Annotated in this window: 50 protein-coding genes, 2 tRNA genes and 1 pseudogene (1 of these 53 running past the window's edge); 12 read left to right on the forward strand and 41 right to left on the reverse strand. The window is 56.3% G+C overall.

Going from position 1 to position 57,671, the window contains the following annotated elements:
• Positions 1-149: 149 nt before the first annotated feature.
• Positions 150-1,307, reverse strand: coding sequence for a putative endonuclease domain-containing protein (locus tag AB5Z14_RS02900; protein ID WP_368130195.1), 1,158 nt, complete (start codon positions 1,305-1,307; stop codon positions 150-152).
• A 397-nt stretch (positions 1,308-1,704) separates the two neighbouring features.
• Here AB5Z14_RS02900 and AB5Z14_RS02905 point away from each other — a divergent pair.
• Positions 1,705-1,779: transfer RNA gene (locus tag AB5Z14_RS02905), tRNA-Val, on the forward strand.
• 224 nt (positions 1,780-2,003) lie between these two features.
• Here the strand turns inward: AB5Z14_RS02905 and AB5Z14_RS02910 are convergent.
• Together AB5Z14_RS02910 and AB5Z14_RS02915 are read right to left on the reverse strand one after the other, a co-directional pair.
• Entirely contained in the window at positions 2,004-2,363 is a 360-nt protein-coding gene (locus tag AB5Z14_RS02910; protein ID WP_368130196.1) for a hypothetical protein, read from the reverse strand.
• A 187-nt stretch (positions 2,364-2,550) separates the two neighbouring features.
• The gene (locus AB5Z14_RS02915) at positions 2,551-3,141 is read right to left on the reverse strand and encodes a hypothetical protein (protein WP_368130197.1); all 591 of its coding nucleotides are present in this window, start codon (positions 3,139-3,141) and stop codon (positions 2,551-2,553) included.
• Between the two features lie 306 nt (positions 3,142-3,447).
• On the opposite strand from AB5Z14_RS02915, the gene AB5Z14_RS02920 reads away from it, so the two are divergent.
• Complete coding sequence (locus AB5Z14_RS02920) at positions 3,448-3,729, forward strand: hypothetical protein (RefSeq protein ID WP_368130199.1); 282 nt, start codon at positions 3,448-3,450, stop codon at positions 3,727-3,729.
• Between the two features lie 50 nt (positions 3,730-3,779).
• On the opposite strand, the gene tenpIN is transcribed toward AB5Z14_RS02920, so the two are convergent.
• From tenpIN to AB5Z14_RS02970, 10 genes are all read right to left on the reverse strand, one after another.
• Positions 3,780-4,205, reverse strand: coding sequence for a type III toxin-antitoxin system TenpIN family toxin (gene tenpIN / locus AB5Z14_RS02925; RefSeq protein ID WP_368130200.1), 426 nt, complete (start codon positions 4,203-4,205; stop codon positions 3,780-3,782).
• Between the two features lie 379 nt (positions 4,206-4,584).
• Positions 4,585-4,905, reverse strand: coding sequence for a hypothetical protein (locus AB5Z14_RS02930; protein ID WP_368130201.1), 321 nt, complete (start codon positions 4,903-4,905; stop codon positions 4,585-4,587).
• Entirely contained in the window at positions 4,886-5,767 is an 882-nt protein-coding gene (locus AB5Z14_RS02935) for an AAA family ATPase (RefSeq protein WP_368130203.1), read from the reverse strand. Before AB5Z14_RS02935 ends, AB5Z14_RS02930 begins: the two co-directional genes overlap by 20 nt.
• A 30-nt stretch (positions 5,768-5,797) precedes the next feature.
• Positions 5,798-7,291 (reverse strand): PHP domain-containing protein, encoded by a 1,494-nt coding sequence (locus tag AB5Z14_RS02940; protein WP_368130204.1) that lies wholly within the window; start codon positions 7,289-7,291, stop codon positions 5,798-5,800.
• 517 nt (positions 7,292-7,808) lie between these two features.
• Positions 7,809-8,909 (reverse strand): hypothetical protein, encoded by a 1,101-nt coding sequence (locus AB5Z14_RS02945; protein WP_368130205.1) that lies wholly within the window; start codon positions 8,907-8,909, stop codon positions 7,809-7,811.
• Between the two features lie 255 nt (positions 8,910-9,164).
• Positions 9,165-9,734 (reverse strand): hypothetical protein, encoded by a 570-nt coding sequence (locus AB5Z14_RS02950; protein WP_368130207.1) that lies wholly within the window; start codon positions 9,732-9,734, stop codon positions 9,165-9,167.
• Positions 9,724-10,530, reverse strand: coding sequence for an endonuclease/exonuclease/phosphatase family protein (locus tag AB5Z14_RS02955; RefSeq protein ID WP_368130209.1), 807 nt, complete (start codon positions 10,528-10,530; stop codon positions 9,724-9,726). The genes AB5Z14_RS02950 and AB5Z14_RS02955 overlap by 11 nt, the downstream gene beginning before the upstream one ends.
• 220 nt (positions 10,531-10,750) lie before the next feature.
• Complete coding sequence (locus AB5Z14_RS02960; RefSeq protein WP_368130210.1) at positions 10,751-11,023, reverse strand: UDP-glucose 6-dehydrogenase family protein; 273 nt, start codon at positions 11,021-11,023, stop codon at positions 10,751-10,753.
• A 1,108-nt stretch (positions 11,024-12,131) separates the two neighbouring features.
• Positions 12,132-12,638, reverse strand: coding sequence for a DUF4393 domain-containing protein (locus tag AB5Z14_RS02965; RefSeq protein ID WP_368130212.1), 507 nt, complete (start codon positions 12,636-12,638; stop codon positions 12,132-12,134).
• Entirely contained in the window at positions 12,628-12,813 is a 186-nt protein-coding gene (locus AB5Z14_RS02970; RefSeq protein ID WP_497496121.1) for an Abi-alpha family protein, read from the reverse strand. Before AB5Z14_RS02970 ends, AB5Z14_RS02965 begins: the two co-directional genes overlap by 11 nt.
• A gap of 460 nt (positions 12,814-13,273) precedes the next feature.
• Here AB5Z14_RS02970 and AB5Z14_RS02975 point away from each other — a divergent pair, with 460 nt between their 5' ends.
• Positions 13,274-13,675 (forward strand): hypothetical protein, encoded by a 402-nt coding sequence (locus AB5Z14_RS02975; RefSeq protein ID WP_368130213.1) that lies wholly within the window; start codon positions 13,274-13,276, stop codon positions 13,673-13,675.
• A gap of 458 nt (positions 13,676-14,133) precedes the next feature.
• Here AB5Z14_RS02975 and AB5Z14_RS02980 read toward each other — a convergent pair whose 3' ends face one another.
• Both AB5Z14_RS02980 and AB5Z14_RS02985 read right to left on the reverse strand, forming a co-directional pair.
• Positions 14,134-14,784 (reverse strand): hypothetical protein, encoded by a 651-nt coding sequence (locus tag AB5Z14_RS02980; protein WP_368130214.1) that lies wholly within the window; start codon positions 14,782-14,784, stop codon positions 14,134-14,136.
• 224 nt (positions 14,785-15,008) lie between these two features.
• Complete coding sequence (locus AB5Z14_RS02985) at positions 15,009-15,836, reverse strand: DUF2971 domain-containing protein (protein WP_368130215.1); 828 nt, start codon at positions 15,834-15,836, stop codon at positions 15,009-15,011.
• A gap of 392 nt (positions 15,837-16,228) precedes the next feature.
• On the opposite strand from AB5Z14_RS02985, the gene AB5Z14_RS02990 reads away from it, so the two are divergent.
• Positions 16,229-17,083 (forward strand): transglutaminase domain-containing protein, encoded by an 855-nt coding sequence (locus AB5Z14_RS02990; RefSeq protein ID WP_368130216.1) that lies wholly within the window; start codon positions 16,229-16,231, stop codon positions 17,081-17,083.
• A gap of 48 nt (positions 17,084-17,131) precedes the next feature.
• Positions 17,132-17,740, forward strand: a complete 609-nt coding sequence (locus AB5Z14_RS02995; RefSeq protein ID WP_368130217.1) for a hypothetical protein — start codon at positions 17,132-17,134, stop codon at positions 17,738-17,740.
• A 280-nt stretch (positions 17,741-18,020) separates the two neighbouring features.
• Here the strand turns inward: AB5Z14_RS02995 and AB5Z14_RS03000 are convergent, their stop codons facing one another.
• The 22 genes and pseudogenes from AB5Z14_RS03000 to AB5Z14_RS03105 form a co-directional block, all read right to left on the reverse strand.
• Positions 18,021-19,475, reverse strand: coding sequence for a sugar nucleotide-binding protein (locus tag AB5Z14_RS03000; protein WP_368130218.1), 1,455 nt, complete (start codon positions 19,473-19,475; stop codon positions 18,021-18,023).
• Positions 19,476-19,488: 13 nt separating this feature from the next.
• Positions 19,489-20,511 (reverse strand): dTDP-glucose 4,6-dehydratase, encoded by a 1,023-nt coding sequence (gene rfbB, locus AB5Z14_RS03005; protein ID WP_368130219.1) that lies wholly within the window; start codon positions 20,509-20,511, stop codon positions 19,489-19,491.
• A 23-nt stretch (positions 20,512-20,534) separates the two neighbouring features.
• The gene (gene rfbA, locus AB5Z14_RS03010) at positions 20,535-21,434 is read right to left on the reverse strand and encodes a glucose-1-phosphate thymidylyltransferase RfbA (protein WP_055287319.1); all 900 of its coding nucleotides are present in this window, start codon (positions 21,432-21,434) and stop codon (positions 20,535-20,537) included.
• Positions 21,435-21,775: 341 nt separating this feature from the next.
• On the reverse strand, positions 21,776-22,558 hold the full coding sequence (locus AB5Z14_RS03015; protein ID WP_055287321.1) for an acyltransferase family protein: 783 nt from the start codon (positions 22,556-22,558) through the stop codon (positions 21,776-21,778).
• Positions 22,530-22,730, reverse strand: a complete 201-nt coding sequence (locus AB5Z14_RS03020; protein ID WP_055287323.1) for a hypothetical protein — start codon at positions 22,728-22,730, stop codon at positions 22,530-22,532. Before AB5Z14_RS03020 ends, AB5Z14_RS03015 begins: the two co-directional genes overlap by 29 nt.
• Positions 22,731-23,948 (reverse strand): Coenzyme F420 hydrogenase/dehydrogenase, beta subunit C-terminal domain, encoded by a 1,218-nt coding sequence (locus AB5Z14_RS03025; protein ID WP_082421943.1) that lies wholly within the window; start codon positions 23,946-23,948, stop codon positions 22,731-22,733.
• 8 nt (positions 23,949-23,956) lie between these two features.
• Entirely contained in the window at positions 23,957-25,462 is a 1,506-nt protein-coding gene (locus AB5Z14_RS03030; protein WP_117774363.1) for a lipopolysaccharide biosynthesis protein, read from the reverse strand.
• On the reverse strand, positions 25,455-26,528 hold the full coding sequence (locus AB5Z14_RS03035) for a polysaccharide pyruvyl transferase family protein (protein WP_117774364.1): 1,074 nt from the start codon (positions 26,526-26,528) through the stop codon (positions 25,455-25,457). The genes AB5Z14_RS03030 and AB5Z14_RS03035 overlap by 8 nt, the downstream gene beginning before the upstream one ends.
• A gap of 2 nt (positions 26,529-26,530) precedes the next feature.
• The gene (locus AB5Z14_RS03040) at positions 26,531-27,805 is read right to left on the reverse strand and encodes a hypothetical protein (RefSeq protein WP_368130220.1); all 1,275 of its coding nucleotides are present in this window, start codon (positions 27,803-27,805) and stop codon (positions 26,531-26,533) included.
• A 94-nt stretch (positions 27,806-27,899) separates the two neighbouring features.
• Positions 27,900-29,177 (reverse strand): glycosyltransferase family protein, encoded by a 1,278-nt coding sequence (locus tag AB5Z14_RS03045; RefSeq protein ID WP_055287332.1) that lies wholly within the window; start codon positions 29,175-29,177, stop codon positions 27,900-27,902.
• Between the two features lies 1 nt (position 29,178).
• Entirely contained in the window at positions 29,179-30,117 is a 939-nt protein-coding gene (locus AB5Z14_RS03050) for a glycosyltransferase family 2 protein (RefSeq protein WP_368130221.1), read from the reverse strand.
• Between the two features lie 46 nt (positions 30,118-30,163).
• Positions 30,164-30,994 (reverse strand): Coenzyme F420 hydrogenase/dehydrogenase, beta subunit C-terminal domain, encoded by an 831-nt coding sequence (locus AB5Z14_RS03055; RefSeq protein ID WP_233540610.1) that lies wholly within the window; start codon positions 30,992-30,994, stop codon positions 30,164-30,166.
• Positions 30,995-31,111: 117 nt separating this feature from the next.
• Positions 31,112-31,252, reverse strand: a pseudogene (locus tag AB5Z14_RS03060) (4Fe-4S dicluster domain-containing protein); the annotation flags it as partial.
• A 43-nt stretch (positions 31,253-31,295) separates the two neighbouring features.
• Positions 31,296-32,399: a polysaccharide pyruvyl transferase family protein gene (locus AB5Z14_RS03065; RefSeq protein WP_197032254.1), complete on the reverse strand. Its 1,104-nt coding sequence runs from the start codon at positions 32,397-32,399 to the stop codon at positions 31,296-31,298.
• Positions 32,400-32,471: 72 nt separating this feature from the next.
• Positions 32,472-33,608, reverse strand: coding sequence for a radical SAM protein (locus AB5Z14_RS03070; RefSeq protein ID WP_035138273.1), 1,137 nt, complete (start codon positions 33,606-33,608; stop codon positions 32,472-32,474).
• A gap of 3 nt (positions 33,609-33,611) precedes the next feature.
• Positions 33,612-34,895 carry a glycosyltransferase family 4 protein gene (locus AB5Z14_RS03075; protein WP_368130222.1) on the reverse strand — a complete coding sequence of 428 codons (1,284 nt, stop codon included), beginning with the start codon at positions 34,893-34,895 and terminating at the stop codon, positions 33,612-33,614.
• Positions 34,895-35,998 carry a glycosyltransferase family 4 protein gene (locus tag AB5Z14_RS03080; protein WP_117774370.1) on the reverse strand — a complete coding sequence of 368 codons (1,104 nt, stop codon included), beginning with the start codon at positions 35,996-35,998 and terminating at the stop codon, positions 34,895-34,897. The genes AB5Z14_RS03075 and AB5Z14_RS03080 overlap by 1 nt, the downstream gene beginning before the upstream one ends.
• A gap of 1 nt (position 35,999) precedes the next feature.
• Positions 36,000-36,794 carry a sugar transferase gene (locus AB5Z14_RS03085; protein ID WP_368130223.1) on the reverse strand — a complete coding sequence of 265 codons (795 nt, stop codon included), beginning with the start codon at positions 36,792-36,794 and terminating at the stop codon, positions 36,000-36,002.
• Positions 36,795-36,847: 53 nt separating this feature from the next.
• Positions 36,848-37,399, reverse strand: coding sequence for an antiterminator LoaP (gene loaP / locus AB5Z14_RS03090; protein ID WP_368130224.1), 552 nt, complete (start codon positions 37,397-37,399; stop codon positions 36,848-36,850).
• Positions 37,400-38,126: 727 nt separating this feature from the next.
• A tRNA-Ala gene (locus AB5Z14_RS03095) sits at positions 38,127-38,202 on the reverse strand.
• Between the two features lie 150 nt (positions 38,203-38,352).
• A complete protein-coding gene (locus tag AB5Z14_RS03100; protein ID WP_368130225.1) occupies positions 38,353-38,994 on the reverse strand; it encodes a thiamine diphosphokinase in 642 nt (213 codons plus the stop codon).
• Positions 38,995-39,003: 9 nt separating this feature from the next.
• Positions 39,004-39,693 (reverse strand): HAD family hydrolase, encoded by a 690-nt coding sequence (locus AB5Z14_RS03105; RefSeq protein ID WP_368130227.1) that lies wholly within the window; start codon positions 39,691-39,693, stop codon positions 39,004-39,006.
• 331 nt (positions 39,694-40,024) lie between these two features.
• Here AB5Z14_RS03105 and glgB point away from each other — a divergent pair, with 331 nt between their 5' ends.
• From glgB to AB5Z14_RS03140, 7 genes are all read left to right on the forward strand, one after another.
• Positions 40,025-42,286, forward strand: a complete 2,262-nt coding sequence (gene glgB / locus AB5Z14_RS03110; protein WP_368130229.1) for a 1,4-alpha-glucan branching protein GlgB — start codon at positions 40,025-40,027, stop codon at positions 42,284-42,286.
• Positions 42,287-42,377: 91 nt separating this feature from the next.
• On the forward strand, positions 42,378-44,804 hold the full coding sequence (locus AB5Z14_RS03115; protein WP_368130230.1) for a glycogen/starch/alpha-glucan phosphorylase: 2,427 nt from the start codon (positions 42,378-42,380) through the stop codon (positions 44,802-44,804).
• Positions 44,805-44,909: 105 nt separating this feature from the next.
• Positions 44,910-46,058: a glucose-1-phosphate adenylyltransferase gene (locus tag AB5Z14_RS03120; RefSeq protein ID WP_368130231.1), complete on the forward strand. Its 1,149-nt coding sequence runs from the start codon at positions 44,910-44,912 to the stop codon at positions 46,056-46,058.
• Between the two features lie 4 nt (positions 46,059-46,062).
• Positions 46,063-47,190, forward strand: a complete 1,128-nt coding sequence (glgD, locus tag AB5Z14_RS03125) for a glucose-1-phosphate adenylyltransferase subunit GlgD (protein ID WP_368130232.1) — start codon at positions 46,063-46,065, stop codon at positions 47,188-47,190.
• 90 nt (positions 47,191-47,280) lie between these two features.
• Positions 47,281-49,563 carry a glycogen synthase GlgA gene (gene glgA, locus AB5Z14_RS03130; RefSeq protein ID WP_368130234.1) on the forward strand — a complete coding sequence of 761 codons (2,283 nt, stop codon included), beginning with the start codon at positions 47,281-47,283 and terminating at the stop codon, positions 49,561-49,563.
• 216 nt (positions 49,564-49,779) lie between these two features.
• Positions 49,780-53,076 carry a 4-alpha-glucanotransferase gene (locus tag AB5Z14_RS03135; RefSeq protein WP_368130235.1) on the forward strand — a complete coding sequence of 1,099 codons (3,297 nt, stop codon included), beginning with the start codon at positions 49,780-49,782 and terminating at the stop codon, positions 53,074-53,076.
• Between the two features lie 88 nt (positions 53,077-53,164).
• Positions 53,165-53,401 carry an FmdB family zinc ribbon protein gene (locus AB5Z14_RS03140; RefSeq protein ID WP_055310612.1) on the forward strand — a complete coding sequence of 79 codons (237 nt, stop codon included), beginning with the start codon at positions 53,165-53,167 and terminating at the stop codon, positions 53,399-53,401.
• Between the two features lie 270 nt (positions 53,402-53,671).
• Here AB5Z14_RS03140 and AB5Z14_RS03145 read toward each other — a convergent pair whose 3' ends face one another.
• The 4 genes from AB5Z14_RS03145 to priA form a co-directional block, all read right to left on the reverse strand.
• A complete protein-coding gene (locus tag AB5Z14_RS03145) occupies positions 53,672-55,072 on the reverse strand; it encodes an RsmB/NOP family class I SAM-dependent RNA methyltransferase (RefSeq protein WP_368130236.1) in 1,401 nt (466 codons plus the stop codon).
• The gene (gene fmt / locus AB5Z14_RS03150; RefSeq protein ID WP_368130237.1) at positions 55,069-55,989 is read right to left on the reverse strand and encodes a methionyl-tRNA formyltransferase; all 921 of its coding nucleotides are present in this window, start codon (positions 55,987-55,989) and stop codon (positions 55,069-55,071) included. Before fmt ends, AB5Z14_RS03145 begins: the two co-directional genes overlap by 4 nt.
• A gap of 327 nt (positions 55,990-56,316) precedes the next feature.
• Entirely contained in the window at positions 56,317-56,853 is a 537-nt protein-coding gene (def, locus tag AB5Z14_RS03155) for a peptide deformylase (RefSeq protein ID WP_117635192.1), read from the reverse strand.
• 18 nt (positions 56,854-56,871) lie between these two features.
• Positions 56,872-57,671: the 3' portion of a replication restart helicase PriA gene (gene priA, locus AB5Z14_RS03160; protein ID WP_368130238.1), read on the reverse strand. It continues 1,654 nt past the right edge of the window; 800 of the gene's 2,454 nt are visible here — the last part of the coding sequence; the start codon falls outside the window, past its right edge; its stop codon occupies positions 56,872-56,874.

A 57,671-nucleotide genomic window follows, 5' to 3' on the forward strand; every position in this document is an offset into this window, starting at 1 on the left:
AAACAAAACAGCAGGTAGAAGGCTTGCGCATTTAGTTAAATGTAGGGCATGGACGGCCGGTCTGGGCTGAGCCCCGTTATCCGGCATGGTTTTGAAATGGCACCGGTTTACTAACATGCAAATATGCTCGTTTAAATGCCTTGTCGCAGCTAATTTCCGATTTCTAACCAGTTGCACAAAACATTTGCTCGCAGTCGCGTCTCGGCGGACTTCATTGCTTCAGTTTTGGCTTTATAGCGAATCCCTAAACGGTCGCAGACGCTTCTGACTATGGTATCTAGCTGCTTTGAATCGTTGAGCATATCGTGAGTCACCAAGAATACATCGAATCCCATGCTCTGCAACGCAGTCATGCGCTCCGCATCGTGGTCAAGTATTGCACCCGAGCCATGAATGACTTCACCTTGGATTTCGATAATTGCACCTTTCATAAGAATCGGATTTACGATCACGATATCGCTGTAGCAGACCTTTTGACCTGCAATGCTTTGCGCCGAAATGGAAAGTGGGGTCAAGTCGTTGGCATAAACGTTCGTGAAGCCCGCACCGCCAAGACGCCGCGGACGGTTTAGAAGCAAGATTCCTGCAACCTCGAGCGGAGACGCGGCAATGCCGATAACCTGCTGAGCGGCATCATAGAACTGCTTTCCCCACATTTGACTTTTGACCTTGTCGGCGAATTGATGCAAGTCACTTAATTCGATGAGTGGCTTTCTCATCCAGAGAGAGGTTCCTTTAAGCTTCGTAACCTTTCTACTATCCTCATGCCGGTCCGTTTGCCCTTCGTTTTCCGAGGCCTTTACGGTTACACGGGCATAAACCCGTTTCCAAGGTGCCTCGTCTTCGCCTTCATCAAGTTCGAATAGATCTTGCGTACTGCTCTGGTGAATCTCTTTTGCCGCCATTTTTAACTGTATTTCGGCAGCAGGGGTCGGATCGAAAACAGAAAACCAGCCGCAAAGTTCGTACATAGCGAGTACGAGATCTATTTGGGACACAAAGCGTGTCATGGTAAATAACGTGTTAAGTGGATTGGTGACGCTAAAACCTACATGAGTATCGATCGTGGTGCCAACATCCGATTCCCCTTCCCAGCGAATAGTGGAGCGTAGACCCGAGTGGTGATTGCAACAACCTGGTGAGGCAACGGCGATGATGGGAGTCTTAAGAACATTGGTTACGAAGGGTGAATGGGCTAGAGCTCGCCAGCCGTCTTCTGGGCTTGGCAATCGCGGGTAGAGATCGCGCACCTGGGGCGGGCAGCGCCAGTAGCGGAACGCGGTGTTTGCACAAATGATCTCGTCCATGTTGGTCTCCCCTAGTGTCGGGCGTGAGCTATGCGGCTCGCGAGTCCGATTATCTAGGTGCGCTTCATGCGGGTAAGTACCGGAAGCTGACCAAATACTGACCAAAAGCTTGACGGGTTTTGCTAAATAGTTGAAGTGTGCAGTAAAACCGCAGGTGTTTGCTCAGAGCTTGAGGGTCCCTGTCTCCATAATTCCTCGCTAATGGAGTGAATAATTCAACGAATGAACGTAATCATTTTGGGGAAAACGTTCGATGACGTCAGCAGGGTGGATATGCGTTAAAAGTTGGATGTAGCCAACGAGTCGTTGCGAATGGTCACGAATTTAAAATCGAAGGCAAAAAGTTCTTGGAAAACCGGGCGCGGCTATGTTAGTATCTCTTTTGCCGAAAGGCGACGGGCGATTGGCTCAGGGGTAGAGCATATCCTTCACACGGATGGGGTCACAAGTTCGAATCTTGTATCGCCCACCATCTAAAGATCAGGTCAGAGGTTTAGAATCTTTGACCTTTTTTATTTTTGAAACCAAGAGTGATTCTAAAAATAAATTTGTGCTATCAGAATCGCTATTCTTGGCAAGAGTATATGCAAGGTTGCCAGACGAGGTCTTCGATGCTGCAGTGTAAGGTTTTTGCGAGTGCCAATGCCGAGGATACCGAGTTCTCATAGTGTCCAGTTCATCACTCCGCCCGCTGTCCTAGATAAACTCCCCAGTCTTTAGGTCAACGAAGTCCGCAAGCTTTATCTTTCCGGAGAAGCCGCTCCCCTTGTACTTTCCCGCATAGGTTTTAGAGTCGTACTTGAACGAAATGTTATAAAGCTTTCCGGTCTTTGTCTTCCTGATCAACCCGTTTTCCAACATGCAGCTCAGTACCCTCTTATGGCTTTCTTTATCGTTGCCGTTTAAGTAAAAGCAACAGACACCTTGTTTCGAGCCCGCCGCGATGAGCGTTTCGGGGTTCGAGTATTTGGCCTCTACGACGACGCCATCAAGAACTGCCGTTCCGACAATGTCGTCCATGAGGACGGTTTGAATGGAGAGAAGAAGAACATCCATTTGCCGCATTGGACGGGATCTATGTCGTGGATTCGTTCCTTATTGATAAACCAAATCCATGAGAACGATTTGACCCTGGCAATCGAGCCGGATTCGTTAAGAAGCGTTTTTTCGACGGACGGCGTTAATTCCTCGTTGTTGCCTGTGTTATTTGAGCTTGCCATTTCATTTATCCAAACATTCGCCCTTAATAAAGCCCCTCATCAGCAGCCTCGAGCGCTTGTATCGCTGCGCGTTTTAGCTCATTGAGACTTTCGTAGCCGCTTTCCGACAGCGGGATTATTCGCACGTTGAATGAGTCACCGTACTTGTAATCGGCATACACATCGCAATTGCCCCTACCGAGAAACTGTATTGCCGCTCGATCAATCGCTTTCGCGCTTTGGCCTACGTAGTACAGATCTTTGGCTGCATTATGAACAATGAAGATGCCAGTAATTTCGCCTTGCTGTGTCAGGGCCTTTCGCTGAGCCATAAACTCTTCGGCGCTTGCGACGATTTGAGGATCATCTTCTAGGAGCGATTGGCGTAGCCCCAGTAGTTTCTCTTGTTGTCTTGATGCAGCAATAACAAGAAAGAGCCCGTCCACAAAAAAGAACAAGCCAAGGAGTAAGAAAGTAAAAGAAAGAGAGCCATATATGTTGGCACTCGATGACAGAGCGGAAAAGAAACTGACAATTGCCAATACAAGCCCAGTAACGCTGATGACTTTTCCGATCGGGATGAGCCTTCTTGGAGGGGCCGATGCGACGGTTTTGATTTGATAGTAGTTCCTCATGGTATGAATCCAGTGATATAGGCAATTGGATCCAAATGATGCTTTATAAACGGCAGTATTTGAATTGCAATTATCATATCGCTCTGGCAGATGGGGTGTAAGGCCCAACATCGGTAATGGATCGAGAGACAGTCGAGCTGAACAAAATAGTGCCGTCGCAGCGATGGCTGATACGGCACCAATCTCTAAGAAATTGATTTAGTGGAAGGCTAAAGACTTCTGCAATAGCTGCTTCACCTCTCCCTTGGTCTAGCTTTAACGGGGCCTTAGCAGCGATATGTGGTAGCCAGGAGCGCTGTTCCTAGAATGAAGAGCGTTAAGGGCGCGACGATCCAGTTGCTGTCGCCGGTCTTGGGGAGTGTCGCAGTGGTTGCGGTTGCGGTCTTGGGCCTGGAGGTCTTGGTCACCGTAGTCTTGGTCGTTGTGTTTGTCTTGGGCAACGTAGCCGTTAAGCTCCAGGTGGTCGGCTTCGGTCTAGACCCAGCCGAGGCCCGACGCACTGAGAGCCTGGCCCCGGCTGCCATGCAGGGAAAAGAAGGGACGCTTTGTGGCCTCCACACAGCGTCCCTTCTTCAAATTATTGTGTGAATATGATTTGAGCATACGGCAGAGCCTGAATCCACTATGCTCCAACTAGGCTACAAATCATAATTCTGCAACGTAGAATACTTGATAAGCGATTGATAGCGCGGATGTCCCGATCGAACAGCCCGCTTGTAAAGCTTGATATATTTTTCAAATCCCTTTTGAACTGCGAATTCATTTCCGCGGAGAGCTTCATATTCGTTCTGGCGCAAGTGTGGACGCACCTGTTGATCTATATAGTCTGGCCTGTCTACAACAACGGCTTTCGAATAATCAATCCCGCATTTGTTTTCGGCATCGGTAAAGAATGCGTGCCCATGGCGAATATGCGAGCGAAAAGGTATGGCCCACGTATGTCCCTCGATTTCGACCAAAAAGACGATGTAAGGACGATTTTGCTTTTGTTCCATCTCTTTAAACGGCGGGTTTGGATGATCTTGGTAAAAGGAGTTTGTCAAAAAGACGATTTTAGAATTCATGCAGACCCTCCGAAAAAGAAAATGCCTCCAACCCAAAGAGATTGAAGGCATCTTCTCAGTGGGCTTTCTTTTGATTCCGTTGGTCGCGCCCTACGACCAAAATCTTCTCAGTGGGCTTTCTTTTGATTCCGTTGGTCGCGCCCTACGACCAATTTCTGATTTAAGTATACCCAAGCAACGGAGGAAATGATTGGGATTTCAAAATATGAAGGATTAAATTAGGCCTGAATTAGGCCGCTCAATCTTGACCGTACATATCTAGAAATCCAGATTCACCTAGACAATTAACTTGTATTCACGCCCAATCTTGCTTATCACAAACAGAAGTATCCATACAAGCCCCCATTGACCTTAGCTTTCGCTAACAAGCAGCACGGCATCAACTCAGTGTTGCCTCGTCGTCGGCGTCGAGCCCTTCAGACTTCTTGGCGATATCAGCCAGACCCGGATTCATCTTTTCGCAAGCGCCATCCACGATCTTCTTCAAGCTTTCAAAGAAAGAGAAGGCTTTGCGATCCTGTTTAAGTTCAGTCACGGGCTCGAGGGAAATCGTCGTAGGTTCGTCGATTCCAGCGAAAAGGGCCGAGTACAACTTCCCTACGTTCAGCTTCGGGTCTTCGACATCAATGGAAAAGCCGTCAACACCCTCGATCGCGATCTTCCCATCCTTCAGCCAGACCTTATATGCCTTCTGAGCCATAGCGTTTGAGTCGTTTCCTAACAACTTCAGCACCTCCTTCAACGGTCTTGGCCACAAGGTCGAGTACCTTGTAGTCGTCGCATTCGTATTCCAAAGCCCCACTCTTCACGTCAATTTCCCCATCTTGGCCGCGCGCGAGCACAATGACGTTATCGACGTCGAGGTTTACGACAAAGAGCGGGTTGTGCGTGATCATCAGTATCTGCCGGTTGGCGCTCATCCTCTTAAAGGCACCGAGGACGTGTTCCTTAATCGCTACTTGCGAGATTTGATCCTCCGGCTGGTCGATAATGTAGACCCCTGATTTAGTGTCCTCCTCCGCCAATAGATCGAAGTACAGGGTCCCGTACAGGCCAGGCGACGGTTCAGCGTCGATGCCTATGGACTTGTTGGTGATTTTCCTTCTCTCGGTTACACGGTCAACCACCGCATGAAGCTTGTTGCGAATCTGATCGTAGCATGTCGCCATGGAAGGTTTTTCACCTGTTACCGCTGCAGCTATTTCCTCCGTAGTCAGCTCAGTTTCGGACTGTATGCCATTCAGCAGAAGCGATAGCTTAGGCTTGTTGAACACCTCCCCAAAGACCTCATTGCAGTAGCTTATGTCGGTACTACCAGAAGTGAGTTCGGAGACAAATATGAATTTCCCCATAGGATTGGGAACCCTAATGTCAACAGGAACGGCATACTCGAGCTTCCTGTTGCATCGCTTTGCGGCAAGCAACACAGCGTTGGCAATTTTCCCAGAGACATCGTCAAGAGTCGCCGAATAATCATCGATAGTTTTCTGCTCGTCAGTCTTCTTCTTTGAAAGAACCCTGCGCTCCTCGCTCGCAGCGCCCTTGACTGCTCGGGTCTTCACGTCGTCGCGTTCGTAGACTAGCCTATGCTTCTAGACAAGCTTGAGAAGCCTGTCCATCGCCTTAATTGCATCGGCATGGGCCTCGGCAGCCTCAATCCCCATCTCTTTGAAAAGTTTCGAGTGATCCGCTCTGGCGTTGACAAGGTCGCTCCTGCAGGAGAGCAACCTAGAGCCTAGGCTTTCTATGTCCTTAAAAGAGATAGTCTTCGAATATTGGGAGATGGTAAGCTTCTCGGATTTTGGCAGGTCTCGCAAAACCACCTCATGCTTGTCAAGTCGACGGCGCGTATCGTTGAAGCGCGCTTTCGACTCTAAGGCGACAACACACTCGTCGAAGAAGCGCTTAAGCGAATCCTTGATAGAGTCGACATCAACATGGGATTGAAAATACTTACCGAAATAATCGTTTTGCCCCTGCCCCGAATGCAGCTCTTCAAGGGTCTTGCGGACGCTGTCCTGGTCGTCGAACTTGAACTCGGCTGCAATGGGGAGAATTGTGTCGACGCTTATGCCCTCCTTCGCGCAATAGGCTTCGTACCCGTCGGCCAACTTGTGTCCATCTACATGCCGGCAATTGGTCAAACGATGAATCATCATCGACTTGCCGATGGAGTTGTCTCCGATGATTGCATTGATTCCAGGCGAAAACGGTATGTCGAAGTTTTTGCCGTTGACTGAGAGCTTCAACGAATCGAGCTTCGAAGAGCTGGCGCTGAAGAACGAGCAGTCGCCGACCTTGATTCTCGAAGGATCGGTGACCGCCATGAGCAAGCCTTCGAAGGTCGGCAGGCATTTCAGGCTGGAGAACGAAATCTCACCGCCTTCTCTCCCTGGATAGGTCGCCCAATCATGGCAATCGCTCCCGACAACAAACGGAACGGCATCTTTGGGATAGGTCTCGATGAGCCTCTTGATGTCGAGTTCTCGCCGCTTGTTGCGAATTTCGACCGCGTCGACAAACTCGGTCATAATTACTTCGCTGGCGCAATTCGCGCCGAGACTGCTCACGTCCCGCTTCGCTTCCTGGCCGGCCGATTTTTCGTGCCCGATGAGGACGGCGTTGAGGCCGATGTCCCTCAGGACCTTGGCGAAACCGTCTTCGGTGAAAGCGCCATTATTGAGATCGTCGTAGCGCGGTTTCCCGTTCTCATCACAGACGACCTCGGCGATGCCGTCAATCAGATCGGGGTGCCGGTCATCGAAGATGGCAACGATATGGACGACGGTCGGCTTCTTGCCATCGGCGCGAATGGACACGCTGAACTCAATACCAGGAAGCACTTTGTTTAGGCAGCCATCCCCCTCCCTCTCCTTCAAAGCGAAGTAAAGGTCTTTGTCAAAGCAATCGTGGTCAGTGATTGCGCACATGTTGATGCCATGAGCCTCCAAACCGCGAAGCAGCACGTTAACATGGTCTTTGTCGCAATCGGAAAGTTCCTTCTTGCCTTTGTCCTTTGTGACGACACTTGCAGCAGAATGGATATGGAGATCGATTTTGGTCGGCTTCGTGACTATGCGTTCCAATTGCACCTCCTATGCTGTCCGGGCGATTTGCCTATCGCCCAACATTGATATTACATGGCCGATTGTCCATCTTGGACGATAGGCCGGTTATATGAACCTCTCATGCAAAACTCCTTCGTCCCTATGATAATCCCATCCCTCGATGCGGATAAGATACTAATCGGCCTTTAGCCTCATTGTTGACAAGCTCGTTGACACCGGCTTCCGCCTTTGATGTCAACTTCATTCGACGGCTCCCTCAATGGTCTCCAAGCAAGTGCGAATGCCACCCATGCGGTTCCATGCGTCCCAGAATCTCACAGTACCTAAAAGTGCAAATTAGCGCCGGTCCGGAAGAAAGGTTTTGGGGTGATCATATTTTGAAGAAAGGTACTCTGCTTCATTCCCAGCGCGAAAACGCATATGGCTAGTACGTCAGATGTTGCATGCGCGAAAAGGGCAACGCTCCCTATCCGGAAGTGTTGCCCTCAAAGCTTCAACAGAGTTCTTGTATTGCAGCTAAGTGCGTTGCGCCGCCTCAGCAGCGATATGCGGCGGCTAGAAGCGTTGTTCCAAGCAAGAAAAACGTAAAGGAGGCGACGATCCAGTTGTTGTCGCCGGTCTTGGGGAGCGCCGCAGTTGTTGCGGTGGCAGCCTTGGGCTTGGCCGTCTTGGCAACTGTGGTCTTGGTCACTGTCGTTGTTGTCTTGGTTGGCGCGGCAGCGGGCTTCGGCGCGGGATTTGCCGAGGGCCCCGTGGCGGGCTCACCGGCAGCGGGGTTAGCATCGGTGGGAGACTTTTCCGCGCTATCGCCAGTCACCTCGCCCCTGTCGGTTTCCCCCGCCGGCGGCGTGGCCACATCGGGCTCAACCACCACGTGCGTTGCCACGGTCCCGGCAGCATCCACCACGCCACCAGCACCAAATGCCCCGCCGTCAGGCGTCACAAACCGCGTGGACACAAGCGACCCGCCCGTGCACGCAACGCCGCCATCGGCACCGGTCGCATCGAGCCACGAGGCATCGACGGAAAGCCGGCAGCCGGCCGCGCCCTCGCCATCGCCAAGACCTGCGTCCTGCAGATACACACCATAAGTGCGCACGCCCGCCCCGGACCCGGCGCCCGCGGCGACGACGCGCCCGCCGCCGCGCACGGCCATGTCGCCGGCGATAACACCGGCAACAACCTCGTCAGTAACATCGGCCCCGTCCGCCCGGGCATCGACGGTGCAGCCGTCCACCACGAGCGCCTGCGACACGTGGATCCCGCACTGCGAGCCCGTCGCCGTCAGGGCCCCGGTGCCGCGAAGCGTCAGGCTGCCCCACACCTCCATGCCGCACAGCGTGATGTCCGCATTGGGCGCATGCGACTCCGTCACTGAGTTCTGCCCGGCAAGCGTCAGCACCAGGTCGCCGTCGGCGCCGATGGCCTCGCCCGCGTAGCCGTTGAGCTCCAGGTGGTCGGCATCGGTCCAGGCCCAGCCGAGGCCCGACACGCCCGGCTCGTAGTACGTCGCGCCCGCGATGATGAGGCTCTCCGCGCCCGCGGCATAAGAAGGCCCGCCCAGCAAAACGCATAGGCAGGCCATGGTGACAATCGCAATGAAATGACGGCTGGTGTGGGACTCGGCAGCAAACATACCCGCTCCGATCTTCGCAGGAGCCAATAGAATGTGCACCAGAAAATGCCCTGGTAGCAGCAGTTATTAGTTTAGCGAGATCAAGCCGAAAACAAACAAAATGCCCCTTAGCAGTGCCAAGAATTAGGTGTAAATCGTTTTGTCAGTCGGTGAAAGGAAGGGCTATCTTATGCAAACCGGTCGTCACTGAGATTTCTGATCATATTAAAGATGCCAATGAATACCTTGCTAATAGCAAGGTAACGCATTTCACCATCAGCTAAGAGCACGCAACGCTCTTTCCGATTCAATCATTTTACGAACGATGAATTTCATCTTCTCGTTCCTGGAAATAATTATTTCCAGGCAGTCTTTGAGCTCGTTGTCGTTTTGAACAACGATGAGATTATTATTCTCTGAGATTCTAATTGTCTCGGTATAGAAATCCCTGGTTTGACAGAAGATGTCCTCATCTAAGACCAGCTCGATTGGATAGACAGCACCTAATCTCATCGTCATCACTCTAAACTTATACTGCGTTGTGAAAATATCAAAAGCATAATCGGACGGCGAATAGGAGTCGTTTGCATCAGTAAGGTCCAAGGCAGTTTCTTCCACCTTTTCTTTTATTGGACCCTTGAGTTGAAACTTTATTTCTTGAGGCGTCCACATGTTGGAGGATATTTTGGTGGTAAAAGCAAGTTTGATAAAACGAGCATCAATCAAATCACGAGACGCAGACTTAACATCTGCGCACTGCTTCTGCATGATCGATTCGACATTCTCAGCAGAATTGTTCAAGGGCTGATCAATAATGTTCGCCCAGAAATTTTCGTTACTTACCATGACAATTCCCCATCTCCATAGTTACCAATAGTGGCAAATGGTCGCTGTACCTTGAACACGGCTGTGAATTAACAATTAGTTTAGTATCACCAATTTGACGAAGATAGCGGCAATCGGTAACACAGTCCGCTAACTGCCAATCTACAACGATTTGATCGAGGGAATGCCAATAATAGGTACAATCGCCCGAACCCCAATAATATGAACCCTGATTAGAATTGGATTCAGATAGGAATTCTAGAGTGAGATTATACATTACTGGATATGATGACCCATAGCTATCTCTAAATTTCAGCCTCTTTGCAACCTCTTTGAAAAAGGTCGAATTTAAGGAATCGAGTTTTACCATTTCAGGGTCAAATGGATTGCAATTGAAATCACCTATCAACATATTGAAGCTACCGGGGTACGTGGTCTTCGTAGTATTTAGTTCGCTAACGAGTTTTCTAATTATCCTTTCGCGACGATCGCCATGAGGATCGTTACGCTTGTCTGGCAGATGGACAATTGAGGTGTTCACGGGAACACCGTCAAGCATCAATGTGCATGTCAGATTATTTATTACTGTAGAGGCATGCTGTGAACAAATTGAAGACTTGACGAGCAGCTTCGTTTTCGCACTATCATCTATTGCCTGCACGGGTCGATATTGCCCATCAAGCAGTTCGATTAATCTCTGGAAGTCCACTTGATCAACTTCAGCGAAAGCCGCTAGATCCACGTCATTTTGTTGAAGAGCCAGATGAATGAGATTCGCTAGGCAGTTGCGTTTTAAATTCCAAAAGAATAGTTTCAAAACTTTACCTGACAGCCCTCATAATTTACTCAGTTCATATAATATACCCCTGAGTTAAGGATCATCTTCGACTGTAAGTATTAAATTTCATCATTATGGTCTTATGAAGATTGCCTCCTTTAGAAAAAAGCGAGGGTGTATCGGCTTTAGCCGATACACCCCTTCCTCAACTCAGTATTCTTTTGAAGATGGTGCCCGTCCAGCCCAGACGACCTTTCCCCTAGTCCCGCTTAAACAGATGCCTCGTGTACACCTTGTCCGCAACGTCAGCGAGATCGTCACCCCAGCGGTTGGCCATGATCACGTCGCAACCGGTTTTGAAAGCCTTCAGGTCGTGAGTCACCTCGAACCCGAAGAACTCCTGCGCGTCAAGAGTGGGCTTGTAGGCCACCATGGGAACGCACTTGGCCTTCATGCGCTTCATGACTAACCGGATGGAACTCGAGCAGAAGTTGTCGGAGTTGGACGTCATCGTCAGGCGGCACACGCCCACGACCGGCTTCTCGGTTTGCCCTCGTACACGCGTTCCCAGACCATCTGCAGCGACTCGTCGGCCACGAAGTCCTTGCGTGAGTCCTAGGCCCTTTCAGCACCACCAATATTGCGAAACAGCACCGCCATCCACCCGGTCGAATATTGCCGTTCGGCACCGCCATTATACGCCCTCCCGCGCATCCCCGATACGCTCGGTCTGTCATGCATTCCGGAGAAAGAGGAGGTTCCACATGGGGAGAAGGATTAGTGCCAGGGAGGACCTGAGGCTGAGGTCGGTGAACGGGCTGTCGCAGAACGCGATCGCCTGCACCGCCGAGTCTCGTGGCAGAGCGTCCGGGACGCAGGCGAGGCCACGAGGGAGCATAGCATCTTCTGGGAGGACGTCGAGGGGATGTCCGAGAAAGCGGCCTAAGCGCTGTCGTTCCCAACAGGGACGATGCCGGGACAGTCCATGCCGACCCTTCTGGGGCCCGCGTCCGCGGTGAGTTCGTGAGCACCGACGTAACGCTCAAGCTCCTGCATGCGGAGGACGCGGAAGGGTGCGCTATTTGGCCCGCCCGTTTGCGTAGGCCGCCTGTGCCAGGAGGGTGAGGTCGTGCTACGTCTGGCAGCCCGGCCCCGAGGAGTTCTGGCGGGAGAGCCGGGAGCGGCCGTGCTCCGAGTAAGAGCCCGTCGCAAGAACGGGGGGCATTCGGCTGCTCGTGGATGATGAGAGGCTGTTCTACAAGCTGGACAACGAGTTCAGGTCGATATTGTTTGAGCTGATAAAACCGAGGCACGGCATCGACCGTCTTCTGTACACAGCACAAGAAAAATAGACTGGCATCCAAGGCTTGGCGGCGTGGGCCACGCGGACTCCATCATGGACAGGATCTTGCACAACCCTGTCTAGTTCGACATGGCAGAGGCCGACATGCAACAGCGCCGCAAGGCGGACCGCCAGCAATACAACGACACCGGGGCGTTTGCCAGCCCCGGTGCCCACGCGTAATAACGGTAGTGCTGCTTCGTGATGTTCGGCAGTGCTCAAACGAGCAAATGCTCAAGTAAACAGCGGTGCTGCTCACAAAAGCTAATGCTACTCGCACAAATTAACGCTCAGCATCTCAACTCGCTCCATTTTGAGAAACACAAATCTTGATAAAATTCTGTCCAAAATCCGTGACTCTATAACTCCAGCGCCGAAAATCAAATCTTTTGCCATCCTCGAGCTCAATTTTCGCCATCAAATCGCGAATTGCCTCGCTGGATTCATATGCCTCGAACGCTGGCTTATCGGCTTCGGAGTAATAATCAAACCGCTTAAGGATTCCCAGCCGATCAAGATTCCCGAGGTACACCAAAGACTGCTCAGGAAGCTCGCAGACATTCAAGCAACACTCGTTATAGCCTGAAACAATAGTCTTCCATTCGCTAGGCACGATATCGTTAGTACGAACGATACGTAAATCAATAAGAGGAATAGAAATCGGGCTGTCAGTCCCTAAGCCAGCTAACGATCCCAAGAGCTTAGCCTCGTCAGGGCTAATTTCTTTGAGTATCTGAACAAAGCTAGGGTGAACATATTCAGCTACACGATCGTCCATAGAGGAAAGTAATAGATTAGCGTACATCTCTCGTATTAGCGTACATCTCTCGTAAATCCTCGCTGTCATAACAATATGAAAGTTGCTGAATTGCAGGCACGGCAATATGGGCAGGAGGCTCAGTGAGATGGTCCTCGGGAATCTCATCAACACGAGATCCCATAGCATCTATGGTGCGCGCGATGCTCTCTTCCCTGTTCACTACCCATCGATCCTAAGATGAAAGCCAAATGGCTACCGTTCTAGGTAACAAACTGAGCATATTTCCAACCGGCTTAGCGGAGGGATGCACAAGATCGTCATAAGCCTTTTCAAGTACCGGAGTCTCGGAAAGTTCTTTTACCGTGTGTATATCCACACCGACCTCCTTATTCTCTGACGCGGAGCGCGTATTTAAACTAAGTCTTATCGTACAACCCGTTCTCGCTAGGCACCCAGCTTTAGAAGTGAATCGAATTAGAAAAGCTTTGAAGATCAAGCCCTCCGGGTGGGCGTTCGGGTGGAAGGGATAGATCCAGCTGAGAAGAGCGAACCCCTTCGGGCGGCTCTTGGCGGGTCTGAGCAGCCGAAGAGTTCCAGCTGTTCAGAGAGGCCGTTGACGAGAGACGCTGCCGCGATGGCGCCGGTGCGCATGCCGAGGCCGGCACGCCCTATCGCCGGACTTGGAATGCCCGAGGTTCCGCGCTCGCGGCGCCTGGAGGGACAGTTTCATCGCTGCCGGCGTCTCGAAGTGGCGCCGCCGCTGCCGCGGCAGGAGGTTCACCTCCCCCGGGGACATCGTCCTCGAGCACTGCCGCAAGCCGCTTCCCGCCTGGGTCTCCTCCATCAGGCTCATGAGCCATAACATCTCCGTCGAGTGCGCGGCCGAGCTGTGCGGCGTCAGCCACAAGACGGACTTCGAGTGGCGGCGCCGCGCGCTCGCCACGTTAACCGGCTACCAGGACCGGTTTGTACTGTGCGACACCTTCTGGATTGACGAGACCCACATCAACGACACAGACCCCTCCAAGGGTTACGAACAGGTGCATAAGCGTGGTCTATCCCGACAAAAGCCGTGCGTCTGAGTCGCCTTCGATTTCCATAAGAACCCCTTCGCGGTCGTTCTCGGCCACGGGAAGCCCAGCTCGGCGCGCGCAAGGAAGGCCATGGGCAGCAGAATGTTGCCCGGGTCGCTGCCCATCCACGACCTTGAGAAGGCGCACAACGCGTTGGTCAGGGACGGCGGGTTCGAGAGCGAGGCACACAGGGCCGACGTGAACGACCCGGTCTACCTGGAGCGGATGGAGATGGCGAACGACCTGTGCTCTTGGCTCAAGCGCTACCTTTGGCGCTTCACGGGGATGTCGCCCAGGAACCTGCAGGCCTACCTCGACTGGTACGTCTACCAGGCCAGGGACAGATGGGACCAGACCGCAAGGGTGGTGCGCCATATCCTGATGGCCGAGCGACTTACCGCAGCTTGGGGTAGGTGCGGCAAGTCGCGTTATCTAACCCATTGCATTACTAATCATCCCGTAATCCATCAATTCACCCAGCACCACATAGGGCCTGTTAATTTTATTTGGCGCTGAATTGCACCCTGCTTATTTTGCTGACATAGAGTCTTGTATGAAGCGGCAAGAACGTCTTCTTTTTCAAAGAGATCTTGCCGTTGATCGGGCTCATCTAACCTTTCAGAAGCTTGTTCAAGCGTCCATTGATATTCCCTTGCATTCTGGAGCATCTTATTAAATAGAACCTGATATTGATACATTGAAAACAAAAGGGATTGATAATCTTCTATGAATTCGGCAATCGCCTCTCCACTCTTTCCTTTGAAGCAAAATTTCGCCTCCATGGCGAGCGATCTCATTTCATCAAGCTTTAAATGCAATTTAAGTTGAAGTTCGGCATCTAACACCTTATTAATTGAGGCTGAGATTGATTGCAGGTACGTGGTGTTAGTCAGCCATACAAATAGTAGGTCGATAGCCATTTGCGGTTCGTCGTCATGTTCCAAGTTCTTCGCGTTTTTTGCGTAAACGCTCATGAGCTTATCGACGGTTATCCATATATTTAAACGCCGATTGAATAGAGACTGTTTATTGCTGAGACGAGCTTGGTAACAAGAAATGAGCAACGCGATGATTGCCACAATCGCTGAGATGTACTCAGGTAGATTTGTTAGACCCATTGTCTCCTCCTCCCTTGACACGTGCCGCAGTGGATGATGTCTCCAGTTAAGCAGTTGTCCACTTACACCTTCATCCTTGAAGTTCGTCTGGAACAGCTTTCGAGTCTAATTTCAGTATTGGCCCTATTCTTGTTGCCACGGCTACTAACAATCGGTAATGAAAACCGGCGCATCTTGCCATAGGCAAACGCGGAGATATCTTTGGGTTACGCGTGGTTGTCGACTTAGGAAAGCTCAATCGAGCTATCAGCAACTTCAATGCCGGGTGCGTATTTTTCTATCAACGTGTTCAGAATCACGCGGTTGCCAGGTGTCATTTTTGGCGAAGAAACGATCTTCATTGACGAAAAAGCTTCATCGGAGATAACAAGATCGTAATAGGGTGGGATTCCGGGATCGCGTTTATCGAGTATGACATCATTTGCTCTGACAATCTGATCTAGTCGTCCGTTTATTACGGAATCGATACCTATAGGAACGGCTGTCAAGATATAGCGCCATTCTTTCTGATACGACCATGCAGTTGTTTTGTGAACTCCAAGTGCATTTAAATCAGCCACGAGTCCGCCGTTTTCAAATGCCTTAATTACCTTTGGAAACAAAAGAGACTCATCATTTGTGTATTCGACCTCGTGAAGCATCTCAATATTACGAGCCGTTTCAAAAAAGAGGTAATTCTTATCCCAAAAGTCCTCGAGAGGCAGATGAAGGCCATCAAATGAACCGCCAGGGGCATTCAGAACCGCTTTACTTGATAATTTATTGAGGCTCTCATTTGAAACAGAGTACTGCTTAAACGGATAACTCTTCATCTGGATTCTTACTCCGCATTCAGCTCCGGCATACTCACGCCACATCGGAATACTCTCTTCGTCGGATGAAGTCCAGCAGCTGATGAGTTTCATTTTTCCAAGGTTTTGAGAGTCGGCTGAACGTTGCTCTTGTGGGTCATCGACCATATCTAATCGGCTGAACCTGATAGTCCGATAACGTAGAATCAAAGCCAGTGTTTCTAGGCTTGTATAATGGTAGAGAACAGCAGGTTCTTTCATAGTGGGCTCCCGATTAAGATGAAACGTTCTTATCGCAATTCTAAGCTTGTTCACTTAATTGCAAATAGCGAATCAGTACCAAGCGGTCCCAAGCATCTCCCCTACCCAACTTTGTCCAAAAAGTTCGCTGTTGCTGACTGACGTTACCTTAAAAATAACCCTACTTACATATACACGGAGTGTTGGCCTGGCGCCGCCTCCGGGCCTTGGCTCCCACCTTATCGAGAGGCACCGCTATTAAACGAGTCTTTTACCGCTCGCTCTGCGCAGTTCTTTGCGTATCCATGCTTAGCGCAGCAATACCTGTAAGGGTTATAGCGGAAGAAGAACGGTGGCAAGAAAACACCCTAGAGTAGGTTGATACTGGTGCAGAGGACAATTCGGGCGGCAGTATGACAGGCGACATCGATACAAGCGAGACCTGCAATGAGTCCATCAAAAATGATTCCGATATCGCGAATCCAATTGCACATCAGGTGGAACCTCAGGTTTCCCTAGCTTCCGATATGTCGTCTGATTTGAAACAAGCCACAAAGGCCACAGTAAGTGGGTATCAGCACAGCGATAGCGCCACCAGCGGTAATGTCACCCTTAACGTCGAATGGAACGATCCAGTACTTGGACAGCCAACGACCTTCCACGTGAGCGCAACGGGCGGCGGTGGCAGTTATCTCTTCAACATGGATGCGCCCTCCTACTCCAACCCCAATGAGTACGTCTACGAGTCGATCGTCGCCCCAAGCCGCGGAGAGTGGACAAAGTACACCAACGCGTGCGTTAGTCACGACTTTGCGTTCACAACGATGGCTACCGGATCATATAACTTCCGCTTTTACCTCATGGATAAGGCGTCGGGCGTTTACTACTTGCGCACCAACACGTATATCCAGGTTGCAGACGATGCATATCCCAGCGTTGCGAGCATTGTTGGTGTGGCTGTGTCACAACTCAAGCAAGAGACAGATGGCACTGAATACGAAATGGCTCTCTTTCTTCATGACTGGCTTCTCGATCAACTTGAATACGACAATTCGCTCAAGTGGTCCTCGGCAGAAAGTGCCCTTACGAGGGGGCTTGGGATATGTCAAGCCTATGAATCAGCGTATGCGAAACTTCTTTCCGCCGCAGGTATAGAAAACGCTGAAACCCGCGATACCTATGATGGGCATACGTGGAATGCGGTCAAGCTCGATGACGAATGGTATCAGGTCGACTGTACCTGGGACGATACGTCTGATAACTTCTAAGGTGATTTAGATCAGCGTCATCTGTACTTCTGCCTCACTGACGAGCTCATGGTAATTGCGCATCCGAGGCACGAGAAGATTTACACCACCGACGATTACTCTACCAGCTCAAATAGCCTTAAGAATAACTACTACGTCCGCAACGGCAAGGCTGATGAGTGGGCCAGCAAATATGTCGAACGGATTCAGAGACACCTTGCCGCTCGCGAGGAGAGCTTTTCAGTAGATGCTGGCAACCAGTCCTTTCCGCCCAGCATCAGTGGAATCCAGAACGGCATCGTCGCCTTTGCGATGAACCCGCGCGAGTGGAGGACGACCGACGCCAAGGCCGATCTTACTGCCAATTCCATCTTTGCCATGCAGTTCGGTTACAAGTGGATTTTAAGGTTCGACTTCTACGCCACTTACAAGGAGCCCGCATCCTACACGATCCGCTACCACGGGTCGGACGTGGCGCCCGCCGCCGCCAGGACAACGAGGGTCGTCGTGGGCACGCCGACCGCTATGCTGACGTCGTCGCTGGGCTTCTCCGGCGGGTCGATGGCGTGCGCGGGCTGGAAGGCCCACCGCGTATGCGACGACGCGTGGTTCGTCATCGACGCCGCAGGCAACGTGGACTTCTACGCCATTTGGATTGGAAACAAAGAATACGCCTAGACCATTCCGGTGCGATTTGATTTTATCGGCTATGTCGTTGGTAAAACAGTAAGCAAAAAGCTGGTCTTAGGTCATTTGCTTCAGCTTCTAGCGTTTTATCTAAACTCGGTAGTAAATACCTAATTAAGCAAGCTCATCTTCTAAGAACCTAGTCGTAATTGTGGGGCTTACGGTAAACCATGCGATATCTGCCGCTTTTTTGCAGCGGGGCTATACGCCAGGCATAAGAAAAGCCGCCGTTAACAAGCGGCGGCTTTTACTCTCGAAAAGTTAATAGCGGCTAGAGCGTCTTGAGGTACTCCCCCAGCTCTTCCTCCCAGTCGGGCATGTGGAAGCCGACCGACTCGAGCCCGGACAGGTCGAGCGCGGAGTGGACCGGGCGCGGGGCGACGGGGCCCGCGGCGCCGGCGTAGTAGTCGGAGGTCGACACCGGCACGACCCTGTCGCCGTTGCCGTTGGCGGCCTCGAAGACGGCGCGGGCAATGTCGGCCCAGCTCTTCACGGCGCCCGAGCCGGTGCAGTCGTAGGTGCCGTAGGGGGCCTTCGCGTCCAGGACGTGGAAGATGGCCTCGGCCATGTCGCGCGTGAAGGTCAGGCGGCCCAGCTGGTCGTCCACGACCGTGACCTGCGTGAGCCCGTCCTCGGGGTCGGCGACGCGGTCGGAGAGCGCCTTCATCGTCTTGACGAAGTTGTGGCCCTCGCCGATGACCCAGGAGCTGCGCATGATGTAGTGGCGCGGGCAGCCGGCCACGGCGATGTCGCCGGCGGCCTTGGTCTGGCCGTAGACGGACAGCGGGCTGAGGGGCTCCTCCTCGTCATGCACCTCGGCGGTGCCGTCGAAGACGTAGTCGGAGGACACGTGGACCAAGGTGATCCCATGCTCGGCGCAGGTGCGTGCGAGCAGGGCGGGACCGGTCGCGTTGGCCTTCCAGGCGATGGCGCGGCCCTCGGGGGTCTCCGCTTTATCCACGGCCGTGTAGGCGCCGCAGTTGATCACGGTGCCGTAGAGCGACCAGTCGTACTGCGCATAGGCGTCGGGGTCGGACATGTCGAAGGTGTCGATGTCGCAGAAGTCGAAGTCCTTGGCGACGCCGCGCTCCTCGGCGAGCGCGCGCACCGCGCGGCCCAGCTGGCCGTCGCAGCCGGTGACGAGGGTGCGCTTCGGCGCCATCGGGACGACGTCGGCGAGCATCGGGTGGTTGAGGTCGGCCTCGGATACGGTGGCCTCGGCGAGCGGGATCGGCCACTCGATGGCGAGCTCGGGGTCGGCGAGGTTCACGAAGGTGTAGGTCCTCTTCAGCTCGAGCGACCAGTGCGCGTCCACCAGGTAGGTGTAGGCGGTGCCGTCCTCGAGCGCCTGGAAGGAGTTGCCCACGCCGCGCGGCACGTAGATGGCCTTGGAGGGGTCCAGCACGGTCGTGTAGACCTTGCCGAAGGTCTCGCTGCCCTCGCGCAGGTCGACCCAGGCGCCGAAGACCGAGCCGCGGGCGACGGAGATGAACTTATCCCAGGGCTCCGCGTGGATGCCGCGGGTGACGCCGCGGCTGTCGTTGTAGGAGATGTTGTTCTGGACGACGCGGAGGTCCGGGATGCCCAGGGCGGTCATCTTGGCGCGCTGCCAGTTCTCCTTGAACCAGCCGCGCGAGTCGCCGTGGACGGCGAGGTCGACGACCTTCAGGCCCCCGATGCCCGTCTCGGTGACGGAGAGGTCCTTCTCGAATGCGATGTCTGCCATGTCTCTGCTCTCCCTACTGCCCCTGCGCGCGGTAGCGGGCCTCGGTGGCCTCCTTGGCCGGGCGCCACCAGGGCTCGTTGGCGATGTACCAGTCGATGGTGGCCTTGAGCCCCTTGGCGAAGTCGGTGTGCGCGGGCCTCCAGCCCAGCTCGCGCCGGAGCTTGGTGCTGTCGATGGCGTAGCGGCGGTCGTGGCCGGGGCGGTCGGCGACCCAGTCGAAGTCCTCGGGGTCCTTTTCCATCGCCTCGAGGATCATGCGGAGCACGGTGATGTTGTTCTTCTCGCCATTAGCTCCGATGAGGTAGGTCTCCCCCATCTCGCCCTTCGTGAGGATGTCCCAGACGGCCGAGGAGTGGTCCTCGGTGTGGATCCAGTCGCGGACGTTCTCGCCGCGGCCGTAGAGCTTGGGGCGCACGCCGTCGATGATGTTGGTGATCTGCCTGGGGATGAACTTCTCCACGTGCTGGTAGGGGCCGTAGTTGTTGGAGCAGTTGGAGATCGTGGTGCGCAGGCCGTAGGTGCGTGTCCATGCGCGGACCAGCATGTCGGAGCCGGCCTTGGTCGAGCTGTACGGGGAGCTCGGCTTATAGGGCGTCTCCTCGGTGAACTTGGCCGGGTCGTCGAGCGCCAGGTCGCCGTAGACCTCGTCGGTGGAGACGTGGTGGTAGCGGATGCCGTATTTGCGGACGGCCTCCAGCAGGCGGAAGGTGCCCTCCACGTTGGTGCGCAGGAACGGCTCGGGGTCGGCGATGGAGTTGTCGTTGTGGGACTCGGCGGCGTAGTGCACGATCGCGTCGTGACCAGGGACGATGCGATCCAGCAGCCCGACGTCGCAGATGTCGCCCACGACGAGCCCCACGCGGTCGGAGGGCAGTCCTGCGATGTTCTCGGGGTTGCCGGCGTAGGTCAGCTTGTCCAGGACGGTGACGTGGACGTCCGGATGGTTGTCCACCACGTAGTGCACGAAGTTACTGCCGATGAAGCCGCAGCCGCCCGTGACGATGATGTTCCTGGGCTCGAAGAGCTCTTCAGACATATCTGTATCTCCCATTGAATCGTTTAGTACTCGCGCGGGCTGTTGACGATCTCGCCGGCGGCGACCTTCTTCAGGTGCTGGCCGTAGACCGACTTGCCGTAGGCCGCGGCCGCCTCCTCCAGCCGCGCCGTGTCGATCCAGCCGTTCTCCCAGGCGATCTCCTCGGGCACCGAGACCGGTAGGTCCTGGGAGTGCTCGACGGCGCGGACGAACTCCGCCGCCTCGTGGAGCGACTCCATGGTGCCGGTGTCCAGCCACGCGTAGCCGCGGCCGAGGGTCACCACGGAGAGCGTCCCCTCCTCCAGGTACATCTGGTTGAGCGTGGTGATCTCCAGCTCCCCGCGGGCGGAAGGCTGAACCTTGTGGGCCTTGGCGGCGACGTCGCCCGGGTAGAAGTACAGGCCGGTGACGGCGTAGGAGCTCTTAGGCTCGGCGGGCTTCTCCTCGATGGAGACGGCCCTCCCCTCGCGGTCGAACTCCACGACGCCGAAGCGCTCGGGGTCGTCCACGTGATAGCCGAAGACAGTGGCACGGCCCGACTCGGCGTTCTGGACGGCGCGCGTCAGGTGGCGCGACAGGCCGTTGCCGTAGAAGATGTTGTCGCCCAGCACGAGGGCGCACGGCTCGCCGGCGATGAAGTCCTCGCCGATGGTGAAGGCTTGAGCCAGGCCGTCGGGGCTGGGCTGCTCGGCGTAGGAGAGGTTGACGCCGTAGCGGGAGCCGTCGCCGAGCAGGCGCTCGAAGTTGGGCAGGTCCGTCGGCGTGGAGATCACCAGGATGTCCCGGATGCCCGCCAGCATGAGGGTGGACAGCGGGTAGTAAATCATGGGCTTGTCGTAAACCGGCAGCAGCTGCTTGGAGGTCACGAGCGTGAGCGGGTACAGGCGTGTTCCGGACCCGCCCGCGAGAATGATGCCTTTCATTTAATCTGTCCTCTACAATCGAAATGCGCTTTAGATCGAGTGATAAATAAGACTTGGGTATCCTATTTTGCTAAACCCCCTCATTCTTAACGAAATAGGCAAGGTAATGACTGCGGAATATGGCTACCTGAATTGCCCCTTCCATTTTTCAATGCTCGACCAAGGGAGATTGATTCCGGTTATTTCAGGTTGGTTAATCCAATCAGCCATTTTGAGTAAAAAGTCATCTTCTCGTTCGAAAACAGGAAGTCCGGTATCTTCACCGATGATCGCGTGCCAAATGTTGGTAATGGACTCACTTTGCTTCAACGCTATGAAAAGCGCCAGTATCGAAAATCAATTTATAATCCCACAATGATGTGAATTCGTTCGGGCAAATAACGACCGCAAAGTGATACAAGCGAATAAGATCCGGCAAGAGTTAGCGCCCAAACAGCAAATGTCGAAACACCAAGTGGAATGACGAATAATCCAAGCAGTTTCCAAACGGCCTTGAGAACAAGTATATGGCAGAGGTAGATTCCAAAAGAGGCGTTCCCAAGGTCAACAAGCAAAGTAGAAGATAATCGCGACTTGAATGATCCCGGAACCGCCATAAGAAGCGCGATCACAGCTAAAGAGGTCGCGGCAGAACCGAGCTTAAGCTGAGTTGTGGCCATATTGAAATCGCCAGTCAAATACCACCAGAAGCCTGCGACCTCCTGAATTATTAAAAATATAAAGAGCACTGCAACAAGCTGAGTGGTTCGTCCTTCAATGAGCGCAGCCCAACGCCTCCAGTCGAGACCGAAAACATAAAAGATGAGCCACATGGGGCAGAAAACCTGTATTAGAGGCAATGCGATACCGGCAACGGCAGCGAGCTCCCTTAGAAGCAAGCAAGCCGGTGTCACACAATAGATAAAGAACCTATACCGTGAAAGGAGCCTGAACAGTACCGGAGTAAGCAGCACAAGCTGTGAATAGACCAATAGATAGTACATCTGAGCCGATACGGAGCCCACGGCGAACGCCAGAAACCCAGACGCCCATGAAGGGCGGGGAAACGCCGCAAGATAGATAACGCTCCAGAACGCATAAGGTCCGGCAACCTTGCTAATGCGGCGTCGAAGACCCCCCCGCATTAAATTTGCGCTCGTCGGTAAGAACACCGGATAAAAACAAGAACAACGCAACAGAAAAGTTGAGGAATGGGCGAATGGCGACCGACGCGGCACATTGAGGAAGACAGTGGATAAGCACCACTGCGGAAATCGCAAGCCCACGAAGAGCTTGAAGGTAGCGATCCTTGGCCATCTAGGCTCTCCTTCCAACGAGTCTCTTTAGTCGTCGTTTAATACCACCAAGCTTGCGGCGGACACGCTGCCAGAGAGTGGGACGGAAATCCCACTTGTCCATGAGATCTGGGATGGAAAGCCCGGCAGACACGTCGTTCAAGAACTCGTCGCGCTTTGGATAAGGCGTGACAGAATGGACGAGGCTAGGGTTGCCCGCGATTACCCCATCAAGCGTCGCCGGACCGTTTGCAGTAAGCCCAGAAATAGCCTCGAATGCCCGCACGCCCTTCTCGGTATTGCATAGGACGGCAGATACGCCCTTGGAGTTGTCGACCTCGGGATGGGTATTCTGGAACCCCCAGAAATCACCGAGCGTGATATCGGCGCCGCTGGAGCGCTTTGCTGGACATGCCAGACAGGACGAACGAAGGCTCGCATTGGCCAGAAACGCTTTCATGTACCAGTCTTTGCCGAATATCTGGGACTCGGTGTCCCCGGTGTTGTCTTTCTCCGCTATGTGCTTGTACATAGCGGAGTAAGACAACCATCCGGTTGTCTTACTCCGCATATTGACGTCGCAGACGTCCGACCCGAAGGCCTCACCACGGTAGTCGACCCAGCGCGACCAGAGCTCTGGAGACGGAACACCGTGGCAGATGACGTCGACGCCGAGGAAGAGGTCAGAGTCGGCGAGTTTCCCCAGGTATGAGCGCATGCCAGCCACCTGACATGCAGTACCGGCAAAGAGCGCCGGCCTGCCTTCACGCAGGGCAGCGCGGACGCCCTCGAAGACGCCGCGGCCAACCGCGCTCTGAACGTATTTCGAGCGCATAACGGCGCCGAGCGCCGGCCTGTCCTCCACGAGCACGTGACGAAGCTCGCGGCAACCGTCCGTCCACGCGGCGCCCGCCACAACACCGCCGCGCGAGAGAGCGTCACCGGCGAGTAGACCGAACACGCCGCCCGACGACGATCTATCGAGCAAGCCGACGTCATGAGCCTTCGCCCAGAGGGCGAACTCGCACCCGTCCTCCCCAGGGGCGTTGAGCGCCGGGCATACGGCGTCGCACGCCCCGCAGCCTACGCACCCGGAGGCGTCGACGGTGGGGTGTAGGAAGCCACAATCATCGGGTTCCATGGAGATGCATGACTTGGGGCAGCGGGCAGCGCACGCGCCGCAGCCGCAGCAACGGTCGCCAAGCGAGACGACCCTCGGGGATTTCTCGGAATCATTCATGATGGACCCTATCTAAGGAACGGGAGACGAGAGACGACCGCGATACGTTCGTCCTTCGTTAGGACGGCGAGCCAAAGGGCGACGGCGAAAAGCGCGCTGTAAACGGCGCCCCACTCGAGGAACGCGGGCCATCCGTTGACGGGCAGGACCGCCGTGCCAGCGAGGCAGGCGACGGTGACGGCAGCCCAGGCGAGCAGCACCGGCAGGTTCCGCTTCCAGAAAAAGAGCATGTCGAGACCGACCCGCTTCTGGTAGTACCAGTTCATCCACAGTCCGTTGCCGAGCACGATGCTGACGACATAGGCGATCGCGGGGGCCCACGGCCCCAGCGCCGGGGCGGCCGCGGCGGTGAAGGCAACGTTCCCGACCGCCATCGCAAGGTAGACGAGACTCCTGGCGTGGTGCATGTTCTTGGCCCTCTGGATCTCGATGCCGACGTTCTGACAGAGGGGCACCATGACGGGTAGCGTCATGGCGAGCACGAGCCAGTAGGCCTCGGCGAAGCCCGGGCCCGCCCACCTCGTCACGAAAAACTTCCCAAGAATAGCGAAACCTCCGTACACCCAGCAAAACAGTACCATCTGGTAGCGGCCCACGCGCGTCATAAGGCGAGTGAGCTCGGCGTTGTCGTCCGAGGTGGCGACGATGCGGTTGACCTTCGGAATGAAGACGTTCGACATCGTGGTGGAGAGCGAGTAGAAGACCTGGCGGATGTTCACGGCCACCGCGAACAGCGATACCGCAGTCGCGCCCGAGATGGCCCCCAGCATGATGTTGGGCACGCTCTGATTGACCATCTCGCAGACCTGGTTACCGAAGATCCAGGCACTGAAGGCGGCGATGCCGCGCATGACGCCCCAGTCGGCGCCCCTGAGCTCGAAGCGCATGCCCAGCACGACGATGGCGTAGCGCGCGTTGAGGGCGAGCAGGACGAGGTTCACCGCGAGCTGTGCTAGGGCAACGCCCACGGGCCCCATACCGGCGGCCAGCAGGGCCCAGGCGCACAGCGGCGTCGCAAGCGTGGTGACGAGCTGCCTGGTCTGCTGGTAGACGAAGCGCTCGTGCGCCGTGATGTAGGAATTGAACACGACGGTGAACAACGTCGAGGCGACGTTGAGCGTCATGATGGCGAGCAGCTCCCGGGCGAGCGAGACCTGCGCCTCGGTGAACCCGGCCGAGAACACCGCGCCGGCGTTTGCGGAGAAGCCCATGCCGAGGGCGACCGCCGCGGCTGTGACGGCGACGTAAAGCGTGAGGTACATGCCGTTCAGGTGCCGGATGTCGCGCTCGCCGCCGTGCGCCACCGTCTGCGTGTAGAAGCGCACGTAGGCCTCGGAGAAACCGAAGGACAGGAGCGTCAGCGAGAAGACAAAGGAGTTCGAGCTCTGGAAGACGCCGTAGTCCGCCTGCCCCACGTAGGACAGTAGCATCGGCGTGTAGACGAGGTTGACGAGGTTCTTTGCGAGGATGTTGGCGTAGCCGAGGAGGGCGCCCGCCTTACGCTGGCTAGCCACGGGCGGCCTCCGAGGGAATGCTCAATCCACATCTATCGAGGAATTCAACAACGATCTTCCTCTGAGCTGCCAACCTGTCATACGCCTTTGAATAGTCACTCTCGAGCAGTTCCGAATTACATACGGAAAGAATTGACCGCTCAACGAAAGAAACACCCAGCTCGCTGGCTAGCGTGTCGAATCGGCTGCTCATGTCTGGACCAGTGGACTCACGAGGGCAATAAATCAGCGGCTTCCCGAACAAGATCGAGAAAATTGATCCGTGATATGAATCTGTCGCTACAAGCTTTGCGTGACGGACGGCATAGAGGAACTCTGAAGGCCCGAGGGCGTAGTAGCGCGCATCCCCTAGTAAATCGACCCTCTTGCAGCTAAGTGAATCACAGATTTCGGCAACCCTCTCTTCGTAAGCTGCACTCCCGAGGAAGTACGTCAATACATAATCATTTGGAAGCCCGCAGTGCGGCTCTTTTTCATACCTTTCCCACCAGGAGCCGTCAAACATCAGTGTTGGGTCAATCAACACCTCGGCCTTTAAGCCGTACAGACTGTTTATAAGCTCGGCGCTCTTCTGCTCACGAACGGACAGCCTATCAAACCCGTCGAAATAGCCGTGGAACAGCTCACGCTTCTCCTCGGGAATCGTCGGAGCTGCCAAGCTTGGCGAAAAAGCAATGCGCTTTTCTCTTGGCGAAAACGTGAGAAACATAGTGGAGTTAGCGTCAGGGGAATACGGAGACCAAACTTGGTCGCTCCCAGCAACGAAAAAGTCATAGGATTTAATGTCACGTGGAGGGTTGGAATCAGATATAACCTCCCGGCTAAAGGAAATGTTACGGGAATTGAAATCCTCAAACGAACGATGCCTCTGGATGTGGGCAACGGCAAGCCCCTTTGGAATGAGCGAAGCCAAAGACTTGAGCTTGTATTTGGCAGATCTCGAGTCCTTCTGTCTGAACGTAAGGACATCTGCACCCGAGAGTTTGAGAGTTTCTTGGACAGCAAGGTTCTGGAGCCTCTGCCCATAGTTGTCCCCATGCGTAAATGTGGAAATGCCTATTTTCATGTTCAAACCTGTTCTTCGTCTCTATCAATAATCAAATAGTCTGCAGCCGAGGAATTCCACGACCAAGCCAGCGCTCCACAGAGCAGCAGTAGGCACAAGCAGCAGTTCACCCTTGTAAAGCACTGCGTATACAGAAAGGTAATAAGAATTGTTAGCAAAAGGAGCAAACGAACAATCCGGCCATTAGATCCTTTTTCCTGCTCTATAAACTCACTAACCACGGAGTGGAAAAACGCTACATACGCTGCCGTCTCCCAAACCCCCATGAGAATCAAGAAAGACCCCATATCCGCTTGACCAAAGTGGTTAAACGACATGAACCCGGACGCGTAGAAGCTTGAGGCTCCAAGACCCTCTCCGAGACTCCATGTAGCCGGTCTCAAGAGAGCGAAGCCGATGATAGCAATCCTCTCGTTACTGCCGTCGGCAGCAGTACCGACGGAAGCTGAACTGCCAACCATATCGAACAGACCAAACACTTGCGTATCCACGAGGATCTGGAACGCAGGCACCAAGGCGTATGCAATTGTCAGGATAAAATACAAGGCGACAAGCCAAAAGAAGGGACCCGAAACATCCGCTTCTCCTCTCATGACTGAAATAAGCCAGAACATCACTAAAACGAGAGGAAGGATTATGAAGAGCGCCTTATTATCGTTGAGTGTCGCAAGATAGAAGGACAGGACGATAAGGCAGACGTTGTAAGCGATGGCAAGGGATGGCCAGAGAGGACCCCGAAGCCTCCTAATCCAGACGAAGTTGTAGAGCACGACGAATGAAGTGTAAAGGGCCACCGCATGGACGGACGCATAAGAGAACAGGCCGGAGATATTGTCCTCGAAGTAACTGATGTCGTTCGTTGTCGCAGCGATCATCCCATGGGTAGAGTACTGGATAAACATGATCGCCATATTGAGAAGCAATATGGCGTTGAAGACCGGAAAACCTGCATCAAAGAGTCCAAGAAGAAAATCCCTCTTGTTAGTGACCAAAAGAAAGAAGTAAAGCGTATAGACAAACGGGTAGAGGAGCAGCAAAATATTCGCCCTAAACGTTTCCATATTGCCACCCAAGAGGGCACCAGACAGCCACCCTGCAACGGTAATCAGCCCAAGTAGTAGCGCTCTACCGCTATATTTCCATCCGGAGAAGAGCGCCCTCACGCAAATCATGCCGGTAATTACCCAGTTGAGGTATCGCCCCAGACCATAGTACTCAAGGAAGAAAACCTGCGCCAAGATACCTATAACGATCGTCGCATCCGCCAGGTCACCCATGCAAACGGTTAGAACGCCTTGCTTATTAGGGAGATACCAACGACCTCTTCGACCAGCCCGCTCCTCCGCTTTATTTATAACGAGCCTCGCATGCCTATGATCTTGCATTGAGTACCTCCAGCAGCACACGTTCAATCAGCCTCGTGTGCATGTGAACTCCCGTGTTGAGACCTACCGAGGAGCATGGAAGCAGGTCTACGATCTCATCTGAATCGACAAGATCGAGCGGACCAGGCTTTCCGCTCCTGAAACGATTGACCTCCCTGATAAGCCGGCTCTTATCCCTAAACAGCCCGATTAGCTCCTCCTCGTTATTCAGCACCAAACCGGACCCATGCTCAACGACAAAGTCGGCGACATTGCCTGCACATGCACTCGAAATCGTATAAGCGTTTGCGGAGTAAGATTCCATACAGGTGTAGCTATAGGTCTCTGGACAAGATGGCCACATGACAACGATGGCAATCTCGCACTCCCTGAGAGAGTCGGTCATGGCATTTGGGTGCTTCTCATCAAATTCGACAAACCGCTTGTTCATCCCTGGATACATATCGTTCGAGCTGTTGAAGACGAAGAACTCGTACTCTTGTTCATCGACCGCAGATACGAGGCGAAGCCAGGTCTCCCAGCCCTTTGTCTTCCTCGGCATCCCCAGAAAGGCAACCCTGATGCGCTCCCCTGCGTTCAGAGGACGTCTGTTGCCCAGATACTCTCCAAGCAGCTTTTGGTGCGGTATTACATCAACAAGGCCCTCGTATTGGGGCCTGAATGAGAGAAACCGATTCTTCGTATAGGTCGAAGGTGCAACAAAACGGAGATTTTTGATGGAGTCAAACAGCCCTTGGATCTTCGACTCCACACGAAGGCTGTTACTGAAGTGGGGGCATTTCTCGCAGGGAGCGTCGCCGAGCCTTGAGCTGTCACAAAAGCCGCTCCTATTTTGGAGGTTATAGCTTGTACAACACAGGTAATAGTCGTGGAGAAAGGCCCTGACCGGTGTTTTGCCTGTAACTTTTAACAGTTCGGAGACTTTCTCAAGGCTCACGTACAGAAGGTGGTGGATATGAAGCTCAAGAAGGCTGAAGCCGCTTTTTTGCCAGCTGCAAAGGGCCTCGCACACCTGGGCAATACTGAAAACACCAGCCTCCACCCCGTCGACCGTAACCCCGAATTCGCAAAATAGCATCTGGTCGTCCCTGAACAGGGTCTTCTTAACCGAGTGGAGATAGACGTAACTTATGCCGTGCGACGCCATGGCCTGCTGACTCGCCATAATAGCCTTTGGGGTGCCGGTCTTGTCCTTGAGATAGTCGCAAAAGGCAAGCGCTAGGACGTACCCACTATTGTGCGGTTTGGGGATGCTTTTACTCATATCATCGCTTCCCAAACAAGAGGAGAGATCTATTGAAAAGGTCCTCTTGTAGGCTGCCGAAATTCAGCCTCGAAGAGAAAGAAACCCTGCACCTAGCCATGAAAGAAGCGTCCATTTTCGATACCAACTCTCCAAGAGCACGCTCTGGAGGAAGAATGCAGTCGGAATAAGTTGAAAGAAGTCCAGTAACTTGCTTTGCAAGAGTAATCTCTCGCGGATGACAAAAACTATTGATTTTCTCAATCACTTTAGATGGTAAATCAGTACTCACACCGACCACATTACGACCATGCTGGCGATATCCCATATGAGGAGAAGCATCGAAAACAATCCGATAACCCAGCAGCACGCATAGATTAGCTATCAGCTTATCATGCATGATGACGGGATGGGGCAGCTCGTGCAAGCAAACAACTTCCCAAATACGCCTATCAAATACTTGCGTACATCCCATAGGTGACCCAATGCAAAGCTGGTTGAGAGGGTCGTTATCTCGATAAGATATGCACCTTTGTTGCCCATAGGTTAACCGGCCCATCTCATTACCAGCTGAATCTACAAGTCTTGAATTGCAATGATAAAGAGCCGAATTCTCCTGCTTCTTAAGCTGTTTAATCGCAGTTATCAGTTTATCGCTATCCCAAATATCATCTTGGTCGGAAAACGCATAGTAATCAGCTTCGGGAGCATTCCGCAACAACGTCAAAAACCCTAAAGCAGGTCCTAGGTTTTCTCCTGTTAACAAAGTCAGACTGCCCTCATCTGCATAGCGCTGCAGAAGATCACGAGTACCATCAGATGACCCGTCGTCACGGACAAAAAGACGTACGTCAACTTCAGCCTGCGAGAGAATGCTGTCAATTTGTTCTGAAATAAATGGGATGCCGTTGTATGACGCCATTAATACGACGCACTTTGGCACCTTGGAATTACTCAACATATGGATTACCTTATCATTAATGCCTAAAGCAAACGCTCTCGATGTGTTAACCCCTGAGCAAACCCAGTGCAAGCAGTATATCCTTGACCAAGTACTTGGCGCAGTCTTTTGGCCTCGCCCTGAGAACGAGTCGGTTAACCCGTACCCCGTTACGAAAGCCGTCCATAAAGGTATTTCTTTCTATAGGCTTCGTCGAAGGACGTTGAAGCTGTTCATTGTTGGCCACAGCTAGACCAGGATCAACCGGCAAAAGCTCAAGGTCCGTCATTTCTAACAGTTCTCGACCCTTGTCTGTCTGCACAAGTGCGAGGGATATCCCGTTCGCGACCTCATCAGAAAGCTCGCTACCCCATGAATCGCCAAGCGTAATATCGGAGACACGATCACCCTTGGCGTAGCGGCAGGAGTAGCAGCCTTCCGTATACGGTAAACCCGAGAGGAAAGCAATCGAGTAGCGATCGCGGACACCCGTCCTACCCACAGTTTCAGCTCCGCGATAGCGGAGCTGAAACTGGACTTTCTTTCGAAAGTCCAGTATCAGCTCATTAGACAGGTTGTTACCTGTCTCTTCCAAGAATCGGCTCAGGACCTTGGGGGACGGTGAACCATGACAGATAAGGTCGATGGTGTAAAGGGAATCGGCTAAACGGCTTCCAACGAAGTTACGCATCGCAGCAACCTGACAAGGAAGACCGATAAAGAGAACCCTTTGACCACCTTGCAGGGCCTCCCTAACCTCGCGGTACGCACCAAGCGGATTGCTTTTGACGTATTTGGAGCCTTGGGCCCTCCTCAAATAATCCGCATCAGAAGTGAGGTGGAACCGGAACTCACCGCCCTCCTGTGCACATGAACACACTAATCCATTTGACGCCACAAACGCCTCCGAGATGGCCGTAGCCAGACCCCCGGACGAAGATGACATCCTGAGCAATGTATCTTTCGCCCACCCCTGTAGCCACTCGAGAGGACGCAACGAAGATGGGGATACCATCTGGGGACACGTTTTCTCGCACAGTCCACATCCCACGCACCTTGTAGGATCAATACGGGCGTTATACGCCTCAATCGTATCCTCAATGGCAATCGCTCCATGTCGGCATGAATCGACGCAGGCCATACAGCCAGCGCACATATCCTTCTTGCATACCGTCCTAGTGCCAACGTTTGACAATGCCCTACTCCTCAATCATGCTCTTGAGCTGCGCTAGGGACTTCTCCCTCTCCGCACCCATCACGTCGTTGACCCGACCAAAGTCAATCTGCTTGGATGCTAACTCGACATCATCTAGATTCTGAAGCACTCTGTCCGTGAGGTCCGTGAGTCGCAGAATACTCACGTTCCTGCTCGAGGTTCCGTTCTTGGGCAGCACTTCTACCAGCGGCGTATTGAGATTTATGGCAAAAGCCGTACCGTGGAACGAGTCCGTGACTAGGCATGCTGCGTTGTCGACATACGAGAGAAACTCAGCAAGCGTCGGCAGCCACTTGAACTTGCCCTCGCGTGAGGCCTGGTGCAGGCTTGCGGAGATCCGTATCAGGGGCAAGCCAAGCTTTTTGGCAACCTTCACGGCGTACTGCCCCACCGTCGGGTCGCTGTGAATCTGGTAGACGAGGATGTATTCGCCCTTCGGGGCAGGTGCCGCCATCCTTCTCCACGCCTCGCCATCAAGCAGCAGCGTGGGATCGACAACCTGTCCGGCCTCTATGCCCCACGAGGCAAGCTGCTCGCGCGCGGCATCCTCGCGTACGAACACGGCCTCATATGCTCGAAGGTCCTCGAGAAACCTGGGGCGCACGCTATCCGGCATATTCTTCTTACCAAAGCTTGCCGCATATGAGATGCGCCTTGCGCCCTCGGGAGCAAACTCAAGCGCGTATGACAGGTCGTATGCGCCCGAGCTGATGGGACCCCACACCTGATCGCTTCCAGTCATATAGACATCGGCCTTGGGCGGATTAGCCTTCAGCTCCTCCAGGGATGCATAGTGAGGGCTCATCTTAAGCAGCTGGGAACGCTCACGCGCAAACCGCTTGCCCGCCACCCTTGTCTCAGGCTCCATCAGAAGTCTGTAGACAGACTTCTTCAACGGGTTCCCGTTCCAGGACGGCTTTGTCGAAAGAAGCGTCCTCACCTGCTGGGATACGTCCTCACAAGCAGGTACATAGTCCATAATCTCGAACTCATGCCCCAAGCTCTCTACCGCTCGTTGTGTCGCATATGCCTGGAGCAGGGAGCCATAATTAGAGATTGCGTGCCTGGTTATGCAGGATACTTTCACGTGTTTCCTCCGATTGATATCGAGCAACCGCTATTTCTGAATTTTTGCATTCGATTTTTCCACCCGGCTGCACTACAGCGCCTCCTCAGTCTCGTACACGTGCGCGTCGGCTCGGCTTGCGTCGGAAAGGCCGTCGTTGATCGCGGCGTGCATGTCGCAGGTGGAAAGAGCGTCCAGCTCCTCCTTCGTCACCTTGCCCGACTCGTAGTCGCGCACGATGGGGAGCTCGTGCATGTCGAACTTCTTGCCGGGCTTGAGCTTGTGCGCCAGCACCCACGACGCGGGTTTCCAGATGTACTTGTGCATGGCCGGAGACACGGAGCCGATCATCCAGCAGTTGCGGTCGCAGTGGCGCACGCAGCCGCGCACTTTCTCGGCCTGGGCGCTCTCCCACAGCTCATCCCAAGACTCGTCGTTAAGGTTGCCCATAACGAGCTTCTCCTTGGTGCCGTTGCAGGGCATGACGTCGCCGTAGGGGTCGATGAAGAACGTGTCGAACGCCATATCGCACGGGAGCAGGCGCTTCTGCCCATAGATGTAGTTGATGAGGCCCATGTTGAAGTACGCGCGGAACCACTTCTTGGGCTCGTTGGACTTGAGGAGCTCGTTTACCAGGTCCTCGAAGTTCTGGGCCACCATGGGACGGTCCTTAATGATGTTCTTCGCCTCGACAAAGTAGAAGCTGTTGTGCAGGCTGGCGGTGGCGAACTCCATGCCGAGCTCGTCGGAAAGCTTGTACAGCGGCACCAAGTCCGCAGCGTTGCGATCCTGCACAGTCATGCCAAAGCCCACGTCCGGGTGCTTCATTTCCACGAGCTTCTTGAGCGTCTCGTAGCCGCGGTTGAAGCCGTTCTGGAGACCGCGGATCTCATCGTTGGTCTGCTGCAGGCCCTCGATGGAGATGCGGATTCCCACCTGGGGGAATTCCTCGGCAAGGGCGATGATGCGGTCGGTGAAGAAGCCGTTGGTGGAGATGACGATGCGGTCGGACTTCTTGTACAGCTCGCGCACGATATCCGCAAGGTCGGTCCTGATGAAGGGCTCGCCACCGGTGATGTTGGTGAAGTACATGCGCGGGAGCTTCTTGATCACGTCGAGGGAGAGCTCCTCCTCCGGACGGCTGGGAGCCTTGTAGCGGTTGCACATGGTGCAGCGCGCGTTGCAGCGGTACGTTACGATTACGGTTCCGTTGAGTTTCTTCTCGGCCATGGGTTAGGCCACCACCTTCCGGTCAATTAGTTCTTGATACAGGGAGACGAGATTCCGGATGTACTTCTCTTGATTACAGTTCTCTGCCACGAATGAACGGCAATGCGCGCTCATCGCGGCGTAAGCCGAGGGATCGGCGGCCACAGCCGCACCCCTACGGATTGCATCTGCGAGTCCTGCCTCATCGTGGGCTTCAGCCAGGAAGCCCGTTTCACCCTCACGTACCAGCTCGGGTATTCCGCCCATGTTCGTACCGATAACGGGCTTGCCCGCGGCGAGTGCCTCGAGAACAGCATATGGCGCGTTCTCGAGCCACTCTGACGGCGCAGCCGCCAGAGTGGCTCGATTCACAAGTCCGCGCAGGGCGTCACCGGTTTTATATCCAACCAGCTCAATCCTCGAGCTTATTTCGTTTGGCATTGCGGAAACTTTGACCTTCACAGCATCACATTCAGGGCCATCGCCTGCAATAACAAGACGCCAATCAGGGATCACCGGTGCCGCCTTCTCAAAAGCATGCACGAGCGTTAACACGCCTTTCTCGCGAGAAAGGCGTCCCAGATACAGCATGTAGGGATCTTCATTATTTTGGTTGGCAACTTCCCGTGACATCGAATCGGGATTCAGGAAATTCCGCATGAGGACAAGCTGACGCTCGGGAAGCCCCGCTTCAATAAACTTGTTCCGCATGAACTCACTCGGGCAGATGATGCGATCGAGACGTGAATAGGTTTTGTGCCGTTTAAGCCACTCCGCCTCAGCCACCGCTAACGCGCTTTTTGCGATCGAACCCTTTACGCACTTCTTCTTAAGGCAATTGCCAAAATGACCCCCGAGACACGAATCGCAAACGTTGCCCTCGGAATCAAGCATAAGATAGCTCGGGCAAGCAAGAATCAAGTCGTGCGAGGTATACACAACCGGCGTTGGATGCTGCTTTAGCCAAGGAGCGTCCAAGATGGAAAACGTAATCTGCCTATGAGTGAGATTGAGATGGATTACATCGGGCTGGAATTCACGGCACAGCGCATCGAACTTCTCGCGCGCCTCTTTGGAATACACAAGTGCCTGCGCGGCCTTCGCCTTATCGACAATAGAGCTCGGTCCGTTATAGTCGCGATTCGTTACAAAGTAACGCGACCACTCAGTCGGCTCATTACGCTCATCCTCCATGCTGAAGAAGGCAACTTCATGCCCAAGAGCGCGAAGACCATCGGCAAGAGCAAAGTAGTACGTCTCGCTTCCACCCTTGCGCCAATGAAACTTATTTACAAGAAGGATCTTCATTACGCAACACCCTCATACAAAGCAAGCGTCCTTTGGACGACGCTGTTCCAGTCATAGCCATTAATCGCGCGGTCACGTGCCATGGCGCCCAGCCTCTCCGCTTGGGCAGAATCCGCTATCAGGCCTTCAAGTACGTCGCGCAGCGCCCCCGCGTCTCCGTGTGGGAACGTGAGCCCGCAACCCTGCAGAACATCCGCGCACTCGGGAATATCCGAGGTAACGCATGCCGCACCGTGAGACATGGCCTCCAGCAAGCTCATGGGCAGGCCCTCAACGTCGGAGGGGAGCGCGTAGCAATACGCGTTGGAGTACAGCTCGGAGAGCAGGTTGCCCTCAACGTGGCCGGTAAAGAGCGCGCGGGGGTCGGACGCGGCAGCCTCTTTGAGCGCCACGGCGTAGTCGTCCGTATCGGAGGAGTCGCCCGCGATAACCAGGCGCTTATCCGTCTTTACCTGCTTGTACGCCTCCAACAACAGTTCCGGTCGCTTCTCGGGCACAATGCGACCGAGGTAGAGGACATAGGAGCCCTGGGTGAGCCCCCAGCGCTCGGAGATCTCCTTCGCGGGAAGATCCGCCTCGGGAGTGATGCCGTTGGGAATGAGCGTAGCCTCGCGGCCGTAAGCCTCCTTGAAGTACTCCTGATTGCCCCGGGAAAGCACGATGAGCGCATCCGCGCACTTGGCCGCCGTCGCCTCGCCGAACTTGATGTACTTGGAAGCCAAGCCGCCCCATTTTGCACGCTGCCAGTCCAGGCCGTGGATCGTTGCCACGGTCCTGATGTCCGTGGAACGCGCAAAACGAAGGGGGACGCACGGCCCCTCTGCGTGATAGTGAATTACGTCTGCCCCGTCTTTGATGGCGGCCCTTGTTGCGGCAAAGCTGCTCGTGAGCGCAGAGAGCCCCTTGATGTCCAGAGCCTTTACGGGAACGATGCGGTAGCCATCCTTCTCGTAGGGCTCGGAAGGAGCTCCTTCGCCCATACGGTCGTAGCAGGTTACTTGGTGACCAAGGTCTGCCATACGGCGAGCAAGCTCGCCTACCACCACTTCTACGCCGCCCTCGCGCGAACCCGTTCTCTTTTGGCCTATCATGGCGATGCGCATGCTACACGGCACCTTCCCCAGAGAACATCGTCTTCAGCGTGCCGAATATCAACCGCAGATCCTGGCGCAGGCTGCGATTCTCTATATAGTGAAGATCCAGCTCAACCATTTCGTTGAAGCCCAGGTAGCTGCGGCCCATTACCTGCCAAGGACCGCTGCAGCCGGGTTTTACCGCCAGGCGCTTCATGTCGTGCTCGCTGTACAGGGCAACCTCGCGCGGCAGGCCGGGGCGCGGGCCAATGAGGTTCATTTGGCCCAAGAACACGTTGATGAGCTGGGGCAGCTCGTCGATGCTGTGCTTGCGAATGAAGTTACCCACACCGGGAATAATGCGCGGGTCGTGCTTCATTTTAAACATGGGGCCAGTGGCCTCGTTTTGGGCCTGCAAGTCCTTGAGCATTTGGTCTGCGTTGGGAACCATGCTGCGGAACTTGTAGATCTTAAACAGGTAGAACGTGCCGTCTTTGCGCACGCGGCCCACGCGCCACTGTGAATATAGGGGGCTGGTGCCCGGGCTCTTTATGCAAATGACCACGCTCAGAATTACCCCGGGAATAAAGAGCAACACCAGGGCTCCGCCGGCGGCGACAATGTCCACCGTACGCTTAACAACGCGGTAGAGCCTGTGCCCAAGCTCGGGCTTCACGCCGGAGTTGGCACCGCGCAGCATCTTGTACGCTTCTTCGTTTGTAAGGTAATCCCCCGCAGCACCGGCTGCGGCAGTGACGGAATTCGCCGTGGCGGCCGTGCGCGTCTCCCGCGCGCCCTGTGCCATGGTCATCATCGTAGGCTCCAAGAGCTCCTCCCCCAATACTTTTTGCCTTCGGTCGTCCGCTTGCGAGCTTGCAGCTAGGCGATCGCTCTTCTGTGATTGCGCATGACGCGCTGCTCTTTTGAAAGCACGGCAAGGCCAACGCGAGTGGTTACGCGTCGGCCGCACAGATCGAGCTCCAAAAAAGCCGTGCTCTTGCGTCTGTTAATGGTTTTGATGAGGCCTTCGTGGCCCAGCAGCGGACCTGCCGTCACTACGACCTGGTCGCCATCTTTTAAGGCCTCGCTCATGGGCACTACCCGGTCTCCCCTATGGGTAAAACTGCCAATGAGCTGGGTCTCTTCTTTTGCCAGCGGCACAAACTGACCGTCCTGAGCAACCACCCGGGCAAAGTCGTCCATGCGCAGCAGATACTGTTGCACGGTTCGAGGATCTGCCGTATCGCAGATGAGATAGCCAGGGAACAGAGGCTTGGTTGTGTTGACCCACTCGCCGTGTACCTTGATCTCGGTTTGATATTGGGGATAAAAGAGCTCCTGCATGGCGCCCTGTGGCACCACGCGCTCAATGCGCTCGCGCATTACGGCTTCGCGACCATTAATGACCTGGATCACATACCACACGAGCACCACCCCCTTGCTGTCTTACGTGTGGCTCATGGGGTTTGGGTATGGCTTCGCCAGGGCGCTTGTGCGCGAAGGCGCTCCATATTCAAACCCTGAGCCCAGTCAGACAAGCACGTGGCTCTGCCCCACCGTGAACGGTATGTATAAGTGCAGCGCTGTGGTTGTAGGCGTGTATCGCAAGTTTTCTACAACCACAGCTGGCTGCGTGCGACTAAGTCAAGCGGGTACAAAACTGAACCGCACGCAGCCAGCTGAAGAACTGCTACGTCTAGTCATACAAACCATCAAAGATTAAATGCATGACCGCTTTATTGGAGCTCGTGGTGTATCTGGCGCCGCCGTTACGGCCGGATGCTGATCGACCCTGTGCTTAGTGGCTTGCTGGAGCCGTGAGCACAGTTGAACTCATGTAACGTTAGGTATCCTAGCACAATCTGGTAACGAAAGCTATTTGGTTAGTGGTGGACAACATTTCGTTCATTTAGCGTGCTCAAAGGGGTTGTTTTGGGATGTTGTTCACGTTGGCGCAGGTTATTGGGGCGCGATGCGTGTTGCGTGGCGATAATGGGGTCGGGTTGCCCCAACGTATCGCGCTGTTTAATTGCGTTTGTCTAACAAAGTATGTACAGATATGGGAAATTAATTGCACAACTTTTTGTGGGACACCTGGGGCGCATGGTGGTTGCATATGAAAAGAGCCCTCGGTTTCCCGAAGGCTCTGCATTCACGTTGGTGGAGACGAGGGGGATCGAACCCCTGACCTCTTGACTGCCAGTCAAGCGCTCTCCCAGCTGAGCTACGCCCCCGTGACAGGTGGATACTATAGGGGAAGAATCTTGGTTGTGCAAGAAGTTTTTTGGATTGATCTTCCGCCTTACGGGATTTTCGGGACTGGCCTTAAAATTTCACCCTGGCCTTCGGCCAGTGCGCAATTTTAAGGCCAGTCCCGAAAATCCCTACTCATAGAGGTAAGCGATGGCGATACCGGTGTGGACTTGGATCTTGGCCGTTCCCCTGACGACGTTAGAGATGCCGGTGTCGGCCAACAAGCCTAGCGGGGCGTGATCTAGTTCCCACTCCAAGCCGTGTTCGCTTACTTCGGTGTTGGGGACGATTGCGATTATGGAGAAGGTTTTGCCGGTTGCGTTTTCGATGGTCCAGGTTTCGTTCTGGTGGAGGATTCTGGCCGTCACTTCGTCTTCTTCGATCCAGACGGGGGCGTCCGTATAGCCTGCTAGTAGGCCCAGCACGGACAGGGCCATGTCGGGGCGGCCTCCGGTGGCGCAGGTTGTGTACAGTTCGGCACCGGGCCAGCGGCGGCGGATGGTGTCTAGGGATAGTGCCAGATCGGTGTAGTCCTTGTAGGGGTTGTGGCGTTCGACTTCGAAGTCTTTGGCGGCATCGACTAGCCCTCGGCCCTCTTCACTTACAGTGTCGGCGTCACCAACGTATACGTCGCAGCTCAGACTTGCGGCCAACAGCGCATCGAGTCCTCGATCAACGGCAACGATATGATCGCACTCCCCTGCCAGCTGGCGCAGCAATTCGGCACTTGCCACCACGGGCGATCCGCAGACTACTAATACTTTGCAAGTCACAGTTCTCGCCTAGCCCTCAAACTCAAGAACGCGCGCAAGGTCCAGCTCTTCGTAGCTGTCGATGAAGATCTCACAGTTGTCGCGAACGTCATCTCGATACGTGTGCCCCAGCGGGTCGTAAATGCCTACGCGCTTAAAGCCCGTGGTCCCGGAGCTCTTAAGGCCAAAGGCAGCGTCCTCAAAAACCCATGCGGTGTCAAACGCATGCCCGTGGCGCTCCTCCAGGCGACGCAGCGCTAGCTCATACACATCCGGAAAATGCTTGGAGCGGCCTGCCTCGCCCGTGGTGGTAATAAAGTCCATGTACGGCGCCACACCGGAGCCATCCAGCGCTGCCTGCACCAGCTCGGCCGTGGTGGACGTGGCCACACACATGGCAACACCGGCATCCTGGGCCTGCTTCAAAAACGGCAGCAGACCCGCAATCGGCGACACCTTGGAATAGCCCTCAAGCAAAATGCCACACAGCTCTTCGTACAGCTCGGGACCCTCTTCCTTTACACCCCACAGATCGTGATAGGCTTGGCACTCGTCCTCCAGCGACAAGGGGCCAAAATCGGCAAAGTCCTCGGGCTTCACGTCCACCCCGTGGCGGCGCAATAACTCGGGCTGGGCGTAGCTCCAAACGGGGGTGCTATTAACCAGTGTGCCGTCGCAATCGAAAATAAAAGCAACGTTGGGGGCGGCGGTCTGGGACATAAACGAACCTTTCGATGTCAAATGGTGAACATCCTGCTAAAAACGTTTTACCAAACGTCAAACTAACAATCTAAAAATCCTAATTGGTAAAACTGTCAAGAGTTTTACCATCGCAATTCTGTCAGTGGTCTAAACATGGCGCTCACCGATTAAAAGCTGCCGCAAAACTACTTTCCTCCATAAAAGTAATGTACAGGTGTTATGGTAGTTTCTGCCGAAAGTTCCACCGAGCACGCGAGGTGGAACGAATCATAGAACTATCGCCGTCCCTTCGATTCGTGCAGCCCTGGACCTTTCGCATTTAGTCACCAAGGCAACACGCTGCCGCGTCATGATGGGATCAAACGTGAGCGATACAAAGCTAAAGCCAACGGCAAAAAAGCCCGCTACCCGCAAGGCCGCTCCGCACGCACCGGAGCTCTCCAAGGACGATGTCTATCTGTTTGGCATCGGCATGTGGGAGCGCAGCTGGGAAAAAATGGGCGCGCACCCGGACACGCAAAACCGTACGCGCGGCTGGCGTTTTTGCGTTTGGGCGCCCGATGTAAAGAGTGTCCACGTCATTGGTGAATTTAACGACTGGGATGAGGAAGCCAACCCGCTGGTGCCCGTGCATACGAGCGCTATCTGGGAAGGCTTTATTCCTGGCGCCGAGCAGGGCCAGCTCTATAAGTACCTCATCGAGACAAACGAGGGCGAAAAGCTCTACAAGGCCGATCCGTATGCCTTTAAGGCCGAGTGCCCTCCGGGTACCGCAAGCGTGCTGTGGACCCTCGACGGCTACAAGTGGAACGATGCCGCGTGGCTCAAGCGTCGCGCCGGCCATAACCACATGTCGCAGCCGCTCAACATTTACGAGGTGCATATTGGCTCTTGGAAGCGTCACGGCGACGCGCCCCAGGGCGAACCGGACGAGTACGGCAACTACCCCGGCCCCATGGATCCCTTCCCCGCGCAGCGCGGCGAGTTCTATACCTATGACGACCTGTCGGTGGAGCTCGTGGACTACGTGCGCGACATGGGCTATACGCACATCGAGGTCATGCCGCTCATGGAGCATCCCTTCGATGGCTCCTGGGGCTACCAGACGACCGGCTACTATGCTGCCACGTCCCGCTACGGCAACCCGCAGCAGCTCATGCACTTTATCGATGCGTGCCACGAGGCAGGCATCGGCGTGATCATGGACTGGGTGCCCGGCGGTTTTTGCGCCGACTCCCACGGCCTTGCCACCTTTAACGGCCACATGCTGTTTGAGCACGAGATTCACCCCAACTGGGGCACGCATAAGTTCGACTTCGCCCGCGGCGAGGTCCGCTCCTTCCTGGTCTCCAACGTGCTGTACTGGCTCGAGAACTTCCACGTGGACGGCATTCGCATGGACGGCGTGTCCAGCATGCTGTACCTCAACTTTGGCATTGACGATCCCGGCCAAAAGAAGTTCAACAAGTACGGTACCGAGGAGGACCTGGACGCCAGCGCGTTTATCCGCCAGGTCAACTGCGCCGTCGAGGCTCACTACCCCGACGTGATGATGATGGCCGAGGAGTCCACTGCGTGGCCGCTCGTGACCTATCCGCCGCAGGACGGCGGCCTGGGATTCCACTACAAGTGGGACATGGGCTGGATGAACGACACGCTGCACTACATGCAGACCGATTTTCCGTGGCGCCCCGGCAACCACGGCCTGCTCACGTTCTCTATCATGTACGCCTTTACCGAGAACTTCATTTGCCCGCTGAGCCATGACGAGGTCGTGCACGGCAAGTGCTCGCTCATCGGCCGCATGCCGGGCGACTGGTGGCGCCAGTTTGCCGGCCTGCGCACGCTGGCCTTCTACCAAATGACGCACCCCGGTGCCAAGCTCAACTTTATGGGTAACGAGATCGGCCAGTTTATCGAGTGGCGCTACTACGAGTCCATCCAGTGGTTCCTGACCGAGGAGTACGAGACCCACAAGCATCATCAGGCGTTTATCAAGGCGCTCAACCACCTGTACACCGCCGAGCCCGCCCTGTACGAGCGCGGCTACACCGACGACGGCTTTACCTGGATCGATGCGGACAACTCCAAGCAGTCCATCGTGAGCTTTGTGCGCCAGGGCGAGGACGTCAACGACGACCTGGTGATCTTGATCAACTTTGACCCGGCGAGCTACGAGAGCTTCCGCGTGGGCGTGCCGCGCGAGGGTGACTGGGAGGTCATCTTCGATTCCGACCGTCCCGAGTTTGGCGGCAGCGGCTATGCCGGCAAGGAGCCCTACACCTGCTCGAGCGAGCCCTATCCCTGGAACGGGCAGATGGACTCCATCGAGATCAAGGTTCCTGGCCTGGCTGGCGTGGTGCTTAAGCGTCGCGGTCCCAGCAGCTATAAGCCGCCCGTGGTTGAGGAGCCTAAGAAGGCCACGCGTAAGCGCACGTCTTCGGTGAAGCCTAAGCCTGCGGCCGCCAAGAAGGCTCCGGCCAAGGCGAAGGCTACGACGGCGACCAAGGCCAAGGCTGCGGCAAAGTCCACGGCTAAGAAGCCGGCTGCCAAAAAGGCAACTACCAAGGCCAAGTCAGCAACTGTTAAGTCGACCGCTAAGGACGCGTAACAAAGCCGTTACCACTGTAATCACCCGCCCCTCTGGGGCGTAGGATGTAAGTCATAACCGTTCCGGGAGATATCCCCGGGGAAAGGAACGTATGAATAAGATCTTCGACAACAAGCAGGAGTTTACCGAGCTCTATCGCGATGCCGTCATGAGCATTAGCGGCAAGAGCGTCGAGGCCGCCAGCGACCTCGACCGCTTTAACGCCCTGGCCAAGCTCGTGGCCGAGAAGGCCCGCACCGTTGCCACCACCAGTGACGCCCGCGCCACCGCCGAGGGCAAGAAGCGCGTGTACTACTTCTCGATCGAGTTTTTGATTGGCCGCCTGCTCGACAACTACCTGCTCAACTTTGGCGTGCGCGACATGGTCGCCGAGGCGCTCGACGATATGGGCTTCGACTTGTCCGTCATCGAGAACCAGGAGCCCGATCCGGCTCTGGGCAACGGTGGCCTGGGCCGTCTGGCCGCGTGCTTCTTGGATTCCATGGCAGCCGAGGGCATTGCCGGCTACGGCAACGGCATGCGCTACCGCTACGGCCTGTTTAAGCAGGAGATCGTCAACGGCAGCCAGGTCGAGACCACCGACGAGTGGCTCACCCACGGCTATCCCTGGGAGGTCCGTCGCCAGGACAAGGCCGTGACCATCAAGTTCGGTGGCCGCGTTGAGGGCTTTGAGGAAGACGGCCGCACGTTCTACCGCACGGTGGACACGCAGGACATCCTGGCTGTCCCCTACGACATCCCCGTCGTGGGCTATGCCGGCGAGACCGTCAACAAGCTGCGCGTCTGGGCCGCCGAGCCGGTCGAGGAGCACTTCGACCTGGAGGCCTTCAACCGCGGCGACTACGCTCTGGCCGACGCCGAGCGCGCCGAGGCCGAGGCCATCAGCGCCATCCTCTACCCCAACGACGCCGGCGAGCACGGCCGTCTGCTGCGTCTGAAGCAGGAGTACCTGTTTGTCTCGGCCGGCATCTACAGCCTGCTCGACACCTTTGAGAAGGAGCATGGCGAGAACTGGGAGCTGCTGCCGCAGTTTGTGGCCATCCACACCAACGACACGCACCCCGCCATGTGCGGCCCCGAGCTCATGCGCATCCTCATCGACGAGAAGAAGCTCGAGTGGGACGACGCCTGGAACATCGTGACGCAGGTCGTGAGCTACACCAACCACACCATCCTGCCCGAGGCTCTGGAGAAGTGGCCCATCGGCACGTTCTCCAAGCTCCTCCCCCGCGTGTACCAGATTATCGACGAGATCAGCCGTCGTTGGCACGAGTCGTTCGACACCACGCAGGAGGGCTGGCAGGAGCGTCTGCGCCAGACCGCCATTCTGTGGGACGGCGAGATCCGCATGGCCAACCTGTCCGTGATCTGCAGCCACAGCGTCAACGGCGTGGCCAAGATCCACTCCGACATCATCAAGAACATCGTGCTCAAGGACTTCTATGCCCTCACGCCCGAGAAGTTCAACAACAAGACCAACGGCATCTCGCACCGTCGCTTCTTTGCCGAGGCCAACCCCACCTACGCCAAGCTCGTGACAGAGGCCATTGGCGACGGCTGGCTCAAGGACGCCTTTGAGCTGGAGAAACTCAAGGAGTTCCAGAACGACACCGAGTTCCTGAAGGCCGTGGGCGCCTCCAAGCGCGCCAACAAGGAGCGTCTGGCCGCCTACGTTAAGGCCGAGACCGGTCTGGTTATCGACCCCAACACCGTCTTCGATGTTCAGGTGAAGCGCTTCCACGCCTACAAGCGCCAGCTCATGAACATCATGAAGGTGATGGACATCTACAACCGCCGCATCGCCGACCCCAACTTCCACGTGACGCCGACGACCTTCATCTTTAGCGGCAAGGCCGCCTCGAGCTACACCTTCGCCAAGGAGACCATCCGCCTCATCAACTCCGTGGCCGAGGTCGTCAACAACGATCCGCGTGTGAACGAGGTCATGAAGGTCTGCTTTATCCCCAACTTCCGCGTGAGCAACGCCCAGCTCATCTACCCCGCCGCCGAGATCTCGGAGCAGATCTCCACGGCCGGCAAGGAGGCCTCGGGCACGTCCAACATGAAGCTCATGATGAACGGCGCCATTACGCTGGGCACCCTCGACGGCGCCAACATCGAGATCGCCGACCTGGCCGGCCGCGAGAACGAGGCCATCTTTGGCCTGACCGCTCCCGAGGTCGAGCAGCTCTGGGCATCCAACAGCTACTTTGCATGGGACACGCTCAACGGCGACCGCGAGCGTCTGGGCCGCGTGATGGACGAGCTCAAGGACAATACCTTTGCAGGTCTTTCGGGCAACTTCGAGAGCATCTACAACGAGCTCATGAACAACAACGACCCCGACCTGGTCATGGCCGATTTCCGCAGCTACGTCGACGCCTGGGAGAAGCTCACCGGCAGCTACAGCGACCAGGAGACCTGGAACCGCAAGGCGCTGCTCAACACCGCCTCCTCCGGCTGGTTCTCGAGCGACCGCACCATTCGCGAGTACCGCGACGAGATCTGGCACGCGTAAAGGCGCGCGAGCTCCCTTTGCCGCACGGCATTATTCGGCGGGCACGGCGCGTGATCGTGCCCACCGCTAATGGGTTAGAAACATCGATGACAGAAGGAGAAATCGATGAGTAAGAAAGAATGCATCGCGATGCTCCTCGCAGGAGGACAGGGCAGCCGATTGGGGGCGCTCACCCAAAAGATCGCTAAGCCGGCGGTTAGCTTTGGTGGCAAGTTCCGCATTATCGACTTTTCGCTGTCCAACTGCTCCAACTCGGGCATCGACACGGTGGGCGTTCTGACGCAGTATCGTCCCTACCTGCTGCATGCCTATGTGGGCTCCGGCGAGGCGTGGGATCTGGACAGCCGCGACGGCGGCGTGTCGATCCTGCCGCCGTATGAGACGCAGACCGGTGGCGCCTGGTATGCGGGCACGGCAGACGCCATTACGCAGAACCTGGACTACATCAAGGCCAATGATCCCAAGTATGTCCTGATTCTTTCCGGCGACCACCTGTATCGCATGGACTACCGCAAGATGCTCAAGACGCACATTGAGAACAACGCTGATCTTACGGTGAGCGTTATGCCCGTGCCGTGGGAGGAGGCCAGCCGCTTTGGCATCCTGACCACCGACCCCGAGGACGGCCGCATCACCAAGTTTACCGAGAAGCCCGAGAAGCCCGATTCGAACCTCGCCTCCATGGGCATCTACATCTTCTCGGCCGACGTGCTGATCGAGGCCCTCGAAGAAGATGCCCTGGACCAGCGCTCGAGCCACGACTTTGGCAAGGACATCATCCCCAAGCTGCTCGGCGAGGACAAGCGCCTGTACAGCTACGAGTTCCACGGCTTTTGGAAGGACGTCGGCACCATCGCCAGCTTCCACGAGACCTCGATGGACCTGCTGGGCAACAACCCCGAGTTCGATTTGTTTGACAAGAGCTTCCCCATCATGTCCAACATCACCACGCGTCCGCCGCACTACATTGGCCCGGACGGTCGCCTGGACGACTGCCTGGTCTCCAACGGCTGCAAGATCTACGGCACCGCTCGTCACTCGATCCTTTCGACCGATGTCATCATCGAGGAGCGCGCCGTGGTCGAGGACTCCGTGCTGCTGCCGGGTGCGCACGTTAAGAGCGGTGCGCACATCTGCCGCGCTATTTTGGGCGAGAACTCCACGGTCGAAGAGGGCGTGAAGCTCGGCTCTGTCGATACCACCAAGGATACGGCCGTCGTTGGAAATGACGTCGTTATCGGGAAGGGGGAATGATCCGATGATCAATCGCAAGGCCATCGGTTATATCACCGCTAACTACTCTTCGACCTACGGCAGCGTGCTGCTCAAGGACCGTCCTATCGCGTCCGTTCCGTTTATGGGCCGCTACCGCCTGATCGACTTTCCGCTGTCCAACATGATGAATGCCGGTATCAAGACCGTCGGTGTCGTTATGCCGGGCAACTACCGCTCGCTGATCGACCACGTGGGCTCGGGCAAGGACTGGGGTCTGGACCGCAAGAAGGGCGGCCTGTTCCTGGTTCCCGGCAACGCGTATGGCACCACCAAGGGCGGTATGCGCTTCCTGCTGCGCGACATCATCTCCAACAAGACGCTGTTCCAGCGCTCGGACAAGCCCTATGTTGTGATGATGGGCACCAACATCATCTTTAACATGGACCTCAACACCATCATCGAGGCACACGAGAACTCCGGCGCCCAGATGACCGTGGTGTACTGCAAGGCTACGCGCAACGTTGAGGACGAGACCAAGCTCGAGATTGGTGAGAACGGCCGTCTGACGGGCGTTAGCGCCGGCGTCGTGTATGGCGACAACGCGTCCATGGACTGCTGCATCGTCAACCGCGATACCCTGCTCGAGATCATCGATCACTACCAGGCAGCCGACTATCTGGACCTGCTCGAGGCACTCCAGGGAGACTTTGGCAACATCGACGTGTGCAGCTACGAGTACAAGGGCGAGGTCGTGGGCGTGTTTAGCGAGAAGTCGCTGTACCGTCGCAGCATGGACCTGCTCGACCAGACCGTGGCCGACCAGCTCTTCGACCCCGAGCGCCCGATCCTGACCAAGGCCCACGACGTGCCGCCTTCGCGCTATGCGACCGGCAGCCACGCCTGCAACTCGATCATCTCGGCCGGCTGCATCATCAAGGGCACTGTGCGCAACTCGATCCTGTCGCGCGGCGTTGTGGTTGAGGAAGGCGCCTCGGTGACCAACTCGATCATCAACCAGAGCTGCGTCATCAAGAGCGGCGCCCGCGTTGAGAACGCCATCCTGGACAAGAACAACGTGGTTCCCGTCAACACCGAGCTTCGCGGCACGCCCGAGAACATCCTGGTGCTGGGCAAGGCTCCGTTAACTTCCGATACCACCATCGCTCGTTAACATTGGCGTCGCATAATCGCACGTAAACTGAAGAATAGCCGCCCGGTTTGTACCAGGCGGCTATTCTCGAATTGCAACATGGGAGACAATATGGCAGAAACCAGCAAAAAGATGCAGATCGTGTTTGCCTCGGCCGAGTGCGCACCGTTTGTTAAGACCGGTGGCCTGGGTGACGTGGCAGGCTCGCTGCCCTCGGCGCTCGTGCGCGCCGGCGCCGAAGTCATCGTGATGGTGCCCAAGTACGCCACCATCAAGGACGAGTACAAGGCGCAGATGGAGCACTTTGCCGACTTTTACGTGAGCCTGGGCTGGCGCAACGAGTACTGCGGGCTGGAGAAGCTCGAGCACGACGGCGTCACCTATATGTTTATCGACAACGAGCGCTACTTTGCGCGCGACTATCCTTACGGCTTCTTTGACGACGGCGAGCGCTTTGCGTTCTTCTCCAAGGCCATCACCGAGAGCCTGCAGCACCTGCCGGCCGGCTTTGAGTGCGACATTCTGCACTGCAACGACTGGCAGACGGCACTGGCGCCCGTGTTCCTGCGCGAGTTCTACCAGGGACTGCCGCTGTACGACCGCGTAAAGACCGTATTCTCGATCCACAACGTGGCGTTCCAGGGCCAGTTTAGCGACACCGTGATGGAGGACATCCTGGGTGTGGCGCATATTCCGGCGGCCGCCTCGCAGCTGCGTTGCGACGCCTGCAGCATCAACTACATGCTGGGCGCGCTGCGCTATGCCGACGCCATCACCACGGTGAGCCCCACCTATGCCAACGAGATCCAGACGCCCGAGTTTGGCGAGGGCCTGGACGGCGTGCTGCGCGAGCGTTCGTACGCGCTGCAGGGCATTTTGAATGGCATTGACGTCGCGGGCTTTGACCCGGCGACCGACAAGCGCATTGCCGCCAACTACACCGTTGAGGACCGCTCCGGCAAGGCCGTGTGCAAGGCCAAGCTGCAGGAAGAGCTGGGGCTCGAGGTTCGCGACGACCGTCCGCTGATGGTGATGGTCACGCGCCTGACGCGCCAGAAGGGCATGGACCTGGTCATGTATGCGCTCGACCGCATTCTGGCCGGCGGCGTGCAGGTAGCGGTGCTGGGTACCGGCGACCGCGACTACGAGGACGGCCTGCGCTACTTCCAGGACAAGTACCCCGGCACCATGGCCGCACGCATCGAGTTTGACCCGGCACTGTCGCAGCGCATGTACGCCGCCGCTGACATGTTCCTGATGCCTTCGAAGTTTGAGCCCTGCGGCCTGTCGCAGATCATCGCCATGCGCTACGGCACCCTGCCCATCGTGCGCGAGACCGGTGGCCTGAAGGACACCGTTGTGCCGTACAATGAGTTTACCGGCGAGGGCACGGGCTTCTCGTTTAGCAACTTTAACGGCGACGAGATGGGCGATGCCGTCTTCCGTGCGGCACGTCTGTTCTGGGACAACCGCGATGCGTGGAACCAGCTGGTCACGCAGGCTATGAGCCAAGACTTTAGCTGGACGCGCTCGGCCGATAAATATCTGGACCTGTACTTCTTTATGCATCCGGAGATCGAGAGACCGGCGGCTGTGGTTGAGGTTGCGGAGCCTGTCGAGGAGCCTGCCGCTGTTGAGGAGCCCAAGACCGAGCCGGTTGTTGAGGCGCCCGTTGCTGTTGAGGAACCCAAGGTTGAGGAGAAGCAGGTTGAGGCTGCTCCCGAACCCGAGGCCAAGCCAGCTGCGAAGCGTGCCACCAAGAAGACCACGACGCGCAAGACGACGGCCAAGAAGGCTACGACGACGCGCAAGCGCACCACTGCCGCTACCAAGAAGGCTGCCGAGGCCGAGGTAGCTCCTGAGGTAAAGGCCGAGGCCACGGCTGAGGCTCCTGCCACCGAGACCAAGCCGGCCGCCAAGGCTCCGGCAAAGACCGCCGCCAAGAAGACGACCGCGGCTAAGACCACGGCCGCTAAGAAGGCTACGGCTACGAAGACGACGGCCACCAAGGCCGCCGCAACGAAGGCTGCGCCCAAGGCTGCCGCAAAGCCGGCCGCCAAGGTCGAGGAGACGCCCGCCGAGCCCAAGGCCGAGGCACCTGTTGAGGCTAAGCCGGCCGCAAAGACCACCACGCGCAAGCGCACCACGACGGCCGCCAAGAAGACTGCGACCAAGGCCGCTGCCCCCAAGGCAGAGGCAAAGCCCGAGGTAAAGGCCGAACCGGCACCGAAGGCTGCCGAGCCCAAGGCCGCCCCGAAGGTTGAGGCCAAGGTTGAGACCAAGCCCGAGCCCGCCAAGGAGACCCCGGTCTCCCCCGCCGCTCCGGCTGAGGAAAAGGCACCGTCTAAGAAGACTTCCGTCCGCAAAGCAACGGCCACCCGCAAGCGCCGCTAATTCGGACGATCCAAAACTCAATCCTCAATAGACAAGGGGGTGTCGTTAACCGCGACACCCCTTCTTCTAGAAATTTGGTAAAACGATTTTCTAGGACAACCGTTCGCCGATAGTGAACGGCTGTGGTTTAGACAACTAAAGTACAACGATATACTTAAGTACCGTGCGTTAAGCCCATGACCCGTTGGCCATGATTGTATAGAACTGGACCGTACTATGAGATTGATTCACAACAGCCGCCTGCCGCAGTTTCGCACTCCGTTTGGCGCTGTGACCACTGGAACTTCCGTTACGCTCTCCGTGATTTTGGAGGACGCCGATCCCAACCAGGCAACGCTTACGCTGCGCACCTGGGTCGACGAGATCGGGGAATCTCTGTATCCCATGACGCACGAGGGCGACGGCATCTTTACCGCCGAACTGGAGTGTGGCGAGCCCTGTCTTATCTGGTACAGCTTTATATGCAATATCGAGGGCCAGCCCGAGGTTCGCTTGGGCGCGCCGCAGGGTCGCACCGGCGGCGAGGGCGTAACCTACGATTACGTCGAGGTACCGTCCTTCCAGCTCACCGTTTACAAACACCGCGAAGTTCGTCCCGAGTGGTACGAGCGCGGCATGGTCTACCAGATCTTCCCCGACCGCTACGCCCGCGACGAGCATTGGCGCGAGCGCACAAAGGCCGAGCTCGAAAAGCCGCGCAAGGGCATTCAACGTCGCATGGTCGAGGATTGGAACGAGCCGCCCGTCTACGAGCGCGCCGAGGACGGCTCCATTAAGACCTGGGACTTCTACGGCGGCTCGCTCAAGGGCATCCAAGAAGACTTGCCGCGCATCGCCGAGCTGGGCTTTACGGCCATCTACCTCAACCCCATCTTTGAGGCCGCGAGCAACCACCGCTACGATACGGCCGACTACACCAAGATCGACCCGATCCTGGGCACCGAGCAGGACTTTACCGAGCTGTGCCAGGCAGCCGAGAAGCTGGGCATTTCCATTATTCTGGACGGTGTCTTCAACCACACGGGCGACGACTCCATCTACTTCAACCGCTATGGCAACTACCCCGGTGTGGGCGCTTGGCAGAGTGAGGATTCGCCGTGGCGCGATGCGTTTACCTTCCATGAGGACGGCTCGTACGACTGCTGGTGGGGCGTGGGCAATATGCCCGCCATCAACGAGAACTCCGAGCTGGTGCGCGAGAGGCTCTTGGGCAAGCATGGCGTGATTCGCAAATGGCTGCGCGCCGGTGCCCATGGTTGGCGCCTGGATGTCGCTGACGAGCTTTCTGACGACTTCCTGGCCGAGATCAAGAAGGCAGTACTCGCCGAAAAGCCCGACGCGCTGCTGCTCGGCGAGGTCTGGGAGGACGCCTCTAACAAGGTCAGCTACGGTCATCTGCGCCGCTACCTACAGGGCTCCGAGCTCGATTCTGCCATGGACTATCCCTTCCGCGACATGGTCATCGGCTTTTTGATGGGCTACAAGAATGCCTACCAGGCAGCCGAGGATATCGAGACCCTGCGCGAGAACTACCCGAGCGAGGCCCTGTCCTGCGCGCTCAATCTGCTGTCGAGCCACGACCGTCCGCGCATTATTTCGGTTCTTGGCGGCGGCCCCGACGAGTCGCAGCTGCCCGAGTGCGAGCGCAGCAAATGGCGTTTGGACGAAGGTGCGATGGGCCTGGCCAAGAGCCGTTTTTGGCTCGCGACGCTCATGCAGATGACCTTCCCCGGCGTGCCTTCGATTTACTACGGCGACGAGTACGGCCTGGAGGGCCTTACCGACCCGGGCAACCGCCGCACTATGCCCAAAAAGGAGGACCTGCACGACTTTGACACGCTCGCGATCGTCAAGAACGCCTCGGCCGTACGCCGTGCGCTGCCGTTTATGATCGACGGCGAGATCAAGGCCTTCGCGCTCAATGACGAGGTGCTGGCCTATAACCGTACGGGCAAGGACGGCGAGTCCGCGACCGTTATCATCAACCGCAGCCTGCGCAATTCGCATCGCGTGACGATTCCGGCGCTCGGCGAATGTGCAAGCGACGTCATTAGCGGCCACGAGTGCGTGATCCACAACGGCACGGTCACGCTCGACCTGTACCCGCTGGGTTCGTCGATCATCTATCACCATGCCGAGCAGCGCCTACAGGAGCCGCTCGATCACGGCGCGGGCGTCGTGTGCCACATCACCTCGGTGCCGACCGACGACGGAAGGCCCGGCACGATCGGCGCGCCCACGCGTCGCTTTATCGACCATCTGGCCGCCATGGGCATGCGCTACTGGCAGGTCCTGCCCGTCAACCCGACGGATTTCTTCCGCTCCCCTTACGCTGGCCCTTCGGCCTTTGCGGGCAATATCGACCTGCTGCCAGAGAGCCATGAGGAGCTGGCGGCCGACTTTAAGACCTGGAAGGCCCGCGGTGGCGAGGACGCCGACCCGCTCTACACGGCGTTTAAGCATCGCAATGCCGACTGGCTCGAGAAGTACTGCGTCTACATGGCTGTCAAAAAGTATTTTGAGGGCGAGTCACGCCACGATTGGCCGGCCGATGTCGCGCGCTACAACGAGCATCTGATCGACGACGAGCGTTTCCACGATGAGGCCGAGCTGCAGGCGTACATGCAGTACCGCTTTGACCTGGCATGGTGCGAGCTTATGAATTACGCGCACAAGAAGGGCATCGAGGTTATCGGCGACATTCCGATGTACGTCTCGGACGATTCGGCCGACGCGTGGAGTGAGCCCGAGAACTTCTGGCTGTCCGATACCGGCAAGGCGATTGAGATTTCCGGCGCGCCGCCCGACAACTTTGCGCCCGAGGGCCAGGTATGGGGCAACCCCACCTTCCGCTGGGACCACATGAAAGAGAACGGCTACCGCTGGTGGATGGACCGTCTGCGTCGTGCGTTCTCGCTCTACGATCGCGTGCGCCTGGACCACTTCCTGGGCTTCCACAGCTACTTTAGTATTCCCGCGGGTAAGGCCTGCGCCGACGGCCGCTGGCTGGCGGGCCCGGGCAAGGACCTGTTCCAGACCGCCTACGACGAGTTGGGGCCGCTCAACTTTATCGCCGAGGATCTGGGCTATCTGACGCCCGGCGTTCGCGCCATGGCTTCGACCTGTGGCTTCCCCGGCATGGACGTGCTGGAGTTTAGCGATTACGACGTGCGCAACGGTATTCATCCCACGCCCGGCAAGATCCTGTACACCTCGACGCACGACACGTCGACGCTCGCCGGTTGGTGCACGCACTCCTTTGCGGGCGGCGATGAGCCGAGCGGTAAGGAGTTTGCGGGCAAGCTGATGGGCGACGCGCTGGCAAGCGATGCACCTCTCGTGATGATGCCGCTGCAGGACGTGCTGGGGCTGGGCGACGATGCGCGTATGAACGTGCCGGGTGTCGCCACGGGCAACTGGACCTGGCAGGCCGATGAGGCTGATATTGAGGCAGTTGAGAATAAAACTGCACAGCTCCTGCGCAACACCCATAGATTCTGGGGCGAAGCGTGATAAAACCCCCGATATAGGGTACAGTTACAGACGTTTGAATTTATGCGGGCAGAGCGATCTGCCCGCTTTGTGCTGAAAAGGAAGTATTATGGCGCGCTACGATTACAAGTGCTCGAGCTGCGGCAACGTGTTTGAGGTTGAACATCCCATGTCCGAGACCCCCGAGGTCGTGTGCCCGAGCTGCGGCGCTCCGGCCGCCAAGACGTTCTCGGCCAGCGGCATCAAGTTTGAGGGCAGTGGTTTCTACAACACCGACCAGCGCAGCGGTGGTTCCAGCACCAGCGCCACCAGCGGCTGCTGTGCTAACTGCCCGCATAGCCACTAGCAGCTGGCTCCCACCAAATCGAACAAATACGGCCCTGCGACCAAACAATCGGTCGCAGGGCCTTTTTTGTTGCCAGGGTAGCTAATTTGGGACGGGGCTATTTTAGCTACCCTATGTCAGGGTGAATGCTCCGGATGATTTTTCTGGGACGGGGATGAAAAAATCATTAGGTACACAATGATTTTTTCATCCCCGTCCCAGAAAAATCATCCGACAAGCGGGGGTAGCTAAAATAGCCCCGTCCCAAATTAGCTACCCTCAGGATCCGTATTAGTTGCGGACCAGTCTGGCGCAGAAGTGGCCGTCGTAGGAGTCGGCGTTTGTGGGGACGCTTTGGAAAAGGCCTCGGTCGTTTTGACGGACGGATACGAGCTTCTTGGCCTGCTCGAACTCGGGCAGCTGCAGGATCTGGGCTTCGGAGAGCGGCGCCACGGCAAAGACCTCGCCCTCGGGAGAGCTCAGGAACGCGTCCACCACCTGCGTGTTCTCCTCATCAAAGACCGAACAGGTGGCGTAGATAAGCTCACCGCCGGCAGCCACGCGCGCAGCAGCCTCTTTGAGCATCGTAAGCTGCAGTTTGGGCAGCTCAACCGTCACATCTTTTTCGGTCAGGCGCCACGGGATCTCGGGATGACGGCGCATGGTACCGGTGCCAGAGCACGGCGCATCGATAAAGACCGTGTCGAACTTAACCGGCTCGCCAAGCATGGCATCAAACGATGTGAGCACCTCATCAAGCTCGCAAGCATCACCCGAAACCGTACGAACGCCCTGAATACCGGCCTTATGCAGACGAGCGAGATTCAGATCGCACTTGCGATCATGCAGATCGAGCGCCGTATGCTGACGCTCATAGCCCGTACGCTTGGCCTGGCACATCATCACATAGGTCTTGGTGCCACGACCGGCACCAATCTCAAGGCAGCTACCAGGGCGCGTGGCAGCTGTGGCGATAAGTTGCGCGTTGAGATCAGATGCCACCGCGGCAGCACGCTCAAACACGCCCGACGCAACCGTGGCCTGCGCATCGACCGGAGCATGGCAGCCCGGGAAGACGGGTGCCACAAGCTGCGAGATATACGGATCCGGCTTGGTCGCAAATGCGTTCTCGTGTAGGGCGAGCGGAGCAGGCGCCAGATTTCCGGCAAAGTTGAGTGCACCCTCGGGCGTGTCGAAAGACGCCATAATGCGGGCGCACAGCCAACGCGGCAGACCCATCAGACGCGACAGACGCACCAAGCGGCGCTCGGACTCATCGGCATCGGACGCGGTGGCAAAATCCTCAACGTTATCCGCAACCTTGTGCAGCACCGCGTTAGCCAAGCCCGCGGCGGACTTAGCGCCGCTGCGAACAAGCTCAACGCCCTGGCTCACGGCAATGCGACCCGGCGTATGCAAGTAGAGCATCTCGAAGGCCGAAATGCGAAGCGCCATGCGCACACGCGGTGCAACCTTTTTGGGCTTATCCAGAAACTGGTCGAGCAGCTCATCCAAAATGCCCTGCGTTGCGGCAACGCCGAGCGCCAAACGCGCGGCAAAGGCGGAATCGCGCTGGTCAATAGCCTTGGCCGATGCGCGAGAGGACAGCACGTCACGCGCATACATGCCGCGGCGATCGGCCTCCATCAGCACATCGAGCGCAAGCTTGCGCGCGGGAGACAGCTTGCTCATGACAAAACACCCCACGAAAGATCGGCACCCTGCAGGCCAGCAGCCCAAGCAGAAGCGGCCATAGCACGCTTGCCATCAGGCTTAACCTCGAGCAACTCAACCGAGCCATCGGAAAGGCCAAGGTAAACACGCTTAGCCTGAACGAGAACCTGACCCTCGCCAAGCGACACATCAGCCGCCGCAGCATCGAGCACACGCACGGTCTTGCCGGCAATCACGCAACGAGCAGGCGCGGTATCGGACGAGGCCAGCACATGACGCACGCAATCAAGCGCCGCCATATGCGGATCCAAGCGCATCTCCTGCTTAGAAACCTTGGCAGCATGGGTAACGAGCGCCTCGTCCTGTTCGATCCACACGGCGGTGCCATCGGCAAGAGAAGGAAGCGTATCGGCAAGCAGTTTGCCGCCGAGCTCAGCGAGCTCCATAGTCAGCGCCTCGGCATGCTTACCGGCAACCGAGGTCGAGGCCTGCGCACAATAGGCGCCGGTATCCACGCCATGCCCAATGCGCATAATAGAAACGCCAGCAATCTCATCACCAGCAAGAATGGCACGCTGAATAGGTGCAGCCCCACGCCAACGAGGCAGCAGCGAAGCATGAACATTCACAATACCAAGCGGCGCCATATGCAGCACCTCATCGGGCAAAATGCAACCATAGGCTGCCACACAGAAAATATCAGCCTGCGCAGCCTTGAGCACCTCAACAACCTCAGGCGTCATACGATTAGCCTCAATGACCGGCAACCCCAGCTCCAGTGCCTTAGCCTTAACAGGAGACGGCTCTAGCTTCTTACCACGCCCACGAACAGCATCAGGACGAGTAACAACAAGCGCAATCTCATTCCCAGCCTCAACAAGCGAAGTCAGCGAAGGCACAGCAAAATCGGGCGTACCCATAAACACAATACGCATAAAGAACGTCTCCCCTCAACCAAAGCCGAGACGGCTACAAAGACCAGCGGAAAGCCAAGTCACCAGTCCATCCGCAATAACATTTCAACAAGAACAAATATACCCAAAACCAAAGAAAGAGCCGCAATAAAAGCAGCTCTTCCAACAAAGCACCTATCAGCGAAGACGCCCCTCCCTGGCCCAACGGCACCCGGGCGAACCGAGCCAGAACAACGCAGTCCCCGGTGCTGAGCGCCCACATATCGTCCCGCGCGCAGTTTCGCAGCAAAGCGAGAAAGTTTGAGCACGGGATGATATGTGGGCGCTCAGCACCGGGGACGGTGGGACCTACTCCGTCTCGCCCGGTCGAGCGCCGCGGGCCAGGGCGTCCTGGTACTCCTTGACGGCCTTGATCCTCTGCATCGGCTTCAGTCGCTCGAACATAGTGTTGCCATGCAGGTGATCGATCTCGTGCTGCAGGCACACGCAGAACAGGTCGCCCGAAGCCTCGTAGCGAATCAGGTTGGCATCCAAGTCGTACGCCTCGACGACGACATGGTCGGGACGCTCGATCTCGCAGCTAATGCCAGGGATGGAAAGGCAGCCCTCGCTAAAGGGCACCAGATGGTCACTCTGCTCAACAATGACGGGGTTAATGAGCACGTACGGGTCGTAGTCGTTCTTGTCGCTGTAGTCGCAGTCGATGGTGACGAGCTGAATAAGCTCGCCGATCTGCGGAGCAGCCAGGCCGCAGCCGCCGTTGTCGAACATCATCTTCTTCATCTTCTCGGCAAGCGCCTCGATCGCCGGGGTGATCTCCTCGATGACGGCACACTCCTGGCGCAAACGAGGGTCGGGCGACAGTACGATTCCGTTGGCTTCCATGGCCATCCTTTCAGGTTGTTACATCAAATCATAGGCGTCGACGTCAACGCTCACGCTCACGCCGCGCACGGAGCCCACCTCTTTGAGGCAGGCGTCGATATCATCAGAGACATGGTACCCCACGGGCGACTTCACAAGCAGATGGAAGCGGTAACGGTCCTTGGCTCTCTCGATTACACACGAAGCCGGGCCCAGCACCTGCGGCACGGCACTCCCCGCCCGCAAAAAATCGGGCGCGGCGGCATGCCAGCGGCGCTTAAGAAGCTTTGCGATGCGCCCGATATAATCCTGCGCATCGTCGCGGTTTGCAGACCACACCAAAATGTTAACCAGGCGCACGAACGGCGGATACAGTGCGTCGCGGCGCTGGTCCAGGTCGTAGTCGGTAAAGATCGAGCGATCGTGCTCGGCGACGGCGCGGATGACCGGATCCTCGGGCAGATACGTCTGGATGATGACCTCGCCAGGGCGATCGCCGCGACCGGCGCGACCGGCGACCTGCTCCAGCAAATCGTAGGCGCGCTCCCCTGCGCGGAAATCCGGCAGCTTGAGGGCGAAGTCAGCATTGACCACACCCACGAGCGTGACCTCGGGAAAGTCGAGGCCTTTGGCGATCATCTGGGTGCCCAGCAACACGGCGCAATCGGCCGCATCGAACTGCTCGAGCAGCTTTTTGTGCGCATCCTTGCCGCGCGTGGAATCGGCATCCATGCGGATGATGGCGACGTCCTCGGGCAGCATCTGGTGCAGTGCGTCCTCGATCTGCTGCGTGCCCAGCCCCATTTTTGCCAGGTAGCGACTGCCACATTTGGGGCAAC

This window comes from Collinsella aerofaciens (assembly GCF_040910265.1).
GTDB lineage: Bacteria > Actinomycetota > Coriobacteriia > Coriobacteriales > Coriobacteriaceae > Collinsella > Collinsella aerofaciens_BK.

Coding starts and splice junctions, on each gene's coding strand:
- AB5Z14_RS02990 (WP_368130216.1), top strand. CDS start 16,229: ATGACAGGCGACATCGATACAAGCGAGACCTGCAATGAGTCCATCAAA.
- AB5Z14_RS02900 (WP_368130195.1), bottom strand. CDS start 1,307: ATGGACGAGATCATTTGTGCAAACACCGCGTTCCGCTACTGGCGCTGC.
- AB5Z14_RS03050 (WP_368130221.1), bottom strand. CDS start 30,117: ATGTTGAGTAATTCCAAGGTGCCAAAGTGCGTCGTATTAATGGCGTCA.
- AB5Z14_RS03040 (WP_368130220.1), bottom strand. CDS start 27,805: ATGGGTGACCTGGCGGATGCGACGATCGTTATAGGTATCTTGGCGCAG.
- AB5Z14_RS02920 (WP_368130199.1), top strand. CDS start 3,448: ATGAAGAGCGTTAAGGGCGCGACGATCCAGTTGCTGTCGCCGGTCTTG.
- AB5Z14_RS03120 (WP_368130231.1), top strand. CDS start 44,910: ATGAGTAAGAAAGAATGCATCGCGATGCTCCTCGCAGGAGGACAGGGC.
- AB5Z14_RS02985 (WP_368130215.1), bottom strand. CDS start 15,836: ATGAAAGAACCTGCTGTTCTCTACCATTATACAAGCCTAGAAACACTG.
- fmt (WP_368130237.1), bottom strand. CDS start 55,989: ATGCGTATTGTGTTTATGGGTACGCCCGATTTTGCTGTGCCTTCGCTG.
- AB5Z14_RS03045 (WP_055287332.1), bottom strand. CDS start 29,177: ATGAGTAAAAGCATCCCCAAACCGCACAATAGTGGGTACGTCCTAGCG.
- AB5Z14_RS02980 (WP_368130214.1), bottom strand. CDS start 14,784: ATGGGTCTAACAAATCTACCTGAGTACATCTCAGCGATTGTGGCAATC.
- AB5Z14_RS02930 (WP_368130201.1), bottom strand. CDS start 4,905: ATGGCTCAGAAGGCATATAAGGTCTGGCTGAAGGATGGGAAGATCGCG.
- AB5Z14_RS03115 (WP_368130230.1), top strand. CDS start 42,378: ATGAATAAGATCTTCGACAACAAGCAGGAGTTTACCGAGCTCTATCGC.
- AB5Z14_RS03070 (WP_035138273.1), bottom strand. CDS start 33,608: ATGGCCGAGAAGAAACTCAACGGAACCGTAATCGTAACGTACCGCTGC.
- glgA (WP_368130234.1), top strand. CDS start 47,281: ATGGCAGAAACCAGCAAAAAGATGCAGATCGTGTTTGCCTCGGCCGAG.
- AB5Z14_RS02910 (WP_368130196.1), bottom strand. CDS start 2,363: ATGGATGTTCTTCTTCTCTCCATTCAAACCGTCCTCATGGACGACATT.
- rfbB (WP_368130219.1), bottom strand. CDS start 20,511: ATGTCTGAAGAGCTCTTCGAGCCCAGGAACATCATCGTCACGGGCGGC.
- AB5Z14_RS03015 (WP_055287321.1), bottom strand. CDS start 22,558: ATGCGGGGGGGTCTTCGACGCCGCATTAGCAAGGTTGCCGGACCTTAT.
- AB5Z14_RS02950 (WP_368130207.1), bottom strand. CDS start 9,734: ATGGTAAGTAACGAAAATTTCTGGGCGAACATTATTGATCAGCCCTTG.
- AB5Z14_RS02965 (WP_368130212.1), bottom strand. CDS start 12,638: ATGTACGCTAATCTATTACTTTCCTCTATGGACGATCGTGTAGCTGAA.
- AB5Z14_RS03145 (WP_368130236.1), bottom strand. CDS start 55,072: ATGAGCAAGCTGTCTCCCGCGCGCAAGCTTGCGCTCGATGTGCTGATG.
- AB5Z14_RS03140 (WP_055310612.1), top strand. CDS start 53,165: ATGGCGCGCTACGATTACAAGTGCTCGAGCTGCGGCAACGTGTTTGAG.
- AB5Z14_RS03000 (WP_368130218.1), bottom strand. CDS start 19,475: ATGGCAGACATCGCATTCGAGAAGGACCTCTCCGTCACCGAGACGGGC.
- AB5Z14_RS02995 (WP_368130217.1), top strand. CDS start 17,132: ATGGTAATTGCGCATCCGAGGCACGAGAAGATTTACACCACCGACGAT.
- AB5Z14_RS03020 (WP_055287323.1), bottom strand. CDS start 22,730: ATGGCCAAGGATCGCTACCTTCAAGCTCTTCGTGGGCTTGCGATTTCC.
- glgB (WP_368130229.1), top strand. CDS start 40,025: ATGATGGGATCAAACGTGAGCGATACAAAGCTAAAGCCAACGGCAAAA.
- def (WP_117635192.1), bottom strand. CDS start 56,853: ATGGAAGCCAACGGAATCGTACTGTCGCCCGACCCTCGTTTGCGCCAG.
- AB5Z14_RS03025 (WP_082421943.1), bottom strand. CDS start 23,948: ATGAATGATTCCGAGAAATCCCCGAGGGTCGTCTCGCTTGGCGACCGT.
- AB5Z14_RS03075 (WP_368130222.1), bottom strand. CDS start 34,895: ATGAAGATCCTTCTTGTAAATAAGTTTCATTGGCGCAAGGGTGGAAGC.
- glgD (WP_368130232.1), top strand. CDS start 46,063: ATGATCAATCGCAAGGCCATCGGTTATATCACCGCTAACTACTCTTCG.
- tenpIN (WP_368130200.1), bottom strand. CDS start 4,205: ATGAATTCTAAAATCGTCTTTTTGACAAACTCCTTTTACCAAGATCAT.
- AB5Z14_RS03135 (WP_368130235.1), top strand. CDS start 49,780: ATGAGATTGATTCACAACAGCCGCCTGCCGCAGTTTCGCACTCCGTTT.
- AB5Z14_RS03080 (WP_117774370.1), bottom strand. CDS start 35,998: ATGCGCATCGCCATGATAGGCCAAAAGAGAACGGGTTCGCGCGAGGGC.
- AB5Z14_RS03035 (WP_117774364.1), bottom strand. CDS start 26,528: ATGAAAATAGGCATTTCCACATTTACGCATGGGGACAACTATGGGCAG.
- AB5Z14_RS03105 (WP_368130227.1), bottom strand. CDS start 39,693: ATGTCCCAGACCGCCGCCCCCAACGTTGCTTTTATTTTCGATTGCGAC.
- AB5Z14_RS02915 (WP_368130197.1), bottom strand. CDS start 3,141: ATGAGGAACTACTATCAAATCAAAACCGTCGCATCGGCCCCTCCAAGA.
- AB5Z14_RS02945 (WP_368130205.1), bottom strand. CDS start 8,909: ATGTTTGCTGCCGAGTCCCACACCAGCCGTCATTTCATTGCGATTGTC.
- rfbA (WP_055287319.1), bottom strand. CDS start 21,434: ATGAAAGGCATCATTCTCGCGGGCGGGTCCGGAACACGCCTGTACCCG.